At 49.8% G+C, this 57,671-nt stretch carries 40 protein-coding genes (2 of these 40 cut by a window edge); 17 read left to right on the forward strand and 23 right to left on the reverse strand.

Features of this window, described 5'->3' with window-relative positions; all coding sequences use genetic code 11:
- From AC2YIT_RS04985 to AC2YIT_RS05010, 6 genes are all read right to left on the reverse strand, one after another.
- Positions 1-581, reverse strand: partial view of a YceI family protein gene (locus tag AC2YIT_RS04985; RefSeq protein WP_430843789.1) — the 5' portion only. The gene continues 19 nt to the left of window position 1, outside the view; only the first 581 of its 600 coding nucleotides appear in the window; the start codon lies at positions 579-581; its stop codon lies off the left edge, out of view.
- 116 nt (positions 582-697) lie between these two features.
- Positions 698-1,267, reverse strand: coding sequence for an RBBP9/YdeN family alpha/beta hydrolase (locus AC2YIT_RS04990; protein ID WP_430841858.1), 570 nt, complete (start codon positions 1,265-1,267; stop codon positions 698-700).
- Between the two features lie 24 nt (positions 1,268-1,291).
- Positions 1,292-2,377 (reverse strand): formylglycine-generating enzyme family protein, encoded by a 1,086-nt coding sequence (locus AC2YIT_RS04995; protein WP_487278426.1) that lies wholly within the window; start codon positions 2,375-2,377, stop codon positions 1,292-1,294.
- A gap of 17 nt (positions 2,378-2,394) precedes the next feature.
- Positions 2,395-3,846 (reverse strand): phytoene desaturase family protein, encoded by a 1,452-nt coding sequence (locus AC2YIT_RS05000; protein ID WP_487278427.1) that lies wholly within the window; start codon positions 3,844-3,846, stop codon positions 2,395-2,397.
- A gap of 5 nt (positions 3,847-3,851) precedes the next feature.
- The gene (locus tag AC2YIT_RS05005; RefSeq protein WP_430841852.1) at positions 3,852-5,423 is read right to left on the reverse strand and encodes a sulfatase family protein; all 1,572 of its coding nucleotides are present in this window, start codon (positions 5,421-5,423) and stop codon (positions 3,852-3,854) included.
- A 203-nt stretch (positions 5,424-5,626) separates the two neighbouring features.
- Positions 5,627-6,190 carry a DUF4142 domain-containing protein gene (locus tag AC2YIT_RS05010; protein WP_430841850.1) on the reverse strand — a complete coding sequence of 188 codons (564 nt, stop codon included), beginning with the start codon at positions 6,188-6,190 and terminating at the stop codon, positions 5,627-5,629.
- 151 nt (positions 6,191-6,341) lie between these two features.
- On the opposite strand from AC2YIT_RS05010, the gene AC2YIT_RS05015 reads away from it, so the two are divergent.
- The 4 genes from AC2YIT_RS05015 to AC2YIT_RS05030 all read left to right on the forward strand — a co-directional run bounded on the left by AC2YIT_RS05015 (position 6,342) and on the right by AC2YIT_RS05030 (position 10,995).
- The gene (locus tag AC2YIT_RS05015) at positions 6,342-6,785 is read left to right on the forward strand and encodes a response regulator (RefSeq protein WP_487278428.1); all 444 of its coding nucleotides are present in this window, start codon (positions 6,342-6,344) and stop codon (positions 6,783-6,785) included.
- Positions 6,786-6,812: 27 nt separating this feature from the next.
- A complete protein-coding gene (locus AC2YIT_RS05020) occupies positions 6,813-7,427 on the forward strand; it encodes a biliverdin-producing heme oxygenase (protein WP_487278429.1) in 615 nt (204 codons plus the stop codon).
- Positions 7,428-7,440: 13 nt separating this feature from the next.
- Positions 7,441-9,723 carry an ATP-binding protein gene (locus AC2YIT_RS05025; RefSeq protein WP_487278430.1) on the forward strand — a complete coding sequence of 761 codons (2,283 nt, stop codon included), beginning with the start codon at positions 7,441-7,443 and terminating at the stop codon, positions 9,721-9,723.
- 171 nt (positions 9,724-9,894) lie between these two features.
- Complete coding sequence (locus AC2YIT_RS05030; protein WP_487278431.1) at positions 9,895-10,995, forward strand: DNA topoisomerase IB; 1,101 nt, start codon at positions 9,895-9,897, stop codon at positions 10,993-10,995.
- 147 nt (positions 10,996-11,142) lie between these two features.
- On the opposite strand, the gene lolA1 is transcribed toward AC2YIT_RS05030, so the two are convergent.
- The 6 genes from lolA1 to AC2YIT_RS05060 all read right to left on the reverse strand — a co-directional run bounded on the left by lolA1 (position 11,143) and on the right by AC2YIT_RS05060 (position 17,838).
- The gene (gene lolA1, locus AC2YIT_RS05035; protein WP_430841840.1) at positions 11,143-11,793 is read right to left on the reverse strand and encodes an outer membrane lipoprotein periplasmic chaperone LolA1; all 651 of its coding nucleotides are present in this window, start codon (positions 11,791-11,793) and stop codon (positions 11,143-11,145) included.
- Positions 11,794-11,895: 102 nt separating this feature from the next.
- Complete coding sequence (locus AC2YIT_RS05040; protein WP_487278432.1) at positions 11,896-14,466, reverse strand: FtsK/SpoIIIE family DNA translocase; 2,571 nt, start codon at positions 14,464-14,466, stop codon at positions 11,896-11,898.
- 44 nt (positions 14,467-14,510) lie between these two features.
- Positions 14,511-15,542 carry a quinone-dependent dihydroorotate dehydrogenase gene (locus AC2YIT_RS05045; RefSeq protein WP_487278433.1) on the reverse strand — a complete coding sequence of 344 codons (1,032 nt, stop codon included), beginning with the start codon at positions 15,540-15,542 and terminating at the stop codon, positions 14,511-14,513.
- Positions 15,543-15,592: 50 nt separating this feature from the next.
- Positions 15,593-15,919, reverse strand: coding sequence for a hypothetical protein (locus AC2YIT_RS05050; protein WP_430841834.1), 327 nt, complete (start codon positions 15,917-15,919; stop codon positions 15,593-15,595).
- A gap of 12 nt (positions 15,920-15,931) precedes the next feature.
- Entirely contained in the window at positions 15,932-16,117 is a 186-nt protein-coding gene (locus tag AC2YIT_RS05055; protein ID WP_430841832.1) for a hypothetical protein, read from the reverse strand.
- A 92-nt stretch (positions 16,118-16,209) separates the two neighbouring features.
- Positions 16,210-17,838 (reverse strand): beta-N-acetylhexosaminidase, encoded by a 1,629-nt coding sequence (locus tag AC2YIT_RS05060; protein WP_487278434.1) that lies wholly within the window; start codon positions 17,836-17,838, stop codon positions 16,210-16,212.
- 250 nt (positions 17,839-18,088) lie between these two features.
- Between AC2YIT_RS05060 and AC2YIT_RS05065 the strand changes: the two genes are divergently transcribed.
- The 4 genes from AC2YIT_RS05065 (at position 18,089) to tamL (ending at position 28,983) form a co-directional block, all read left to right on the forward strand.
- Positions 18,089-20,518, forward strand: coding sequence for a TonB-dependent receptor (locus tag AC2YIT_RS05065; RefSeq protein WP_487278435.1), 2,430 nt, complete (start codon positions 18,089-18,091; stop codon positions 20,516-20,518).
- A gap of 275 nt (positions 20,519-20,793) precedes the next feature.
- On the forward strand, positions 20,794-21,504 hold the full coding sequence (locus tag AC2YIT_RS05070; RefSeq protein ID WP_430841826.1) for a hypothetical protein: 711 nt from the start codon (positions 20,794-20,796) through the stop codon (positions 21,502-21,504).
- Positions 21,505-21,623: 119 nt separating this feature from the next.
- On the forward strand, positions 21,624-26,561 hold the full coding sequence (locus AC2YIT_RS05075) for a translocation/assembly module TamB domain-containing protein (RefSeq protein WP_487278436.1): 4,938 nt from the start codon (positions 21,624-21,626) through the stop codon (positions 26,559-26,561).
- Positions 26,551-28,983, forward strand: coding sequence for a translocation and assembly module lipoprotein TamL (tamL, locus tag AC2YIT_RS05080; protein WP_487278437.1), 2,433 nt, complete (start codon positions 26,551-26,553; stop codon positions 28,981-28,983). Before AC2YIT_RS05075 ends, tamL begins: the two co-directional genes overlap by 11 nt.
- A gap of 12 nt (positions 28,984-28,995) precedes the next feature.
- Here tamL and mce read toward each other — a convergent pair whose 3' ends face one another.
- Both mce and rsgA read right to left on the reverse strand, forming a co-directional pair.
- Entirely contained in the window at positions 28,996-29,397 is a 402-nt protein-coding gene (mce, locus tag AC2YIT_RS05085) for a methylmalonyl-CoA epimerase (protein ID WP_430841820.1), read from the reverse strand.
- 42 nt (positions 29,398-29,439) lie between these two features.
- Positions 29,440-30,375 (reverse strand): ribosome small subunit-dependent GTPase A, encoded by a 936-nt coding sequence (gene rsgA / locus AC2YIT_RS05090; protein WP_487278438.1) that lies wholly within the window; start codon positions 30,373-30,375, stop codon positions 29,440-29,442.
- A 344-nt stretch (positions 30,376-30,719) separates the two neighbouring features.
- On the opposite strand from rsgA, the gene AC2YIT_RS05095 reads away from it, so the two are divergent.
- Positions 30,720-31,943, forward strand: coding sequence for an ROK family transcriptional regulator (locus AC2YIT_RS05095; RefSeq protein WP_487278439.1), 1,224 nt, complete (start codon positions 30,720-30,722; stop codon positions 31,941-31,943).
- Between the two features lie 34 nt (positions 31,944-31,977).
- On the opposite strand, the gene AC2YIT_RS05100 is transcribed toward AC2YIT_RS05095, so the two are convergent.
- The gene (locus AC2YIT_RS05100; RefSeq protein WP_487278440.1) at positions 31,978-33,234 is read right to left on the reverse strand and encodes a 3-deoxy-D-manno-octulosonic acid transferase; all 1,257 of its coding nucleotides are present in this window, start codon (positions 33,232-33,234) and stop codon (positions 31,978-31,980) included.
- 221 nt (positions 33,235-33,455) lie between these two features.
- Here AC2YIT_RS05100 and AC2YIT_RS05105 point away from each other — a divergent pair, with 221 nt between their 5' ends.
- The 5 genes from AC2YIT_RS05105 (at position 33,456) to AC2YIT_RS05125 (ending at position 38,747) form a co-directional block, all read left to right on the forward strand.
- A complete protein-coding gene (locus tag AC2YIT_RS05105) occupies positions 33,456-34,214 on the forward strand; it encodes a hypothetical protein (RefSeq protein WP_487278441.1) in 759 nt (252 codons plus the stop codon).
- Between the two features lie 18 nt (positions 34,215-34,232).
- Positions 34,233-35,111, forward strand: a complete 879-nt coding sequence (lipA, locus tag AC2YIT_RS05110) for a lipoyl synthase (protein WP_430841810.1) — start codon at positions 34,233-34,235, stop codon at positions 35,109-35,111.
- A gap of 164 nt (positions 35,112-35,275) precedes the next feature.
- Positions 35,276-36,139, forward strand: coding sequence for an FkbM family methyltransferase (locus tag AC2YIT_RS05115; protein WP_487278442.1), 864 nt, complete (start codon positions 35,276-35,278; stop codon positions 36,137-36,139).
- Between the two features lie 46 nt (positions 36,140-36,185).
- Complete coding sequence (gene metK / locus AC2YIT_RS05120) at positions 36,186-37,466, forward strand: methionine adenosyltransferase (RefSeq protein WP_430841806.1); 1,281 nt, start codon at positions 36,186-36,188, stop codon at positions 37,464-37,466.
- 339 nt (positions 37,467-37,805) lie between these two features.
- Entirely contained in the window at positions 37,806-38,747 is a 942-nt protein-coding gene (locus AC2YIT_RS05125) for a fatty acid desaturase family protein (protein ID WP_487278443.1), read from the forward strand.
- Between the two features lie 126 nt (positions 38,748-38,873).
- On the opposite strand, the gene AC2YIT_RS05130 is transcribed toward AC2YIT_RS05125, so the two are convergent.
- The 3 genes from AC2YIT_RS05130 to AC2YIT_RS05140 form a co-directional block, all read right to left on the reverse strand.
- Entirely contained in the window at positions 38,874-38,981 is a 108-nt protein-coding gene (locus AC2YIT_RS05130) for a hypothetical protein (RefSeq protein ID WP_487278444.1), read from the reverse strand.
- Between the two features lie 65 nt (positions 38,982-39,046).
- A complete protein-coding gene (locus AC2YIT_RS05135) occupies positions 39,047-42,160 on the reverse strand; it encodes an efflux RND transporter permease subunit (protein ID WP_487278445.1) in 3,114 nt (1,037 codons plus the stop codon).
- Positions 42,157-43,230, reverse strand: coding sequence for an efflux RND transporter periplasmic adaptor subunit (locus tag AC2YIT_RS05140; RefSeq protein ID WP_487278446.1), 1,074 nt, complete (start codon positions 43,228-43,230; stop codon positions 42,157-42,159). The genes AC2YIT_RS05135 and AC2YIT_RS05140 overlap by 4 nt, the downstream gene beginning before the upstream one ends.
- Positions 43,231-43,472: 242 nt before the next feature.
- Between AC2YIT_RS05140 and AC2YIT_RS05145 the strand changes: the two genes are divergently transcribed.
- Both AC2YIT_RS05145 and AC2YIT_RS05150 read left to right on the forward strand, forming a co-directional pair.
- Positions 43,473-49,550 carry an alpha-2-macroglobulin family protein gene (locus tag AC2YIT_RS05145; RefSeq protein WP_487278447.1) on the forward strand — a complete coding sequence of 2,026 codons (6,078 nt, stop codon included), beginning with the start codon at positions 43,473-43,475 and terminating at the stop codon, positions 49,548-49,550.
- Between the two features lies 1 nt (position 49,551).
- Entirely contained in the window at positions 49,552-50,067 is a 516-nt protein-coding gene (locus AC2YIT_RS05150; protein ID WP_487278448.1) for a GNAT family N-acetyltransferase, read from the forward strand.
- Between the two features lie 25 nt (positions 50,068-50,092).
- Here AC2YIT_RS05150 and AC2YIT_RS05155 read toward each other — a convergent pair whose 3' ends face one another.
- Complete coding sequence (locus tag AC2YIT_RS05155) at positions 50,093-51,316, reverse strand: DegT/DnrJ/EryC1/StrS family aminotransferase (RefSeq protein ID WP_487278449.1); 1,224 nt, start codon at positions 51,314-51,316, stop codon at positions 50,093-50,095.
- Positions 51,317-51,470: 154 nt separating this feature from the next.
- On the opposite strand from AC2YIT_RS05155, the gene AC2YIT_RS05160 reads away from it, so the two are divergent.
- Entirely contained in the window at positions 51,471-52,757 is a 1,287-nt protein-coding gene (locus AC2YIT_RS05160; RefSeq protein WP_487278450.1) for a hypothetical protein, read from the forward strand.
- A 63-nt stretch (positions 52,758-52,820) separates the two neighbouring features.
- On the opposite strand, the gene AC2YIT_RS05165 is transcribed toward AC2YIT_RS05160, so the two are convergent.
- The 4 genes in view from AC2YIT_RS05165 to AC2YIT_RS05180 are tightly spaced (at most 47 nt apart) and all read right to left on the reverse strand, a layout consistent with a single transcriptional unit that may run on beyond the window.
- Positions 52,821-53,663: a glycerophosphodiester phosphodiesterase family protein gene (locus AC2YIT_RS05165; RefSeq protein ID WP_487278451.1), complete on the reverse strand. Its 843-nt coding sequence runs from the start codon at positions 53,661-53,663 to the stop codon at positions 52,821-52,823.
- A gap of 21 nt (positions 53,664-53,684) precedes the next feature.
- A complete protein-coding gene (locus AC2YIT_RS05170; protein ID WP_487278452.1) occupies positions 53,685-55,463 on the reverse strand; it encodes a purple acid phosphatase family protein in 1,779 nt (592 codons plus the stop codon).
- 47 nt (positions 55,464-55,510) lie between these two features.
- Positions 55,511-56,860 carry a PhoPQ-activated pathogenicity-related family protein gene (locus AC2YIT_RS05175; protein WP_487278453.1) on the reverse strand — a complete coding sequence of 450 codons (1,350 nt, stop codon included), beginning with the start codon at positions 56,858-56,860 and terminating at the stop codon, positions 55,511-55,513.
- A 29-nt stretch (positions 56,861-56,889) separates the two neighbouring features.
- A protein-coding gene (locus AC2YIT_RS05180; RefSeq protein WP_487278454.1) for a hypothetical protein crosses the window boundary here: on the reverse strand, positions 56,890-57,671 show its 3' portion. The gene runs 511 nt beyond the window's last position; the window shows 782 of its 1,293 coding nt (coding positions 512-1,293); its start codon lies beyond the right edge, outside the window — the gene reads right to left on this strand; it ends in the stop codon at positions 56,890-56,892.

Here is a 57,671-nt window from a genome sequence, read left to right on the forward strand (position 1 = left end):
TTTACATCGAGTGTAAAATCGTTGTCGATCGCCTTGTCGCCAAGGTTTTCGAAGAAGTTGGTCGAACGGAATTTGATGTCGTATTTAGTGCGGTCGATGCTTACTTTCGCATTGGCGGTCACCTTTTTAGCATCTGCCGTTACGGTAGCAGGGAATTTCACATCCTGGGTAATGCCTTTGATCGTCAGCTTGCCGGTTACGTCATAAGCATTACCTCCTTTTGGTGTTACAGAAGAGATCACGAGTTTCGCCTGCGGGTGTTTCTCAACCGAGAAAAAGTCGTCGCTTTTAAGGTGATTGGTCAGTTTACCATTCATTTCCTTATCGGTTACGTCGGTTACCACCAGCGATTTGATGTCGGCTACAAAACTTCCTCCTTTGAGCTTATCATTATCAATCACGAGTGTACCGCTTTCCAGGGGCACGGTTCCCGCGTGTGTTCCTGTTACTTTCTTAGCGCCCCAGTTGATGGTGCTTGCTTTTGTATCTACCTTCAGCGTTTTGTCGGCAGCACTCTTTCCAGGACCGTTGGCAATAGCCGCAACATTGAAAAGCAAACCAGCTGCTGCGAGTACAAACATTCTTTTCATAATAATTTCAATCGTTTAAAGTGTAGAAGAATTGTTTTGAAATATATAAAGAATAAAAAGCACTTAACAAATCATTAACAGGCTTTAACAAACGCATACGCCGTTTCTCAGGAGCGTGTTGCTTCGCCTTCCAGCAATTTCACGCCATCGAATCGTTCTAACAGCTTCTTGCCGTCAATCCAGTCTTCCAGCCCCGATACGGCATTGATATGGCCCTTTTTACCCACATTCACAAAATCACTCCCCCAATTGGCAGCAAACACTTTCGATCGCCCGATCGTGGCGTAAATATCATTCGTACTCGCTACCACGATCGTTTTGAAAGGGATCGTACGCACTGGTATAGGCGTGAAACCGACCACGAAATTCAATCGTTTGGAAAGCTCCGCATCCGCCGGGGCCACCAGCAATGCGCCTTTGATGAGCTCTGAACCATGCTCCTGCGCCCAATGCGCCACGGTAATGCAACCCAGGCTGTGTGCGATAAGAATCGTAGGTTCGGTCAGTTCACTGATCTGCTTTTGCAGCTGAGCCACCCAATCCTGTTTCACGGGCCAGTCCCAGTTGGCCTGCTGTACACGGTCGAAGCGGTCGGGATATTGCTCTTCCCAGATAGTCTGCCAATGCTGCGGGCCTGAGCTCGCGAGCCCCGGTACGGTCAGAAAGCGCACACTCATGATATCATTGGTTTGGTATTCAAATCACTTTTTGTCCATTACACAACGGAAACCGAGGTTGTTGCTTCCGCTGGTTACTTCTCCTTTGCCGCGGCTGCCTGCCTTGTAGCGAATGCAATAGTCGTCGCTGCAAAGGAACGAGCCACCGCGCTGGACTCGCTTTACTGCCCCCGGCTCGTCGGGATCATAGCTATCCGACGGTCCTTTCGGGTTTACAGCAGGGCTTTTCTGGTAGTAATCAGGGCGGTAAAGATCCTCGCACCATTCCCACACATTTCCGTCCATATCATACAAGCCATAAGGATTGGCAGGGAATGACTTGATGGGTGCTGCAGTGAGATAGCCATCTTCTTTGGTGTTCTTGTCGGGGAAACTGCCCTGGTAAATGTTAGCCACCCACTTGCCTCCCGGTTTCAGCTGATCACCCCAGTAATAGGTATGGTTCCCTTTCCCGCCTTGCGCTGCAAATTCCCATTCAGCCTCGGTAGGAAGTCTTTTACCTGCCCATTTCGCATAAGCGGCCGCATCTTCATACGATACATGCACGACCGGGTAATTTTCACGGCCTTTGATCGAGCTGGATGGCCCTTCCGGATGGGCCCAGTTGGCACCCGGCACGTAATTCCACCATTGCAGCGGGTTATCCAGGCTCACGCGTGTAGCCGTAGGCGTGAACACGGCCGAGCCGGGAACGAGCTTATCCGCAGGTACTCCGGGGTAATCCGCCGGGTTCAATGGCCGTTCGGCGACCGTCTTATAATTGGTCGCTTTAACAAAAGCGGCGAATTCGGCATTTGTTACCTCGTGGGCATCTATATAATAGCCATTCACGGTTACTTCGTGCATCGGCCGCGAATCGGGGAATTCGTCGGCACCCATGAGGAACTTGCCACCGGGTATCCACACCATTCCGGTACTGTCACCGGTTCCTTCGGTTACCAGGCTTGCATTACGGATCGCAGACGCGCGCGAAGGCATGCCATCGGCAATGCATGCCGCAAGACTGTCGGCTTTGCGCTTCTCCTCGGCGGTTTGTTTGCTCCCGCAGCTCCACGATGTTACGGCTAGTACGCCTGCCAACCCGCAAAATCCTATTATTGAAAACTTCATATTCCTTGAAAACTCGATTACGCTTTTTTTAACTCCACTTTAAAAACATCCTTCAACGCCTGCCGCGCCGCGTGGTAGCCGCACATCCCATGTACGCCCCCACCCGGAGGCGTGGACGAGGAACAAATGTAAATGCCCTTTGCGGACGTCCGGTAAGGCGAAATACTCAGCACCGGCCGCGAATAGAGCTGCCACACGTCCTGGATACCGCCGTTGATATCCCCTCCGATATAATTCGGGTTATATTGTTCAAATGCGCTGGCATTGGTAATGTGTTTCGCCTTGATCACATCCCTGAAACCCGGCGCATACCGCTCGATCTGGCTTTCCAGGGCATCGGTCATATCACGGTCGTCGCCATTCGGCACATGGCAATAGGCCCATGCTGTATGCTTGCCTTCGGGCGCCCGGGTTTTATCGAAAAGGCTTTGCTGCGCTACCAATGCAAATGGCTTCTCTCCCCGTTTTCCATTTCCCACATTGCGTTCGTACCGCACTATTTCTTCCAATGTATTCCCCAAATGCACTGTACCGGCGCCCCGGCATTCCTCACGATGGAACGGTATCGGCTCGTCCAAGGCCCAATCGACCTTGAAAATCCCCGGACCGTGGCGGTAGGCTTCGAGGCGCCTTTTATACGAAGAACTCAACCTTTCGCCGGCGATGCGCACCAGCTGCTTGGGGGTTACATCCATTAAAATCGCTTTGGCGGAGGGAAGTTCATTCACCGATCCGACCATCCATCCCGTCCGGATCTTGCCTCCCAGCGATTGGTAGTAAGCCGCCAATGCATCCGCAATGCTCTGACTGCCACCCACGGGAATCACCCATCCTTTTATATGCGCCGCCGCCATGAGCATAATGCCAAAGGCCGATGTTGCGATATTGCTCAGCGGCTGGATCGAATGCGCGGCCATTCCGGCCCACAATGCGCGGCCTTCCGCTGTTTTGAACTTCCCGGCCGCCCAGGTAGCGGGTAGCAATGCCTGTAACCCGAAACCTGCAAGGCGGAAAGGTTCTGTCGGCCATTGCAGCGGTCCGAGCAAATCCGGCAGCAACTTCGTAACGGATTCCAACAGGCCGCCCATCCACCGGCGGTAAGTATCCCCATCCGCACCCAACTGCCGGGCCGTCGACTCCACCGATCGGTCGAGCACCGCCACGCGACCGCCATCCAGCGGGTGCGCCGCGTCGTGCGTGGGCTGAACGAATTCCAATCCGAAATCAGCCAGCGGCAACCTTTCAAAAAACGGCGACATCAATGCCATCGGATGTACAGCCGAACAAATGTCGTGGCGGTAACCCGGCAGCGTCAGTTCCGCTGTGCGCATACCGCCGCCGATCGTCTCCTTCCCTTCGATGAGCAATACCGAAAGCCCCGATTCTTGCAAGGTAATAGCAGCCGCAAGCCCGTTAGGACCGGAACCGACCACTATCGCATCGTATTCAGGATTTCGGGTATCTGTCACACTGATCAGGGTTTGGCTGTCGCGAGGATTTTCAATGCCTCGTCGTCCTTGTATTCATTCATCAATGCTTTCAGCTTGATTTTAAGATCGGCCGTCAGCTTTTCGGTTCCTTTTGTTCCGTAAATATTGGAAACCTCTTTCGGGTCTTTCTGCAAATCATACAATTCCCATGAGTCGGCTCCCTGATAAAAATAGACCAGCTTGTAGCGGTTTGTTCTCAACCCGAAATGCGGATACACGTGGTGCGGCTGCGGAAACTCGTAATAGTGGTAGTACGCTTCTTTTCTCCAGGGTGCCTGCGCGGTATGCGTGCCTTTCAGCAATGGTAAGAACGATTTGCCCTGCATATCAGCCGGCGTTTTTACACCCGCGATATTCAATACGGTTGGAGCCCAGTCTATATTTACCACGAGGTCATTCACTTTGGTCCCCGGTTTGATCACGCCCGGATAGCGGATCACAAATGGTGTTTTCAATGACTCTTCATAAATAAAGCGCTTATCGAACCAGCCGTGCTCACCGAGGTAAAAGCCCTGATCGGAAGCATAAATCACGACGGTGTTTTTGGATAACCCACTTTTATCCAGATAGTCGAGCAGTTTGCCGATGTTGCGGTCGAGGGAATTAGCAGTCGAGAAGTAATCGCGCAGGTAACGCTGGAACTTCCACTCGACCAAGGCCTTTCCAGTCAGGTTTTTATCGGTTACCTCTTTGGATACCTTGTCATAGTATGCTTTGAAAACCTTTTTCTGCTCCGCATTGAGTCGGTTATAGAGGAAATCCTTCTCATAATCGACACCTACTTTCAAGTCGAATTTCATGCGCATCGTTTTGTCAATGGTCATATCCTGGTCCGCAGCGGCTTTTCGGCCTTTGTAATCGTCATAAAATGTCGACGGCAGCGGGAAAGTCACATTATCATAGGCGCCAAGGTCCTGCAAATCGGGCATCCACTCGCGGTGCGTAGCTTTATGGCCAACGATCAGAAAAAAAGGCTTGCTATCGTCGCGTTTTTCGAGCCAGCCGGTTGCGAATTGGGTAATAAGGTCGGAAACGTAGCCGGTGTATTGGGTCGTGTCATTGGGCTGTCCGATGAACTCCGGGTTATAGTAATGCCCCTGATCGGGCAATACATTCCAATAATCGAAGCCCGCCGGCAGGCTGTTCAAATGCATTTTACCAATCCAGGCCGTCTGGTAGCCATTGTTACGGAGCGTTTCTGACAGCAACGTCTGGCTGGTGTCGAACTTCGTCCGGTCATTGCGTTTATAGCCATTCAGGTGGCTGTATTTGCCGGTGAGCAATGTTGCACGGCTCGGGCCGCATATCGAGTTGGTTACCAGGTTATTGGTCAGTAATGCACCTTCACGGGCGATGCGGTCGATATTGGGGGTTTTAACAATTTTATTGCCATAAGCACCGATTCCCTGATAAGCATGGTCGTCGGAAAAAATGAAAATAATGTTCGGGCGCCCAGCTGTTTGGGCGTGGCTCGTCGTGACTGACAAGACCATTGCAATCAGGCCGAAAAAGGCCTTCAAAGTCAACTTCGCAGGGTGGTTAAGAATAGCAAACATGAAATACTCTATATAATAGGTAGACAAAATAAACTTATGCGAAATCAATTCGCAAGCGTTTCGCCGGAATTACTTTACGAAGCCGGTTTCCGCCGGGTTTAAAATTACAAATTGATGATTTGTTTTCACTATCCTGTGATTTTAAAAGCAAAAAAGCCCGAGACGAATATTTCGCCCCGGGCTCTTCGACTATTTCGTTCAGGTTACTTGGTTTTTTTATCAATGGCTTCGGCCATTTCCAGATGGTGTCTCAAAGTCGGAAGTTTACCTTCCGCCCAGGCCTTCACATCAGGATCTTTGGCTTCTTTCGCAGCCTCTTCAAACTCACTGATATCCTCCTTATGGTCGTCTACCATAAAGGAAATATAGGCTTTATCAAATTCCTTACCCTGCTTTTTGGCAAGGTCATCGTACTTTTTCTGTTTGTCGTCACTCAGCATTGCGGGAAGGGTGATGTTTTTCTGAGCGGCGAGTGTTTTCAGTTCTTCGCCTGCCTTCGAATGGTCTTTCATCATCATTTCCCCGAATTTCTTCACATCGGCGCTGGCGGCATTTTTCTGTGCGAGCTCCCCGAGTTGTACCTCCATTAATCCGCCATCGGCGGCTGCCACGGCAAACTCAGAGTCATCTTCCAATGCCGTAGTGTCCAGTTTCGCTTCATTCTGCTCTTCTGCAACTTCTTTGCTATCCTCTGTCTTGGTGTTATTACAATTCGTAAACGCCAGCACAGTCGCTGCCATAAGGATACTCCATGCGATCTTTTTCATGATAGGTTTTCATTTTTTGATGATATGAGCCCTAAAAATTAAAAAACTATGCCATCCCGACCGAAAAACGGATATTTTTGTCGCCATCCGTAGACAAAACAACGTCCTTCGGGTTGTTCTGCCGTTTCCAAACCTACCTCTACCCTAGTTAATGAGCCCTTTTACCCCTTTACGGATTATACTGGCCGACGACGACCATGACGACACCTTTCTTTTTCAGGAAGCGCTGGAACAGATTTCACTGGAAACAGACCTTTCCATTGCTGAAAATGGGGCGGAACTTCTCCAAATATTAAAAGAAGCAGACGGCAAGCCCGACATCATATTTCTGGATATGAATATGCCCGTCAAAAACGGACTCGAATGCCTGGAAGAAATCCGCAGTACAGAAGGGTATGAGCAAGTACCGATCGTGGTACTTTCGACTTCGGTCTCCCAACATCTGTGGGAATCGGCTTATCGCAATGGCGCCAGCCTGTATATCCAGAAACCCAATAGCTTCAACAGCCTGATAGACGTCCTCAAGAAATGCCTGCTCGACAGGACGGGTGCGACGATGCCGGAGCGGGTGGAACAATTTTTGATTACTAATTAATCTTACAAGTTTCAATTTGCATTCAGTATGAGTGAAGCAACTGCTTTCGACACAGAGCAAGAATTATTTTTCAAACGATTAAGACAAGAAACGGCGGAAAGCCACCAGAAACTGGAAGGCAACCCGATTTCCAAGGCGATACTCTCTCCCTTCGTTTCCGTAAAGGATTATCAGACTTACCTGGCTGCCCTTTTCGGGCTGACCATTGCCTGCGAGGATCAGATATTTCCTATTATTTCACACGTTATCACTGATTTGGCCGACCGTTACAAATCAAGGCTGATCATCGACGACCTCCTCGCGACGGGGCTTTCGGAAGCCGAGATCGATGCGTTGCCGGTATACCGTTTCGAATTTTCGACCGTTGCCGAGGCGCTGGGGATTATGTACGTGCTGGAAGGCTCCACATTGGGCGGAAAGGTCTTATACCGGCATATCCATGAAGTGCTCGGCCTCACGCCCGAAAATGGCGCCTCCTATTTCTGGGGATATGGCCCACACACAGGGAATCTGTGGAAAAGTTTCATCTCGGCACTTACCCAATTTGTCGACGAACTTGATGAACGGGACGGCGTGATCGGCAGCGCAAAAAAAACTTTTACCATCATTGACAACTGGCTCGGGCAAACCGACCGGTCGTAACTGGTCAGCAGAAATGAATATCAAGGACATTGTGAACCGCGACATTGTCAATCTGACAAATTGCGAAAGTGAACCCATACACATACCGGGCAGCATTCAGCCCCACGGTTTTTTACTGGGAATACAAAGAGGGGCTTTCAGAATCGAGTTCTGCAGTGCCAACAGCGCCGATTTTATCGGCATCGGTCCGGAGAAGGTATTGGGCAGGCATATTTCCGATGTTTTCCCGGAAGAGCAAGCTTCACATTTCGCATTATACGCCGGCGCGGAAGCCATCGACTCCGCGAAGCCATTTGTTTTTACATTAAACGGGGTCTCGTTCAATACCACCGTTCACGGCAGCGGCAATCATGTGATCCTCGAACTCGAACCTTTTCCGGACGGAACTTTGCAGTTGCCGAACTTGTACACGCAGACCCGCAATTTCGTTTCGATCATGGAGAAATCCAGCGGGTTACTCGACCTCTGCCAGGAAATTGCTGACGAAACCCGCAGCATTACCGGCTATGACCGGGTGATGATCTACCGGTTCGATGAACAGTACAATGGAGAGGTAATCGCCGAAAGCCGGCGCGAGGACCTCGTTTCTTTTGCGAACCAGAAATACCCGCATACGGACATACCCGCACAGGCGCGAGAGCTGTACATCCGCAACCCGCTCCGGATGATCGCGGATATCAATTACACGCCCGTTCCGCTGCTGACAATCGACGATTCGCCCGTTAAAAACAATCAATCGCTCGATCTAAGCCTTTCGATTCTGCGGAGCGTCTCACCTATGCACATTGAATATTTAAAAAACATGGGTGTGGGCGCCACACTGACCATTTCGCTGCTCCAAAACCAGAAACTTTGGGGCCTCATCGCCTGCCACCATTACACACCCAAGATATTGCCGCACTATACGCGCCTTTCCGCATTATTGCAAGGACATTTTCTTACGTCCCAAATCGCAGTTCGCGAGGTTGCCGAGGAATACAATATTGGTGAAGAAGTAGATAAAGCGCTCGCGGAAGCGCTCACACTCCTGCACGAGACCGAAAATTTCATGGAAGCCTGCCATCAGTCACCGTGGTTGCTGAAACTCGCGAATGCCACAGGCGTTGCCATTTATCACGAGGGCTTATTGTATACCAACGGCCTGGTCCCCTCGGATGCCGAACTGATTGAACTGTTTGCGTTTTTGTCCGATGCATATCCCAACCAGACATTCGAAACCGATAACCTTTCCGACGTTTATCCAGCCGCGAAAGAGATTTCCAAATATGCCGCCGGGGTGATCTACCATTCGATGGTATCGGGTGATGACGGAATACTGTGGTTGAGACAGGAGAAAGTTGAAACAATCAACTGGGCGGGCAATCCTGATAAGGCTGTTTTGAAGAATGAAGACGGCGTCAGGCTTTCCCCCCGCAAGTCGTTCGAACTCTGGATGGAGATCGTGAAAGATAAGAGCACGCCCTGGCGGAAGTCGGAGATCAATGCGGCTTCGAGCTTTTCCTATGCGTTGCAAAAGCACATTAACTACCGGGTGATCAGGGCGCAGGAGGATCAGAACAGGAGCCTCAATGAAGAGTTACGTCTGGCTAATAAAGAACTCTCCAACCTCAACTGGATTTCGACTCATGATTTAAAGGAACCGCTACGGAAAATTCAGATTTTCGCCTCCAAAGTCCTCGATCGCGAGGATCCGGACTTGTCCGTTCAGGTGAAAGACTCTGTTGAAAGAATGCGTTTTGCCGCCGAAAAAATGCAAATGCTCATCGAAGACATCCTGGCCTACTCGAAGGCAGGCAGCATGGAAAAGGTCTTCGTAATGACTGACCTGAACGAGATCCTGCGGAAGGTTATTTCGGAGTTACGGGATACTATCGAGGAGAAAGAAGCTAGGCTTCATGCCGGAAGCCTGCCCTCCCTGGATATCATCCCTTTCCAGGTGCATCAGCTTTTTATTAACCTGATTGGCAATGCCCTCAAATTCGTCAAACCCGATACACGCCCCGACATCAGCATTACTGCAAGCATTGTGGAGGCCACAGCCATTCCCTCTGAAAAAACCGCAGCAGGCCACTACCATGCCATTGCCTTTCGCGACAACGGGATTGGTTTTGAAGCCGAATACGAAAGCAGGATATTCGATATTTTCCAACGCCTTCATCCGGCGCATAAGTACCCGGGAACCGGCATTGGCCTGGCTATTTGCAAGAAGATTATGGAGAACCATCGAGGGTTTATCGGTGCAAAGTCGGTGTTCGGGGAAGGCTCGGTATTCACCCTGTATTTTCCCGCTATGTAACGCCCCTGGGCCGTGAGTATATTGTTCCTCAGCTTAGCCGCTTTCCGGGTAGGGCTGGGGATTTTTTATGGGAATTGAACGGCGTAATGCAGCCAGCTGCGCATTTTAACTGCACGCCAAGGGCTGGTATTAAATTGTTATGACCTGCGGGAAAAACCAATGGTAAACCACATGTCAGCAGCCGCAGCTCTTGAAATAACCACCGACGAACCTGTACTCACAGCCCGGCAATTCAAAAAATTAAGAAAGAACCCTGCATTGACTGCGGAAGCGGCGGGGCTTCATTACGTCCAGTCCGCGAATGCACCGGGTTATACCCGCAAGGGGAAAGCACCCAGGTTCTACTACACCGACAGCGACGGCCAGCGCTGCAAGGATCCTCAGGCGATCAAACGCATCAAGTCGCTGGTACTTCCGCCCGCCTGGACCAACGTCTGGATCAGTGCCGACCCCGACGCGCATTTGCAAGCCACAGGCATAGACGCGGCCGGTCGGAAACAATATCGTTATCACCCATTCTGGAATCTCATCCGGAACCAGACCAAATATTACAAATTGCTCATGTTCTCGGAAGCCTTACCCGCATTACGCGAGCAAGTGGAGCATGACCTCCGGAAACGTGATTTCGACCTTTCGAAAGCCATTGCGCTGGTGATCAAGCTGATGGACAAAACCTGCATGCGGGTAGGGAATCAGCGCTACAAAATTCTGCACGGATCGTCAGGTATTACCACGCTCGATGCGCGCTGCGCCACGGTTTCCGGCAGCCGCATCCGGTTTGCATTCAAGGGCAAAAAAGGTATCCGGCAAGACATAACCCTGCGCGATAAGCAACTGGCACGGCTGGTCCAACAATGCAAGGAAATGCCCGGAAAAAGGCTTTTTCAATACATCACCGAAACCGGCGGAAGATGTGCCCTGAATGCCCAGCAGGTAAACGACTACATTCGCCGACATACAGGTGCCAATTTTTCAGCGAAGGATTTCCGGACGTGGATGGGCACGGTAACGGCATTCGAATACCTCAGCCACCAGGAACAGCCCGTTTCCCAACGACAACTGACGCGTATCAAAAATACCTGCCTCGATGCGGTAGCCGCACATTTGGGCAATACCCGGGCCGTTTGTAAGAAATATTATGTACATCCAGCCGTTTTCAGAGCTTATGAAAACAACCGCATTCAGCGCTTTCTACAAAAAGAGGTGGAAGAAACCGCCCATTTCTCCGAAACTGAGCAGCGCGTACGTGCATTACTGTCGCGCCCTGGCTAAACAGATAAGTTCTGATCAGATGCAACCATTAGTATACAATCCTTGTCACAAACTATGACATTGATTTTCGAGGACATTATAACGCTTATATAAGAAAAATGGGTGAGACCGGAAGGCTCACCCATTGCTGTTTGGTATCATCGGAAATCATCGCAGGTCCACTACTTCCACGCCCGGATATTGTTTGGCATTGAAAGCGAAGAAGTTGTCGGCCACATTGACGTCGGGCACAAACTGATCTACTTTATAAGTTACTTCCTGCCCATTTTTCTGAAAAATCTTCCAGCTGCTGATCGATTTATCGGCCTTATTCACTTCGATCTGCACCTTATTGACCTGGCTGTTTTTATTCGTCGAGGTCAATTCAACAACTTCGAGTGCCTTGCCAGCTTCCTGCTTTTCTTTTACAAAAGCAGATTTAAAGCCTTTTTTATAGGCTGTATAAATTTTCGTCGGGTCGAGATCGCCGCCGGCAGCGGGGTCGAAATCCTGCAAATTCACTTCATTGGTTTCCTTGATGTAAGTAGCCATCAATTTACCATCATTAAAGATCTCCTGACCTGCCATTTTCAACCGAAACTTCGAACCCTTCACAGTCGCTTCTCCTTTCAGCGGCTTTTCACCCTTGGTAATGTAGGTAAAAAGTGCTTTAAAGGATTTGATCTTCTGGTACTTGCTGCTCATGGCGTTCAGAATCTCCGATGACTTTTTGTCGCCCTGCGCATGAGAAGTGAATGGAGCCAAAATGGAAATCGTCAATACTGCAAGCAAACAAGCACTCTTCTTCAAATTTCTCATATTCAATGATTTAATTCCTACTAAGTTTATACAAACGGGGTTTTAAGTGAAATATTTCAATTTTAGACTTTGCAAAATTACAATGGTTTAACAGCGCCCGGACTAATTTACACCCATTACGCGAAGGTGCTCTTCCAGCATATTAAGGTCATGAAACATCACATCGCGTGCTTTGCTGCCTGTGAACGGACCAACCACTCCGAGCACCTCTAATTGATCCATAATACGGCCCGCGCGGTTGTAGCCGAGCTTCATTTTACGCTGGATCAGCGACGTGCTGCCCTGCTGGTGCGTCACGATCAGTCGTGCGGCATCGGGCAGCAAACTATCGAAATCGTCCGGATTTAGTTCGGCTTTACCTTCTGCCGCATCCTCGCCTTCGTATTCAGGCAACGCATAGGCCTCATCGTAACCACGCTGCCCTCCGATGTACTCGCAAATATCCTCGATTTCACGGGTGTCGATGAACGGACATTGCAAGCGGATCACTTCCGAGTTAATCGCCAGCAGCATATCCCCCTGCCCTACGAGCTGTTCGGCACCGCCCATATCCAGAATCGTCCGGGAATCGATGCTCGATGTTACGCGGAACGACAGACGCGCCGGGAAGTTGGCCTTGATCAAACCCGTGATAACCTTCACCGAAGGCCGTTGCGTGGCTACCACCAGGTGAATACCTACCGCACGTGCCAGCTGCGCCAAACGCGCAATCGGCGTTTCGACCTCCTTACCGGCGGTCATCATCAAATCCGCCAACTCGTCGATCACGAGCACGATATAAGGCAGGAAGCGGTGCCCTTTTTCGGGGTTCAGCCTTCTTGCCGCAAACTTCGCATTGTATTCTTTCAAATTCCGTACCGCGGCCTCTTTCAGCAGGTCGTAGCGCGAATCCATTTCGATACACAGGGAATTCAATGTAAAAATCACCTTTTTGGTATCGGTAATGATCGCCTCTTCCGCATTCGGAAGCTTGGCCAGGAAGTGCCTTTCCAATTTGTTGAAAAGGGTCAATTCCACCTTTTTAGGGTCAACCAGTACGAATTTGAGCTCGGCCGGGTGCTTTTTGTAAATCAGCGAGGCCAGGATCACGTTCAGACCCACTGACTTTCCTTGCCCGGTTGCCCCTGCCATGAGCAAATGGGGCATTTTCGCCAGGTCGGCGATATGGATATCGTTTGAAATGGTTTTACCCAAAACAATCGGCAAATCGTAGGTTGATTTCTGAAAACGGTCGTTCGCAAGTACCGATCGCGCAAAAACCGTCTCCCGGTTCTTGTTCGGCACCTCAATACCGATCGTACCACGGCCTGGCATGGGCGCAATGATACGAATCCCCAGCGCAGCAAGGCTCAATGCGATATCGCCTTCCAGGTTCTTAATTTTGGATATCCGCACCCCTGCTTCCGGGATGATCTCGTAAAGCGTCACCGTTGGCCCGATCGTCGCCTTAATTTTGGATATATTGATACCATAGCTGCCGAGCGTGTCGACAATCTTGGTTTTATTACTTTCCAGCTCTTCCTGGCTTACTTTTTCATGCTGGTTTTCGAATACTTCGTTCAGCAGGTCGATCGTCGGGAAGTGGTATGACGGCAAATCGAGCATCGGATCGTATTGCCCGAATTCGCGCAAAATCGACGCATTCACATCTTCATCCTCGAATTCCTCCTCCGCAGCAACCTTTGCCTGGGTAGTATCCTCCACTTCCAGTTCGAGCAGCGGCTCGGATGGCACGGCCGATACTTCCATCGGCATGACGGGCAAGTCAATGCTGGTCGATGCAGCCGGTACGGCCGGCGCCTGAGGAGTCACCGGCAATATAACCGCAGGATGCGGCACCACGCGGGGCGCCTCTTCTTCGGTATCCAGATCAGAGTCCGGCTGCTCTTCCGGTGCCAGCACCTCGTCGTCATACGTATCATTCACTACCGACACAAATGTGCTTTCGGGAACAGTTTCTTCCTCGGTTTCGACGGGAGCTAGCGAACCGTCACCAGTTTCTTCGGCCGCAACTTCCGGCTTGGAATGCCTCGCCTGCCACGATTCGTACTTATCCCGCACATCATAAAAGAATACCGCGAACACGAACAATGCGAAAAGAATGGGTAATACACTCCCCCATTTCAGCCAATCGAAAAGCGAAACGTTTACCAGGTAGCCGAAACCTCCCGACAGGAAGCTTAGCGTGTTCTCGGTATTACTCATGAGAATGATATAGCCCATCAGCACGCTTACCCAAAGCGTAAAAAAGATCACTTCTTTGGTAGTTCTGCCCAATGGCAATATTTCTCTCCCAAACGCCATTTTCCATCCTGCCACAAAAGGCACGACCGGCAGCAACAATGCGCCCAACCCAAACCAGCGATACACGAAAATGTGTGAAACCACGGCCCCGAGCACCCCCAGAAAATTGCGGGTCTGCCGTCCGGCATCGCGGATAGACTGATGCCCCAGACCGTCCAACACGCTCTGATCCGAAAGACCGGTGACGATGTAGGAAAAAAAAGATGTTTCCAAGATCAATCCCAGTACGATAAAGAATGTGCCCCAGGCCAGCGTATTCTTCGGGCTGGTGAAAATGTGTTCCCAATCGAGGGATACACGAAAGCGGGGAGCTGTGGCCTCCTCCGGTTTCTGGCGCTGTGTGTTACCTCTTGGCTTGTTGACTGACATTTATTTCAATTCCGGGAATGCGTGAAGTGCTGTGTTTTCTGATTTTACTTCCTGACCAATGCTTTGCAGATCCTGCTGACCACACCGGGTCCTTCGTAAATAAAGCCGGTATAAAGCTGAATCAGGCCGGCGCCTGCGTTAATTTTCTCCAAAGCGTTTCCGGGAGTAGCGATACCGCCGACTCCGATAACGGGAAATGCATGATTGGATTGTTCACAAAGGTAACGAATTACTTCCGTCGAGCGATGTGTCAACGGCGCACCGCTCAATCCACCCGCACCTATTTGCGCCACTTCGGCCTGATCGGTTACAAGTCCTTCGCGGCTGATCGTCGTGTTGGTAGCGATGACGCCGGCAATGCCGGTTTCCTTTACAATATCGATAATATCGTCCAGCTGGCTTGTCGTCAAGTCCGGCGCTATTTTCAGGAAAATCGGTTTCGGGTTAGCTTTCTCCCTGTTTTTGGTTTGCAGTTCTTTCAAAATCTCGGTTAGCGGCCCTTTCTCTTGCAAATCACGCAAGCCGGGCGTATTCGGCGAGCTTACATTCACTACAAAATAATCCACCACATCGAACAGCTCGCGAAAGCAGATCAGGTAATCGCTCAGCGCCTGCTCGTTCGGGGTATCTTTGTTTTTACCAATATTCCCTCCTACCAGGATTTTAGATTTCCTTTTCGCCAATTTCGCCGCAGCTACCTGCACTCCCTTGTTATTGAAACCCATGCGATTGATCAGTGCCTTATCCCTTTTGAGACGGAACAGGCGCGGCTTGTCATTTCCCGGCTGAGGGCGCGGCGTCACCGTCCCGATCTCGATATACCCGAAACCCAACGCTTCCAGCTGGTCCACCATTTCGGCATTCTTATCGAACCCTGCGGCCAGTCCTACCGGGTTACGGAACCGCAAACCGGCCACTTCCTGCACCAGGTCAGGATGCTCGTAGGTGTACATCGCACGCATGATCTGCGGCACGAAAGGGATTTTAAAAGCGAAATGCAGCGCTTCGCACACAAAATGGTGAATGCGCTCAGCGTCAAACAGGAAAAGTATAGGGGAGATCAGAATCTTATACATCCTGCAAAAATAGAATGTTTCGCAGGAAGGGGGAGGGAGGTGGGGGAATTTTATTTTAAGTCTTGCAGTAGTTGTTTCAAATGGCCGTCAGTGATCGATACGGTTTCCGACTTGTCGTAAATGCTCATAAGGAAGACACATTTGTCTACAATTTTGACATGCGTTATCAGCCTGCCGCCTCCACTTTTGCCTGCGCCCTTGCTTTTAATCGCGAAACGGATTTTGTAGCAGTTTTTGAAAACCTCCGTCCCCATCCACGGATTTTCTTGCAGCATGTCGCCCAATTTATCTACGTCTTCCTGCAACGAAGGATATTTTTTCAAAAGTCGTTTAAATTCTTTTCTAAAATGTAGTGTGGTAATGATCTCAAAGCTCATTCAGAAACTCTTTTAAAGTTCATTCAGAAACTCCTTTAGTGTCTTAGGTTTGATCTTTCCTTCCTGAATCAATTTCACTTCTGCAAATCCTCTCTTGATACTCTCCGCAATATCCTCCGCGGTTAGCTTTTTCTCAACGCTCTTTTTCTCCTGCTGAGTTTGCTTCGCTTTCTCCTTTACTGTGATCCGAGGTTCCATTTGACTTCTGTTGTTTTGATGCAAAACAAATATAACCAAAAAAAGCACCCCGCCGTGGCGGAATGCTTTTACCAATGTGCAAACTAACAGCCTCACTTCTTCTCCGGCCACACATACTCGAACTTGCCGTTGATAGGCGCGCCGAAGTAGTTGACCCCCAGGAAATCGAGGCGTTTTTTGTGAACTTCCATGCGTTTGTTGAAATCTTCGAAGTTCTTACCCTCTTTCGAAGTCCAGCCTACTTCGGCCAATGCGGTAGCGCGGGGCCATACCATATATTGTACGTAGGCAGGGGTTTTCATGTATTCGGTCCATACGTTGCCTTGCACACCGAGGATATGCTTCGCTTCGTCAGCTGAAAGTTCCGCTGGGGTTGGCTCATAGGAATAGGACTCGGCGAGGTCGGTGAAGCCGCCGATCGCTATGGGCTGCGTTTTAGCTTCGGCCTGATAATGGTCGAGATAGCAGAAGTTGCCGGGCGTCATGATGACGTCGTGGCGTTCTTTCGCAGCGGCGATACCGCCTTCAATGCCGCGCCAGCTCATTACCGTTGCATTTGGTGAAAGCCCGCCTTCGAGGATTTCATCCCAGCCGATCATGCGGCGGCCTTTCGCAGTAATAAACTTGTCAATCCGCTTGATCACATAGCTTTGCAGACCGTGTTCATCTTTCAAACCTTCCTTTTGAATGATGCCTTGGGCAAAACGGCTTTCCTTCCACTGCACTTTCGGGCATTCGTCGCCGCCGATGTGGATGTATTTGCTCGGGAAAAGGTCAATTACCTCGGTCAACACGTCTTCCAGAAACTTGAAAGTCTCCTCACGCGGCATGAAAACGTCGTCGTAAACACCCCATCTGGTGCCAACTTCATAAATTTTATCAGGATTGTTACCCAGTTGCGGATAAGCTGCCAATGCTGCCAGCGCGTGCCCCGGCATTTCGATTTCCGGAATCACGTTCACAAAGCGGTCCTCGGCATATTTAATTACTTCTTTGATTTCACCCTGCGTGTAGAAACCCTCATAAGGCTTGCCATCGTACTTCTGATCGCCGTAATGGCCCTTCATGGTCTCCTTGCGTTTCGAGCTGATGGTTTTCAGTTCAGGATATTTCTTGATCTCGATGCGCCAGCCCTGGTCGTCGGTGAGGTGCCAGTGAAACTGGTTCTGCTTGTGCAATGCGATCAGGTCGATGTACTTTTTAACAAACTCGATCGGCATGAAATGACGGCAAACGTCGAGCATCAGCCCGCGGTAAGCGTAGCGCGGCACATCTTTGATTGTCACATAGGGAACTACCCATTTTACCCCAGCAACCGGCGTTTCGCTGAATACTTCGGCCGGCAACAGTTGCAGCAGGGTTTGTACTCCATAGAATGCCCCTTTGGCAGTTTGCGCCTGGATCGTTACCCCTTTGGGTGTCGAAAGCAAGCGATAGCCTTCTTCGCCAAGGCTGGCATCCGCTGATACCGCAAGGGTAATATCACCCTTGCCTTTCGCGGTAGAAACAGCTTGTCCGGTGGCTTTGCCTAGTTGTGCGGCCAGCATCTCTGCCACGTGCGACCATTTGGCATCGGCAGGCGCGCCGATCTTCGTTTTGGCTTTGAGCGTCCATGCACCTTTGGCGGTCAGGACCTGGGTTGGTTTGGGGATCACGTTAATCTGCGCCATTGCCGAGTGTACGAGCACGCAACAGATTAGTCCAAAAAGGAAACGTTTCATGAATTAGGAATTCCGGTATTTATTAAAAATATTTAAAAATACTGCAAGTTATCGTATTCCTATTTTAAAATACTGCGAATCTTAAATTTTTTATAATTTTATGTAATTATCTCAAAAAAGGGTACGTTACCATAAATAGATGTAACTTTGTACTCATTAAAGCTTTACAGCTTGGTTTAGTTACATTTCAAAATGTCCGACCAGCATATTTACCCTGCTTGGCTCCTAATAAAATCTAAATCCTATACCCGTGAAAAGAAGTCTGTTGCTGAACAGCATTGCCCTACTTTTACCTGCACATTTACTTCTCGCTAATCCTGGTACCCGCCCGCTCCCTCTGAATGGTACAAAATCACAGCGTGTCCTCGGTGGTAAGCTTGTGGGCAAAATCGTCGAAGGCCCTAACAATGCCGGGGTCGCATTTGCTACCGTAGCCCTGTTGATGCCCAAAGATTCGTCGCTCGTTAACGGCGCGGTGGCGGACGAGAACGGGGCGTTTGTCATCGCAGAGGTGGCGCCGGGGAATTACCTTCTACGGGTGACGAATATGGGTTACCAAACACTCTACCGCCCGAATGTCAAACTGGCGGCCGAAGCCAGTCTGCTCGATCTGGGGAGCATTACGGTGCTACCCGAAGCGCAAAAGCTCGCCGAAGTGGTGGTGAAAGGCGAAAAGACCATGATCGTCGACGATATCGACAAGAAAATCGTCAATATCGGCAAGGATATGCTTGCGACGAGTAATAACGTGAGCGACCTGCTGGAAAAGGTGCCTGCCGTTTCCCTCGATGAAAATGGCAATCCACAAGTGCGCGGAAAGGGAAATGTGGTGGTACTCATCGACGGGAAGCCGTCCAACCTATATGGGAGCGATCTCCCGACGATTTTGCAATCTTTCCCCGCGAACCTGATCGAGCGGATCGATGTAATGACGACACCTTCCGCAAAATATGAAGGCGAGGGTGCATCAGGGGTGATTGACATCATTACCAAAAAGACGAAGATCCGGGGCATGAACGGTGGTGCCCGGCTGAGCATCGGAAATAGAAACAACAATGCGGCGTCGGGTAACCTGAGTTATAAAGTAGGCAAATTCGGCTTGAATGCGTCGCTGAGCGGACAAACCCGCGCCATGACCTGGGAGAGGACTTTGAGCCGCGACAACTTCGTCACCGAATCGACTTCGCATCTGCAGCAGGACGGTACCGGCGGCAACAAAGGCAAGAATGCATTCGGGCGCGTCGGGGTCAATTATGATTTCAACGACAGAAACTCCATCGAAGCCGGCGTAAACTACTCGCGCGATAACAACCGCAACAACAGCAATGTCCTCAACGAGACGACGCTCGCGTCGGGAGTGGTATCGGAAACTTTCCGCCGCCTGAACAATAGCAAGGGCAATGGCAACAACCTCAACTTCAACTTCGATTATCGCCTGAAATTTGCTGAAAAAGACCATCAGCTCAATTTTAATTCGAGCTACTCGCTCGGCGGCTCCGACGGAGAATCGTATTTCTCGCAGGAAAGCACCGTCGACAGCCTGCTGCGCAATCAGCAAAACCTTCGCAATAACGACCGTCATTCTCTTTTCCTGAATGCCGACTATACCTGGCCCATTACCCCGAAAGCGACTCTGGAAGCCGGGGTACGCTCACGCAGCAGCTCAAATGACAATGTGAACGCATTCTATAACCTCGACCGCGAGACCAACAGCTACGTTTTTGATAACAACATCAGCAATGTATTCGGCTACAAGGATGCTACCTATACCGGGTTCATGACATTCTCGCAAAAAACCGATCTCTGGGGTGTGCGGGCCGGATTGCGGGTGACCGACTACAATCAGGATATCAACCAGATCAGCCGCAACCAGGATTTCAGCGTACATTTCCTGACGCTCGTACCGTCGTTCGCGGTAACGCGCAAATTGGGAGAGTCTTCGCAGATGAAGCTGAATTACAGCCGTCGTGTGCAGCGTCCCGAAGCCGACTGGCTGAACCCTTATACCGACGTTTCGGATCCGCGCAACGTCAAAACCGGTAACCCGAACCTTCGTCCGGAGTTTACACACAAGGCTGAAATGGGTTATTCCAACTATGAAGCCAATGGCGGCTGGGGCCCTTCACTTTTCATGGATTACTCCAACAATGCGATCACACAGATCCGCACGATCGACGAGACTGGCGTTTCGCTCACCAGATACGACAATGTTGGTCGCGAATTCTCATATGGCTTTGAAACCGATTTCTCTCAAAAGCTCTTCGGAGACGTGCTGAAAATCAATGGCAGCGGCCGCGTTTTCCGTAGCGAAGTGGTATCGGCTGTCGCTGGGATCGACAACCGGACCTGGAGCTACTCGGGTAACCTCAATGCATTCATTTCGCTCCCGGCCGACTTCCGCGCATCCGCCTACGTGAACTACGAAGGCCCGCGGGCAATCGCACAAGGAACACGTGACGGCGTTTTCATTGCCAATATGGGTATCCGCAAGGATTTACTGGAAAAGAAAGCGACCATTTCGTTCAATGTGCAGGACATCTTCCTCTCCCGGAATTACAGAAGCCAGCTAAATACCGTTACTTATTCGCAGTCGTCGAACTGGCACCAGACCAACCGCCTGGTGAACGTGACATTTCAATACAGATTCGGCAAAATTTCCGCAAGCGGCGACGATGCCTGATCCAAACGGCAATAATTGTTAATATATGTGAAAAGGAAGGGTCGGTTCGGTCCTTCCTTTTCATTTACAAGCAGTTCGCGATAGGCTCAGAAAGCGCCGCTACAATGATTTCTCCCTGGATTCGGCGCCATGGAACGGTTTTTGCAAATAGCTCGCGCAGGAGTCGATTAATTTTGCTTATTTAAACCCCGAACACGTGAAGTGATCTAAAAATCGGAATTCCTGACATTCGGAATTCCGGAAGATCAAAAACTTTAAACAAAATTTTTACACCGATGAAAAAAATCAAAATGCTGGCCGCGCTGCTATTGATAGCGGCTGGTTCTTACGCACAAAAATTGCCCGCTGACTCCATATTTTCACAATTTTACAAGGCAACGGGCGGCAAAGCCTTATGGGATGGCGTAAAATCCTATAACTTGACAAGAAGCTATTCCGCGGCAGCAGCCACTCCATACAATGCTGTGATTACCGCCTCCATTCCCGAGCAGTCGATTTATAAAAACAAAACCATCATGAAACGCAGTTTTGTATACACCGTGAAGGGAGACCAGGGATGGATCAAGGTGCCGATCGGGCAGAGAGTGGATGTGAAAGACCTCAGCCAGGCCGAACAACAGAACATGCGGATGGAATTGTACGATAACCTCGTACCGTTCATCAATTACAAAAATCGCGGACTAATCGCTACCACCGTCGGTACCGAAACGCTCAACGGTGTGCAGGTAAACAATGTCGAATTGCAGGGTAAAGGTGTAAAATACAACCTCTATTTCGATGCTAAATCAGGCCTGCTCGTTCGTCAGAAAATGAACCAGGCGGGCGTGGAAACGACCAGCGATTTATCCGATTATGCCAAATCTGCCTACGGTATTTTGTACCCTACCAAAATCGTGGAACTTAACAGTTCCGATAAGAAGCCTGTGACGATCAAATCGGCGCTGACAGTGAACGAAAATGTAAACGTCGAACTGTTTAAAAGATAACAAAAGACGCATTATGCTGTCCTAACGACCTGCCAGCCGGATGTCACCGGCATCTGGGCTGGCGGGTTTATTGAAAACCAAGATTCTCAACGCCTCGATATGGCGGAAAACAGCCAGGGATGAAGAAAGCACTGAAAGTATTGGCCATAATAATCCTGACAGTTTTGATTCTGGTTGGCGTGTTGATCTGGGGAATCCAGACACCGTTCGGCCAGAATTTTTTAACGTCCCAGGCAAATTCCTTTTTGCGTAAAAAACTCAAAACCAAGGTCAATATCGAAAAAATCCGCTTTGACATTCCCGACTGGGTATTGCTCGAAGGTGTCTATTTCGAAGATTTACACGGCGACACCCTCGTTGCAGGCAAGCGCCTGTACGTAGACCTTGATATGTACAGCCTCATCAACGGCGACATTGGCATTAACAAAGTGGAACTGGAAGACGTGAATGCCCATATCAATCGCGTTTTGCCCGATACAACATTCAATTTCCAGTTTATTGTCGATGCATTTGCAGGTACTGACACGGAAGTCGACACGACGCCGTCGAAACCGCTCAAAATGCGCCTGGATCAGATTTCATTGAAAAAGGTCCGATTCTCTTACCGCGACGCAGTGATCGGCACAGATGCCTCGGGGAACATCGATTCAGCCGTTGTCAAGTTCGATAAATTCAACCCGACGATTTCACAGTATCACCTCACCAACACGGCATTGCATAACAGCCAGGTGAAGCTGAGAATGTACCCTGCTGTGAAAGTGGCTGCCGCCGGCCCCGAGCCGAAGCCGGACCCGGCCGATTCGCTGGATATTAAAGCGGGCGATATCGATATCCGGCAGTTCAAATGGGAGTTTGACGATGAAACATCTGGATTGAAAAACGGTATGACCATCGGGAAACTGGCGGGGCATGTGAACAGCGTTTATATGGGCAGCCAGCGTGTGGACGTAAAGAATGTTTCGCTGCAAAACATGTCGCTTTTTGCAGAATTTGCCAAAAAGCCGAAAACAAAAGAGGAAAAGAAGGACACTGCCTCAATTAACACAGAAACTCCCGGTTGGTATGTAAAAGTGGGAGAAATCAAACTGGCGGACAATGATATCCGGTACGACGATTTCAATTCCCCTGCTGTGCCCAAAGGTCTCGACTACGCACACCTCAACATCAGAGACCTGAATGTAGATTTGCGGGATTTCCTTTTCTCGCCGAAAAACATCGCAGGTGCATTAAAATCCGCCTCATTCAAAGAAAAAAGCGGCTTTCGCCTTGATGCATTCCGTACCGACTTTGCTTATGGCGACCAGGAAACCTACCTCCGCAACCTGTATCTCAAAACTCCTAATACCCTTTTGCGCGACGAGCTGAGCCTGCGTTACAAAAGCCTCGACCAGCTCACTAACGACATTGGCAAGGTAAAACTCAAACTACGTCTCACCGACAGCCGCATTGCATTCGCGGACATTCTGCTTTTGGTGCCGGATCTGGCCAAAACCCCGCCATTCGACAAGGAACCGAACGGCATTGTAAAAGGTACTGGCCAGATCACCGGATCGGTAGACGACATGCTTATCTCCAAGGCGAGATTTACTATGCTCGACGGCACCGTGCTGAGTACGGATGGCCGGCTGAGGGGCCTCCCCGACGCAGAAAAGCTCGCGATGGATTTGAATATTAACGAAATATCCTCTACCAGGGCCGATTTGCTCAAAATGCTGCCCGACAGCACAGTCCCCGCTTCGATCGAACTGCCCGACGCGATTAAGATCTCCGGGAAAGTGCATGGATCAATGGAAAACCTCACCCTGGCAACGACCATAAACTCTTCATTTGGCACGGGAACTTTCTCGGGTAATCTCAAAAACATCACCGATAGCCTTCGGGCGCAATATAACGGCACACTCACGCTCGCGGAATTTGACCTGGGCAAGCTCACTAAGCAACCACCGGCTGAAATGGGCAAACTTACGCTACGTGCCGATGTGGATGGGACAGGGTATGCGCCGAAAACGATGAAGGCAAAGCTGGACGGCAATATTGAAAGCGCAGATATTAAAGGTTATGTCTACCAAAACCTGAAATTGAAAGGTGATATCGACCATGGCCTGGCCAATATTTCGGCGAATATGGACGATCGTAATATTGATCTCGACCTGAATGCACAGGCTGACTTATCCAAAGAATATCCCTCGGTGAAAGCCGACCTCGAAGTGGCAAACCTGGACCTTACAGCCCTGAATCTGTACGCAGATTCATTAGAGGTAAAAGGAAGCATTAAGGTAGATATGCCTTCAACTAATCCCGAAAACCCGCTGGGGAGCGTGGATCTCGACAGCCTGACACTGGTGCATCACCGCAAGCCGATCGGCATTTCCAATATCCATGCGCAGTTGACCGATTCCAGCGGCGGCAAACAGGCTTATATTGAATCGCCGATTCTGAAAGCCAAAATGACCGGCCAGTATTCTTACACAGAAATTGGCGACGCGATCCTGACCGAGATAGGAAAGCATTTCAAATCACCCGACCTGACTTATAAGGAAATTACCAAGCCGGTGAATTTCGCACTGGATGCTACGCTGACCAACCACCCGGCCATTCAGATTTTCGTGCCCGAAATACGGGAAATGAAGGCGATCCAGCTGCATGCGCAAATGGATAACCAGAAGGACTCCTCCCTCGTAGCCCGTCTGAATATACCGATGATCAATTATGACAGCACCATCGTAGAGCGAGTGGCGGTGAATTTCAGCACCACGGAAGCCAATGCGGCTTTGAATGCGAATGTAGGCCAGGTCAATACCGGCGGTTTCAGAATGCAGAATGCTTCGCTGGCTAGCCAGATCGTCAACAATGATGTCAAATTCGATTTCGTCGTCCGCGACTCTGTGAATACCGAACGGCACGCTGTAAAAGGCGATCTGGCCGTCAACAACAACCAATATCGCCTCAACCTGCGCGACGACCTGCTCCTGAATTACGACAAATGGGAGGCAGACACAGCGGGCTACGTGCAATACGCGTCCGACAGCGTGTACGTGAAGAACCTGGCCATCACCAACAAAGGGCAGTCGTTGAAGATCAACTCTACTTCCGAAGCACCTAACAGCCCGCTCGACATCGAAATGTCTAACATCTCCATCGGCCCGCTGATCGAGATCGCTACGCTCGATTCGACGCTCGCGACCGGTACATTGAATGGAAAGGTGCTACTCAGCAACTACATGAGCGCGCCGGTGTACACGGGCGAATTGACGATCAATAACCTGGCGGTAACTAAAATACCGGTTGGCGACCTGGCGCTGAAATCGACGAATGAGACCGAAAACCTGATCCGCGTGGCGATGTCGCTCGTGAGCGACCAGAACGACGTAAGCCTCCGGGGAAGCTATAACCTGAAATCCGAAAGTCCGATGGATTTCAAAATGGATTTGAAAAAACTCAGTGCCAAAACGATCGAGGCATTCAGTTTGGGTGAATTAAAACGTGCAGAAGGCAATCTGACCGGCGATATTGCTATTACCGGCGCAACCGACAGCCCCAGGCTCGACGGCGCCGTGAACTTTGACAATGTGGCGTTCAACGCAACACAGTTGGGATCGCGGTATTCGCTCGGGGGGCAGAAGATTCAGTTCAAGGGGCAGAATATCAATTTTAACAACTTCACTGTAACCGACTCGCTGAACCAGGCGATGAAGATTAATGGAAACGTGAGCATTGCGAAGCTGCCGGATGTGGGGTATAATCTCAATATTTCTGCTAAAAATTTCAACGTCCTGAATTCGACCCAGAAAGAGAATGAACTGTTTTTCGGGAAAGCCAATATTGACGCTAACCTGACCGTAAAAGGCCAGGGTTCGAATTCCGTGATCGACGGTAACGTGAAAGTAGATCCGGGAAGCAATATCACCGTAGTAATGCCCAGCGACGCTACCGAAGCCGGTGACGCTACCAAAGGTGTGATCGAGTTTGTAGACATGAGCAATGGTGTCGAGGCCGTTAAAAAGGATTCTGTGGAAGCGGCGCAAAACGTGACGGTGGATTTCGCTTCGCAGATTTCGCTGGATATCGATGTAGACGATAAATCGGAATTTAAAGTCGTGATCGATGAGCTGAATGGCGACAACATCCGGCTGAAAGGGAATGCACAGCTGAATACGGGTGTGGCGCCGAACGGGCAGCTCTTCCTTCTCGGCTCTTATGACCTGACGGAAGGCTCCTACGACCTGACGCTGCAAATCCTGAAACGGCAGTTTAAGATCAAAAAGGGAAGTACACTCCTCTGGACCGGTGACCCGATGAGAGCCGATTTAAACATTACCGCTTCATATCCAGTCATGGTCGATCCGGGTTCCATTGACGCCAAATTCCAGGGCGCGAGCAAGATACCAATAGAAGTGCAAATCGTAATCACGGGAAACCTCACAACGCCCAATATCGCATTCCATATCGCCATACCTGAAAATTCTGTCGACAAGTCGGTTGAAGACGGCATCGCCGCACAGACATTCTGGAAAGATATGCAGAACAATCCGTCCGAGGCGAACAAGCAGGCTTTCGCATTGCTTATCACCAACAAATTCATCACCGACCAATCGACGGCCGGCTTCAATATCGGTTCCAGCGCGGAGGCGGTGGCCCGCCAAAGCGTAAGCCAGCTGCTCACCGACCAGCTCAATAACCTGGCCTCCGACCTCGTCAAGGGTGTTGATCTCAACATCGGCCTGAATTCCACGGCCGACCAGACCACCGGTGCCCGCACCGACCTGAACGTGGGCCTGAGCAAGGCATTCCTGAACAACCGGTTGAAAATTTCGGTAGGCAAGAACTTCGAGCTCGAAAGCAAAGGCAATTCGGGTAATTCAACCGAAGTATTCGACAACATCGCCCTTGACTACTCTATCAGTAAAGACGGCAGGTATATGTTCCGGGGCTATCGGAAAAACCAGTACCAGTCGATTCTGGAAGGTTTCATTATCGAAACCGGGGTGAGTTTTATCATTACTGCGGATTATGACCTGTTCCGCGAAATTTTCCAAAAGCAGCACAATGAAAAATAACATAGGATATATACTGGCGATCTGTATTTTCCTGGGTGGCTGCTCGGTCAACAGATATGTACCCGAGGGCCAGAGCATTTATGTTGGCAACAAGGTCAATGTGCAGCCTGACAGTATTTCCAAACCCAATGTATCGGGTATAGCCGATCAGTTGGAAGAGCTGATCAAGCCGCCGGTAAACAAAACCATTTTCGGCTTTCCATGGAAGGTATGGTTTTACTACTGGATCGGCGAACCGAAAGATGAAGGCGGGCTGCGGAGCTGGTTCCGGAAAAAGCTCGGAGAACCACCGCGTTATGCGACACAGCGCATTGTAGATATCAATGCAGCCAATATGGTTGCGTTTCTGGACAATGAAGGCTACTACCGTTCCAATGTCAAAGGCAAGGTTATACCTAACAAAAACAAAAGAAAACGCACGGCGATCACGGAATTCGATGCCTATGTGATGCCGCGTTATGTGATCAACGAGGTTAATTACGTCGTGCCCGACAGTTCGCTCTTCAACCGCGACCTGGTTTTGGCCAAACAAAAAACCTTACTGAAAAAAGGTGACCCGATCCGCCTCGAAGTGATCACAACCGAACGTACGCGCATCGACCAGGAGTTGAAAGGGAAGGGATATTACTATTTCAACCCCGATTATCTGATCGTAAAAGTCGACTCCACTATTGGCCGCGCCGATTCCACGTTGGGGCCGCAACAGGTTAACCTTTTTCTCGAAGTTAAGAAGGAAACGGCCCAGACTTCTCTGAAACAATATTATATCAACCGCATTTACGTCAATACCGGTACCGAGGAAAACAAGCAAGCCGACTCCACGGGCCTCGCTGCGCGCGGACCATTACGCCGGGGCATTACCGTCACGGATCCCGGGCACCGTTACAAACGCAGGATATTCTACGATGCCATTGGTTTCAGGAGGGGAAATTTGTATACCAACACCATGCACGACGTATCGCTGCAAAGGCTGATCAACCTTCAAAACTTCCGGTTCGTTAAAAACCGTTTCGACCTCGTTCCCCGCTCCGATTCCGCATTGCTGGATGTATACTACGACCTTTCGCCGATGAAGAAAAAGTCGCTGCAGACTATTCTTTCCGCGAGTACCAAATCCAACAACCTGGGCGGATCACAGCTGGACGTGACATGGCGTAACCGTAATTTCTTCCGTGGCGCGGAAATGCTGGCAGTCAACGCATATTTTGGATTTGACGTACAGCTCGGTGGAAGCCGCACCACTTCCAACAATATCGGAAACGAATACATCCGGTATGGTGCCAAAGCCGATTTGTCGTTCCCCAGGTTTATCATCCCGTTCGTAAGAATAAGACCTGAAAAGAGCCAGGCTTTGCCCAAAACCATTCTCTCACTGGCCTATGAAAACCGGATACAGCGCAACTTTTATACCACCCGCTCCATCCGGGGGGACTGGTCGTATATATGGCGCCGCAATTCAGAGGTGGAGCATACACTCACGCCGATATCCATCAACTTTGTAGAACCGAGGAATATCAATACGGAGCTGCTCGGGGAAATCGCAACGGATCCGAATACCAACCCAACGGACATCGACCGCCTTTTCAGGCTTGTGGATACCAAGTTCTTTATCATGGGGTCGAACTACTCGGTATCCTACCGCCCCACCCCAAGGCCATTCAGCAAAAACCAGGTCGCGATGCTTGGTGGCGTCGAATGGGGAGGGAATGTTTTAACTATGCTGACGAAGAAAAACCCGGAAGGCTACCCGAGAGAATTTCTCAGAGTACCCATCCTGCAATATGTGAAGGTAGATGGCGATGTAAGGTACTACCGCACGATCACCCCTTCGATTAAATGGGCGAACCGCATTCTCGTGGGAGCAGCCAAACCCTATGGCAACTCGAAAACGATGCCTATGCCGCAATTCAAACAGTATTTTGCAGGCGGTAGTACGGGGATCAGGGCATTTCGTCCTCGGTCACTGGGACCCGGCGCCGTTGCCCCAGATACATTATCCATTCGCTTGATCGGCTACCAGTCTTTTGCTGATATCCGCATGGAATTTAATTCGGAAGTACGGATGAAATTCACCGATATTATTAACGGCGCCATTTTTGTAGATGCCGGAAATATCTGGTCGTTCGGCGATAGTACCCGCGCCGCCTACCCGGGTACGGCATTAATCAGCAATAAATTTTTGAAACAAGTGGCTGTCGGCGGCGGCATTGGCCTACGTCTGGATTTCTCTTACCTGATTTTCCGCCTCGACCTCGCAACACCTTTCCGCAAGCCATGGTATGTGAACGAGGTTAAAAATGTGAGCGATGAAGGCGTTGTGGAATACAAAAATCCATGGGTATTCAACGAAATCAATTTCGGAAGCCGGGCTTGGAGGAAGGAGAATCTGATATTAAATATTGCTGTCGGGTTACCATTCTAGACGGATCAGGTATCACCTGATCTCCTGGCAAAGTTCTATCAGAACGCCGTTCGCGCTTTTAGGATGCACGAAGCAAACCAGCTTATTGTCGGCCCCGCGTTTCGGGATTTCGTTCAACAATACAAATCCGGCGTTGCGAAGGCGTTCCATTTCCGCGGCGATGTTTTCCACTTCGAACGCAATGTGATGAATTCCCTCGCCTTTCTTCTCAATGAAGCGGGCGATGGCACTGTCGGGACCGGAAGCTTCCAGTAATTCTATTTTGGTTTGGTTTACCTTAAAAAACGAAGTGGTAACCTGCTCCGATTCGACTGCCTCGCGTTTGTAAGGAACTGTATTGAGCAATGCAGAATACAATGACTCTGCCGCTGAGAGGTCGCCGACAGCAATACCAATATGCTCTACATTCTTCATAGCAGGAAACATTATTCAACTCTTAAACTCTAAACTCAAAACCTATTTCCGGTTGTCGTCCCCTGCCATGATACTCAGGTAACTCTCAAAACGGCTCAGTGCAATCTTCCCTTCCGAGACAGCCTCTTTTACCGCGCACCCAGGTTCATTAATATGCCGGCAATTGTTGAAGCGGCATTGATTAAGCAGATCACGCATTTCAGGGAAGTAGTGGCTGATCTCCTCCTTTTCCATATCGGCCAGCCCAAGTTCTTTGATACCCGGCGAATCGATGATGAATGTATCCTTTTCGAGTTCAAACATTTCAGCAAAAGTGGTGGTATGCACCCCTTTGTTCGCGAATGTGGAAACTTCCTGTGTTTTGATATCCAGATCTGGCGCGATCGCATTCACGAGCGTCGACTTACCTACGCCTGAGTGCCCTGAAAGCAACGAGACTTTTCCCTTGAGCAGGGCCTTGAACTCACTGAGACCAACTTCATGCAATGCCGTTGTGGTCAGGCACCGATAACCTAGGCTTGAGTATAACTGCATAAGCTCGGCCTGAAAAGCCTTCATTTCGTTGTTCAGCAAGTCCTGTTTGTTGAAAACCAGCACACCCGGAATACGGAACGACTCGATCGCTACCAGGAAACGATCGATAAATCCAAGCGAGGTCCGCGGGAATACCAATGTACAGATCAGGATGGCCTGATCCACATTCGCCGCGATAAGGTGTGCGTGGGCCGTTTTGTGAACCGAGCGACGGATCACATAGTTTTCGCGCGGAACAATCTCATGGATGATCCCGAAGTTTTCACCCTCATTCTCCACCTCAAACTTCACATAGTCTCCTACTGCAATCGGGTTGGTCACTTTCAAGCCCAACGCTTTGAATTTACCCTTCAACCGACACTGCCAGATGTGCCCGTTCCTGCTATCCCTGACGTCGTACCACGAGCCCGTCGAACGAAGCACCAAACCCCTTATTAAACTCATTTGTCTTTCTTTTGGAATCAGCGAATTTAAAAGGACTTTACCAGAAGTCACTAAAAATTAGCCGGGAAGTCAAAACAAGCCCTAAAACAAGTAGTTTTTCGACCTCTCTGATTTTTTACTTGCATTGCATATAACGATCTCCTTCAAGCTGAAAAAATCCTCGTGTTGTGACTGCTGTATTATTAGGAAACGTTTGGCCTATCGCCCGATTTGCTGAATATTTCACAACAAATAATAATATTTTTTAAAATCACACCCGTTTTTTCTGATTATTTCCTACATTAGTACACCAATAGTTAAAGAAAATTAAAAACATCATCCTATAATTTTTTTCGCTCCGCATAATGGACTTAGTGGCAGAAGAACCGAGTTCGGTTATTGATATTCGTAAAAATCGCATTAGAAGCAGCCTTTTGCTGCATCTATATCAGTCCGGCGACACTTCCATTAACAAAATGGCTAAGTTGTTCCATGCGAGTATACCGTCTGCAACCGGAATTGTGAACGATCTGATGCGGGAAGGTTGGATCACCGAGACAGGCACAGGCCCTGCCAGGGCTGGCCGCCCGCCGGTACTTTACGGCTTGAATGCCAAGAAGTACCTTACGCTGATCATGGATATTAACCGCCATGACACCCAACTTTGCATATTCGATTTACACAACCAACTGATCCTTAAAAGAAAAGTTGATATACGCCTCGACGACTCGTCGAATTTCCTGGAAGAGCTTTTTACATCGACCGACGACTTCCTGAAATCCAACAATATCACACGCAGCAAGCTGTGGGGTATCGGTGTTTCAATGCCTGGGTTGATCAACTCTTCACAGGGGATTAACTTAACTTACCTCAACCTGACCCCTCCGGGTGTGCCGCTGGTAACGTACCTCAAAGAGCATTTCGACCTTCCAGTATGCCTTTTCAACGATACGAAGGCTACAACGATCGGCGAGCACCGCTTCGGGTATGCCGTCGATAAGTCCCAGGTGCTGACAATCAATATCGACTGGGGCGTTGGTCTCGGCATTATCATCAATGGAGAGGTTTTCAACGGGGCGTCAGGCTTTGCGGGCGAGTTAGGGCATATTCAGGTGAAACCGGACGGAATGCTTTGCCATTGCGGTAAAGTAGGCTGCCTGGATACGATCACGTCGGCCATTGCATTGATCCGCCAGGCAAAGGACGGCATCAACAGCGGCCGGGCAACGATCCTGAAACAGATCGTGCATGGCAATCTCGATTTACTCGAAACTTCCCATATCATTGAAGCGGTACATGCGGGCGATGAATTTTCGATCGACCTCCTGAGCACCGTGGGTACCGAGTTGGGTAAGGGATTGGCTACGGCCGTTCATTTGTTCAATCCGGAAGTAATTATCGTGGGTGGTTTGCTGGCAGAGGCCGGGCCGTTCATTTCCAACCCAATTGAGCAGGCGATCAACAAATACTGTCTGTCGGATTTCAAAAACCCGCTTTCGATCCACATTTCCAAGCTGGGTTCAAAGGCGCGTTTGCTGGGTACTCAGGCCTACCTGTTCGACAATCTGATTGCAAAAGAATTCTCCTGATATTGAGCAGCTGATGGTGCATTCATTTGTACCATCAGCCCATTGCTTCCCTCACCTTCAGCATGATCAGGTCGGTAGCGCCTGTACCTGACTTCACGTATTCAGCACTTACATTACCTGCATTTCTCGCTTCTGCAGGATTACTCGCCCATATTGTGATAATCTCCAAAAGCTGACTCTCATCTGCGACGGCGAATGCACCACCTTTCTCAATCAAATCCGCTGCTTCCTGGAACCGGTGATAACTTTTATTGCCAAACACAACAGGCAAGCCAAATGTCGCGGCTTCGAGGATGTTATGCAGCCCAGCGCCGAAGGAGCCGCCGATATAGGCCATATCACCATACCGGTAAAGCGAGGAGAGCATTCCGATATTGTTGATAATGAGATAGTCAAACCCTTCCGGATCCTGCCCGGCAGCCACGTCAGAATGCAAAATGGAACGACCGTTCAATTTGGAACGCCAGCCGGCAATTTCCTCAGCTTTGATCTCGTGCGGGGCGATAATCGCTTTTAATTTGCCGTTTAGCGCATTCAGCGAGGGAATGAGTACCTGCATATCCGCATCCCACACGGAGCCAGCGATCAGGCACTGCTCCGCCCCCTTGAAACGCCCGATCTCAGGGAGCTCTCGTGCGTTCGAGGCGATCGCGCGCACACGGTCAAAGCGTGTATCACCTGCGATGCTCGCGGCAGTAATACCAATGCCGGACAAAAGCGAAACCGATGCTTGATTCTGGACAAAGAAATGGTCGAAGTAGCCTAGTTTTTTACGAAAAAAGCTTCCGTAGAATTTGAAAAAGATCTGCCCCGGACGAAAGATCGACGAAAACGAAAGGATATAACTTCCGTTTTTCCGCAATTCCCGCAAGTAGTTGAACCAGAATTCATATTTGATAAAAAACGCAATGCGCGGATTGATAACTTCTACAAACTCCCGTGCATTACCGGGTGTGTCGATCGGCAGATAACAAATAAAATCGGCCCCGGCATAATCCTTCCGGATTTCATAACCCGAGGGCGAGAAAAAAGTAAGCAATATAAAATGGCCGGGATACGCATTCCGATACGCTTCCATGACCGGCCTCCCCTGCTCGAATTCGCCCAGCGACGCAGCATGGAACCACGCTACGGGACGGCCTGCCGCCTGTGCCTTAAACGACGCTCGCAGACGGTCGAGAAGGCCTTTTCGTCCCTCCACGCCGAGCTTTAATTTATGATTGAAAGGTGCAACGAACCGGAATAGAAATGCGAAAACCTGAATGGCGACCTGATAAATAATTTCCACCAAAGGAGTCTGATTAAAAGGACATTAGAAAAGCAATAAGACGCCGTCACTTTGATGCGGCAGAGACCGCCGGCGGGCTTTTTTGTTTCTTTTTTTGTTTAAAGAACATAAATGTACAAAAAACCGTTAAAGTGGTGTCGATATACAGCAGCATACGCTATTATTTTGTACTTTCACTGTTCATACGACACATACTCAGTCACAGAGAATTTATACTAAATAATATGATGCGTGTAAAACTTTTACTTTCAGTAGCTATTCTGTTGGCACTATCGACAGAAATATACGCTCAGCGCAGGTCTGTGAAGAATAACGAGGACGCCGAGGAGACCTATAAATCATTTACCTCTGTGGGCATCACTACCAATACCAACTCCGGGATTCTCGGCGGTGCGGTATTTCGCCAATCGTCGGCGACGGGCACAAAAATGTTCGGAAAGAATGCATACCGCTACCTGGCGCTCGAACTGGTGAACGTAAAACATCCTAAAGAACTTTCCACGCAGGACTTTGTGACAGGCGCACGGCTGGTGTATGGCAAACAAAACTACCTGTTTGTACTGCGCCCGGAGTATGGTCGTGAAATAGCGCTGTTCAGCCGGCAGGACGATGAAGGCATTTCGATTAGCGGTATCCTGGCAGCAGGCCCTTCCCTGGGTTTTGAAAAGCCCTACATGGTTCAGTACAAGGGTTCCGACGGCCGCGTAACCACTGCGCCCTTCGATCCGAACCGGGCGGGCGATATAATCGGCGCAGGCAGTTTTTTCCAGGGATTCGGAAAATCCAAAGTGGTGCCGGGGCTTCACATCAAGACTGCTATGAGCTTCGAACTGAGCGCCTTCCGGGATAATGTAACAGGCGTCGAGGTCGGTTTCATAGCCGAAGCCTTTTCAAGAAAAATTACGATCATGGCGGATGCGCAGAATAAGGCCTTTTTTACATCCGGATACCTGACCCTTTATTTTGGAAGTAAGAAAAGATAATTACCATTACAGATTAATATGATTGAATTGCCAGTAATACCATCGGAACGCAGAAAACGTCCCGATTGGCTCCGGGTTAAACTCCCCGCAGGCCCTGAATTCAGGAAAGTAAGACAGCTGGTCGATAATTATAAACTCCATACCATTTGCGAAAGCGGAAGTTGCCCGAATATGGGAGAATGCTGGGGCGCCGGAACGGCGACCTTCATGATCCTCGGAAATGTGTGTACCAGAAGTTGCAGCTTTTGTGCGGTAGCAACCGGCCGGCCTAATGAATACGATACCGATGAACCACGGCGGGTAGCGGAGGCAATCAAGCTGATGCAGGTAAAGCACGCGGTGATTACGTCCGTGAACCGCGATGAATTGAAAGACAAAGGTGCGGAAATCTGGTATCAGACGGTTCGTCAGGTAAAGGAAAACACCCCTGAAACAACCATCGAAACATTGATCCCTGATGTTAAAAGCAACTGGGATGCGCTCATACACATGATTGAAGCGGGCCAGGAGGTGGTATCCCATAATATGGAGACTGTGGAACGTTTATACCGCGCGGTACGCCCGCAGGCAAAATATGCCCGCAGCCTGGAACAGATCAAGCGTACGAAGGAATTCGGCCAGCGTACCAAATCGGGCATTATGCTCGGCCTTGGTGAAACGCAGGATGAAGTGTACAAAGCAATGGACGACCTGGCCGAAAATGGCCTCGACATCCTTACCTTGGGCCAATACCTTCAACCGACCAAAATGCACCATGAAGTAATCGAATGGATTACGCCTGAAATGTTTGACAATTACCGGGAAGAAGGGTTGAAGCGCGGCTTGAAATACGTCGAATCAGGGCCACTTGTACGTTCCAGCTATCACGCGGAACGCCATGTGAATGTGCCGATCTGAAGCCGGAAACGCTATTGGCAATAAACAGAAAAAGCCGGTGTACCAAGCTACGTCGGCTTTTTCTCGTTTACCTCTTAATTATTCTTTGCCGCCGTTTGCGAAGAGGTATTTGATTCAGTGGTAGAAATACGTAGGTTTATATTATACTATACCACTCACAATCAATGAATTCTCTAACAAAATTCGTCAGACAGACGATCAAGGATGTGAGCCGTCATGTAAATTTCACACGGTCTGTCACATTCAACAACAAACGCTTTAAAATCCCGGTAATTCAAAACATCGGTCTAGCCAATTTCGCCATCGACGGTGACGACTGGTTTTTCCAGCTTGTCAAATCCATCCAAATGCCCACAGGAAGCAGTTTTATCGACGTCGGCGTGAATGTCGGACAATCGCTGATAGCCTTCCGAAGTTATCGCGACAATCCTTATTACGGTTTCGAACCCAGTCCGCATTGTGCTTTCTATCTCAACAAGCTTATTAAAATGAACAACCTCCGGGATGTCCATTTGCTCCCGGTAGGTCTTTCTTCCACCGCTGAAATCCTCAAATTCTATTGCAAAACCGGTGCAGATTCTTCCGCTACGATGATGAGTGACCTCCGGCCCGACCATTATCGCCCCGAGGATGTCAGCTACGTACCTGTATTTCCGTTCGACGATCTCGACCTGAACAAGATCGACGATATCTTCTTTATTAAAATCGACGTAGAAGGCGCCGAGCTGGAAGTGTTGACCGGTTTGCAAAAAACACTCAGAACACACAATCCCGTAATCACCTGCGAAGTACTCGACTGCCACAATGCCGACGCTAATCTCCATGTATTGCAAGAGCGGGCCGGCAAGGTCGTAGAACTGGTTAAAAGCCTGAACTACACCATTTACAGGATCAGGACGGAAAGGGGATTGAATTTTGACAAAATCGAGGAAATTATTCTTAAACAATACGATTCACAAAGTCAATATCTAAATGATTACTTATTTTTGCCGTCTAATAGGAAAATAGAAGAGCTTCTTATGAGGTAATTTTATCACACATTTAAACTTTTCTTTAACTTTTATTTCGTTTCCAATGCCATACTTATTCACCTCGGAGTCCGTATCTGAAGGACATCCTGACAAGGTAGCCGATCAAATATCAGATGCACTGATTGACAATTTCTTAGCATGGGATACCGATAGTAAGGTGGCCTGCGAAACACTGGTAACGACCGGACAAGTAGTTTTGGCCGGCGAGGTAAAAACCAATACTTATCTGGACGTTCAGAAGATCACCCGCGAAGTGATCAGACGTATTGGTTACACGAAGAGTGAATACATGTTTGAAGCCAATTCCTGCGGTATCCTCTCTGCGATCCACGACCAGAGTGCGGATATCAATCAGGGTGTAGACCGTGCAGCAGCAGCCGAAGATTTCGAATCTAAAGCAAATGCACAGGGGGCTGGTGACCAGGGTATGATGTTCGGGTATGCTACACGTGAGACAGCGAACTATATGCCGCTTGCACTCGACCTGGCGCATAAGATCCTGCAAGAGATGTCATACATCCGCAACAACGAGCCTTCACTGATCCCTTACCTGCGTCCTGATGCGAAATCACAGGTAACGATCGAATATAGCGACGACAATGTGCCACTGCGTATCGATACCATCGTGGTTTCGACCCAGCACGACGACTTCGACACCGAAGAAGCGATGCTTGCGAAAATCAAAAGCGATATTATCAATATTGTAATCCCTCGCGTGAAGGCAAAATTGACGCCTGAGCTGCAAAAGCTGTTCACAGGCGACATTACGCACCACATCAACCCAACCGGTAAATTTGTAATCGGTGGGCCTCACGGAGACACAGGTCTTACAGGCCGCAAAATCATCGTAGATACTTACGGTGGAAAAGGCGCACACGGTGGTGGTGCATTCTCCGGTAAAGATCCTTCTAAAGTGGACCGTTCCGCGGCATATGCGACACGGCACATAGCGAAAAACATGGTAGCTTCCGGCTTGTGCGACGAAGTACTCGTTCAGGTTTCTTACGCGATTGGTGTTGCTGAGCCTTGCGGTTTGTACGTAAATACCTACGGTACTGCGAAAGTTGCTGACAACGACGGTGCTATTGCCGCGAAAATTGGCGAAATCTTCGACATGCGTCCTTACGCAGTGGAGCAACGCCTGAAACTGCGCAACCCGATCTATTCCGAAACAGCGGCATATGGCCACATGGGACGCAAGAACGAAATCGTTAAGAAATCTTTCAAAGGCGCCAACGGCGAAGAAAAAGAAGTCGAAGTGGAACTTTTCACCTGGGAAAAACTTGATTTCGTAGATGCCATCAAAGCGAAATTCGCACTTTAAGCACTTCACTCATAGAAAACGAAAAGAGGTCGGCAGCGATGCCGGCCTCTTTTCGTCTTTACAGGGATATTTTTGCCCTAATGCATCCCCGTTTTTCCAAACATGAAATTTAAAGGCACATTTCCTAATAATTACCTCTGATAAGCCGTTCTCAACAGGCCGCCCCACTCATTTAACCCGCGCATTCCGCGCGTCTCAATGCAATCTCACAAAATCAAATTCACGAATCCGGAAAAAAGTACCTTTTTTCCCACCCTCAGACATCGTATCGATCAACATTTCTCTGCCAATGATCTTTGTAAATCGGGCGGAGCGGGTATTATCTACAAAGCCATATTCATGCTAAGCCTCTATCTGGTACCGTATGCATTCATTCTTTCCAATCAATTCAACCTGCTGGTCATGGCAGGTTTGGCGATGGTCATGGGTTTGGGCGTCGCCGGGGTCGGCATGTCGGTCATGCACGATGCTATCCACGGCTCCCTTTCAACCGCCAACCGGCTGAACAAGATTTTTGGTGCTTCTATTTACCTGCTAGGCGGGAACGCCTACAACTGGGAAGTACAGCACAACCGGCTGCATCACACTTATACCAATATCCATGAAGTAGACGAAGACATTACCGGCAAGTTTTTGCTGCGGCTTTCATTTCAGGAGAAGCAGAAGTTCATCCACCGTTTTCAGCATATTTACGCATTTGTTCTGTACAGCCTCATGACGCTCTCATTTCTATGGAAAGACTTCAAGGAGATCGGCATCTTCAACCGAATGGCTAAATCGGGGATGACCAAGCCATTTCCAAGAAAAGAATTGATACGACTGGTGGCAACCAAATTGGCATACATTGCCTTCATTTTCATCATTCCGCTCTGCTTTACCTCACTTTCATTCGGAGAATGGCTCGCAGGCTTTTTGATCATGCATGGCACGGCCGGTATGATATTAAGTACGATATTTCAAATGGCGCACGTCGTAGAAGGTGCGGAACAACCTGAGCCGGATTCTTCGGGCTGTATCGAGAATGCCTGGGCTGTTCATCAACTACAAACCACGTCTAATTTTGCCGGAAAAAACCGTATTCTTTCGTGGTTCATCGGCGGTCTCGATTACCAGATCGAACACCACCTTTTCCCTTCCATTTCGCACATTCATTACCACGCATTATCTCCGATTGTAAAAGCTACCGCATTGGAATTCGGATTGATTTACAATGCAAAACCCAATTTCCGCAACGCATTAAGCTCGCACGTGAGGATGTTAAAAAATATGGGAACGCGGTAGTTTCGCGAAATTAGGTTAGCAATTCCGGGAAGGTCTCGGCCCTTATAACCTCGACTTTCGGAAAATCTATGGATGCCAACACGTCGAAATGGCGATCGTTACTGACCAGATAGTCAGCCCCTGCACTCATAGCACAATGATATTTTTCAAATCCTCCTCACTCACCTGCCGTGCATATAGTTGCAGCAGTTCCTGTTGAAGGTTTGTAAAATTCGATTTCGATGTAGCTTGCATGGTAAATAGCTATCTATACCAAAGTTAACAAACCCCGGCCGCATAGTCAACCACTGCCTGGCTACTCAGAAATGCGCCGGCTCTTCCAGCTCGCTATCCCTTGCCACACGTTCGATCATTTTCATTTTCTCGAAGTTTTTAGGCCGTGAGAAGAATGTGTAAATGGCGGGGATGACGTACAATGTCAGTACGAGCGAGAATAGCAGCCCTCCCATAATCACAATCCCCATGGACATCCGGCTTCGACCGGCCGAACCGAGCGCCATCGCGATGGGTAATGCGCCGAGGACTGTCGCCAAACTGGTCATCAGAATGGGCCTGAAACGCATTGTAGCGGCTTCCAGCGCAGCTTCCTGGATGCTCCGCCCCTGCTCGCGGAGCTGGTTGGCGAATTCGACGATCAGGATACCGTTCTTCGTTACGAGACCAATGAGCATGATCATGCCGATCTGGCTGAAAATGTTAAGCGTTTGGTCGAAAAACCACAGCGAAAATACCGCCCCGCCGATTGCCAGAGGTACGGTGAACATAATGATAAAAGGATCCACGAAACTCTCGAACTGCGCTGCCAGAATGAAATAGATCAATATCAAAGCGAGGAAGAACGAAAACATCGTATTTGATGAACTTTCGGCATAGTCACGGGAAGAACCACTCAATGCGGTCTGGATCGTCTCGTCATTCAATTTATCACGGATACGGTCCATCGCTGCGATACCGTCGCCGATGGTTTTGCCCGGCGCAAGTGCCGCCTGTACCGTGGCACTCATGTATCGATTAAAATGGAAAAGCTGCGGCGGGCTGCTTTCCTCTTCCGCTTTCACAATGTTATCGAGCTGCACGAGCTGGCCTGTATTTGTCTTGACAAACATGCTCTTCAAATCCAGCGGCTCGTCACGATTGGCGCGGTCGTACTGGCCAATTACCTGGTACTGGCGGCCATTCATGGTGAAATAGCCAAAGCGCTGCCCGGCAAATGCCAGCTGCATCGTCTGCGCTACGTCCTGCACGGAAACACCGAGCGATTTTGCTTTCTCACGATCGATCCTGATCTGGATTTCAGGCTTGCTGAATTTCAGGTTGACATCCGTAATCGCGAAAGTGGGGTCCTCCGACACCTCTTCCATGAACTTGGGAAGGTACTCCCGCAATTTTTCAAAATCCGGCGCCTGGATTACGTACTGAATCGGCAAACCGCCCCTCGAATCCACCGAAATCGTCTGTTGCTGCACGACAAACGACTTGGCATCGGGCATTTGTTTGAGTTTCTTATTAATATAGTCCGCGATCTCCTGCTGCGATTCCTTCCTCAATTTCTTATCAACCAGTGCAATACGGCCGCTACCGGTATTGGCAGCACCCAGACCCGAGTTTCCGGGCGACGTGATCAGCATCAGCCCTTTTTTGCCCGGCATCGAATCCATCAGCATATTGCCTACTTCCTGCACATAACGGTCCGTAAACTCGAACGAAGAACCTTCCGGCGCCGTCATGTTGATACGGAACCAGTTCCGATCATCCAGCGGGGCCAATTCGGATTGAAGGTCCTTTCCAAAAAACCAGATCATCCCCAGCGTGATCGCTACCAGTGGTACGGCCACCCAGCGCATTTTCAGGAACCTCGCCAATGCATTACCGTAGTCGTTGGTGATCTTTTCGAAAAACGGCTCGGTCTTTTCGTAAAACCAGCTTTTCTTGTGCGTTTTGCGGACAAGGTACGCATTCAGCATTGGCGTGAGCGTCAGTGAAACGAATGCTGAGATCAATACAGCAGCGGAAATAACGATACCGAACTCCCGGAACAGTTTTCCTACAAAACCCTCCATAAAAATCACCGGCAAAAACACGGACGCCAGTGTAATAGAGGTGGATAATACCGCAAATATGATTTCATTCGAGCCTTTAATGGCCGCCTCAATCGGGCTCATTCCTTGCTCTATCTTCTTGAAAATATTCTCCGTGACCACAATCCCGTCATCGACCACGAGCCCGGTCGCGAGCACGATCGCGAGCAGCGTGAGCACATTCACGGAAAAGCCCATGATGTACATAATGAAGAAGGTGCCAATGAGCGAAACGGGGATGTCGATGAGCGGACGGAAGGCAATAAGCCAGTCGCGGAAGAAGAGGTAAATGATAATTACCACAAGCACGATGGCTATCAGTAATGTTTCGCCAACTTCTTCAATCGAACGCTCCACGAAAATGGTGTTGTCGATCAGCGTATCGAGCTTGTAATCTTTCGGAAGCTCCTTTTTGATGGACTCCATCCGCTTGTTAACTTCCTTGGCGATATTGAGGTAGTTAGCACCCGGCATCGGCGAAATCGCCAGACCGATCATTGGCACATTATCCAGGCGCAGGATCGTTTCCTCATTCTCAGGCCCCAGCGTCGCCGAACCGATATCTTTCAAGTGGATCGTCTGCGTAGCCGAGTTTTTGATGATCATTTCATTAAAATCCTCTTCGGTACGAAAGCGGCCGATCGTCTTCACGGTCAGCTCGGTATTATCACCGGCCAGCTTTCCACTCGGCAACTCCACATTCTCCTTATCGAGCGCGGTTTTCACATCCTGGGTGGTAATGCCCAGCGAAGCCATTTTGACCGGATCCATCCATATGCGCATCGCATATCTCTTCTGTCCGAAAATACGGATTTCACTCACGCCTTCAATCGTCTGGAGGCGTTGAGCGATTACGTTTTCGGCATAGTCACTCACCTCCAGGTGCGAGCGCGTATTGCTGGTGAAAGTCAGCACAATAATAGGCTCCGAGTTGGCATCGGCCTTGCTGACCACCGGCGGACCATCGATATCGAGCGGTAATGTCCGGGACGCGGAACCGACCTTGTCGCGCACGTCGTTCGCGGCGCGTTCCATGTCCACACCAATGTCGAATTCAACCGTGATCTGGCTCGTACCCTGGCTGCTGGTAGAGCTGATCGACTTGATGCCCTCGATGCTGTTCAACTGCTTTTCGAGCGGCTCGGTGATCTGCGATTCGATAATATCGGCATTCGCACCGGTGTAACTCGTGCGAATGGAAACCACCGGCGGGTCGATCGACGGAAATTCCCGCATCCCGAGGAACTTGTATCCCAGGAATCCGAACAAAATAATGAGCAGGTTCATCACAATCGCGAGAACCGGCCTTTTGATGGAAAGGGTTGATATGCTCATAGGTTGACCTTCACGGCGGTGTTAGGTTTGATCGCGATGATTCCCGAAGTAATCAGCGAATCACCGGGCTGCAAGCCGTCTATGATCTGGATTTTTTTGTCGGTGCGCAGGCCTGTCGTCACCATCGCCTCCTGGGCTTTGCCGTCTTTTACAACAAACACTTTTTTACCCTTCAAAACCGGCACAATGGCTTCCGTTGGGATCATCATGGCAGAGCGGTTGGCATCGAGGTCGGCCAACACCTTCACGAACATACCCGGTACGAACCGGCCTTCGGGATTGTTCGCGAGCGCACGAACACGCAACGTACGAAGGTTTTCGTCCACTTTCGGGTCGATGGCCAAAATTCTGGCAGTGTAAGTCGACGGGTCGCCGTCGAGGTTGAATTTGACCGGACTCCCCACCCGGATGCTCGGACTGTACTTTTCAGGAACCGTGAAATCGATTTTAACGGGATTGCTCTGGACAATCGTTACGATGGGCGTACCCGGCGCGAGGTATGCGCCTTCGCTAATGAATTTCAATCCGATACGACCGCTGAACGGTGCGCGAACCTCCGTTTTTTCCAGCTGTGCTTCTATTACTTCCTTTTCTGCTTCCAGGACCCGGATATTATTGGAGGTAACATCGTATTCTTCCAGATTAATCGCCTCTACGTTCAGCAACTTCTTCTGCCGTGCTTCTATCTTTTTACTCAGATCCTGGTTATAAGCAACCTTCTGTAATTGCGCATGTAACTCACGGTCATTAATTTTCGCGATCAGCTGTCCTTTGGTGACGTATGAACCTTCCTTGATGTCGAGTTTCACCAACCTGCCCGATATCTCCGCCATCAGGTTGACCTCCTCGTTGGGCAGCACGGTACCGGAGGCAAAAATCTGGTTTTCAATGGATTCTCTACCCACAATAAAAACATTCACCGGCACGGCCCCGCCGGCGGACTTTGCATTCTTCCCCTCACCCCCTTTTTTCGCATCGGAGCCTTTGCCTTCACCGGGTTTCGAAAAAATAAACAATTTCCCCAAAACCAGTGCGACGATGATTCCCGCCACCAACATGATCGTACGCATAGAGTTTACCTAAAAATAAAATTCGTTCAAGAAGAGCAGTATTAAGTTATATTTCGCAGAAGCACTATTTAAAGATACTTCATATTGCAAAAAGAGGCAATGTAGATATTTTATACTTCTGCAAGGCAAGCCTTTCCCCGGTTGTTTGCTGAATGACGTTTTCCGGCTGCTCAATGCCGCTTTTGGCGCCGCGACGTTTTACTATCTTTATCCTATTCATCACAAACCCAATGATTCGCAAGATGAAAATAGCGTACACCTCCGGTTACTATCTGATCATCACCATTATTATATCATTAACTATGCACACTTACGGACAAGACCCGGTTAAGAATTACAATGCAGAATGGAAAAAGGCCGATGAGCTCATGGGTAAGGGGCTTGATAAGGATGCGCTCCAACAAGTGAAGAAAATATACGGCCTCGCGAAGCAGGAAAAGCAGGACGCACAAGTCATTAAAGCGGCTGTGTATATGACCCAATTGCAGACTGAAAACCGAGAAAACAATTCCATCGCGTCTGTTAAAGAACTGGAACAGGAAATGGCAGCAAGTACCGGTCCCACCCGCTCGATTCTAACAAGTCTCGTCGCATCGGAATATTACACATATTACCAGACTTTCCGCTGGCAATTGTACAACCGGACCACCACCGTGGCCTTCGATAAAAAAGACATTGCCACCTGGGGAACCGAGGATTTTCACCAAAAAATAGGCGCATTGTTTCTCGAATCCATACGGGAAGAAGCGATTTTAAAGAAAACAAGGCTGGACATTTACGACGCGATCATTACCAAAGGCAATATGCGCCAGCTACGCCCGACGTTGTTTGATTTACTCGCATTCCGGGCATTGGCGTACTTCTCTTCAGATGAACGAAACGTCAAAAAGCCGGCATATGCATTTGAAATCAATACGGCGTCCGCATTCGATCCGGCGGCGGATTTTATACACAGGAAATTTGAAACTAAGGACTCCGCTTCGCTGGAACATTACGCATTGCTGCTCTATCAGAAGCTGATTGCATTTCACATCGAAGACAAAGATCCGGGTGCGTTGATCGATGTGGATCTGGCGAGGTTGCAGTATGTCAGACAAAAATCGGTGCATCCCGATAAAGACGACCTCTATTTTATGGCCGTAGGACATATAGCAGATCAGTACCAAACGACACCGGCCGCTGCACAAGCCTGGTATCTCAAAGCGGCCTGGCTCAATGAAAAAGCGGATCAATACAAGCCGGGCAGGGATTCGGCCGGGCAATTCGAGCGGGTAAAGGCATTGGAAATCTGCCGGCAGGTAATGCGCGACAATCCCGATACGGAAGGCGGTGTGAATGCATTCAATCTTTCCAAAACGATTACCCGCCAAAACCTTGCATTGTCGGTAGAAATGGTCAACAGCATTGCCAAGCCATTCCGGGTGCTGGTCAAATACCGGAACTTCAACAAACTGTATTTCCGGGTGATCAAACTCAATGAGTTCTTGCGGAAAAAACTCGAAGATGATCAGCAGAACACAAAATGGGCGACATTAGCCACCGCAAAGTCTGAGAAGTCGTGGGAGCAGCCTCTTTTGGATAAACAAGATTACCAAGAGCATTCTGTGGAAGCGAAGGTCGACGGCCTGCCATCCGGCGAATACATTTTGCTAACCAGTACCGCGCCGGATTTCCGGCAGACCAACGCATTAACCGGAGCAGCTATATTTTATGTTTCCGACATCAGTTTCATTCAAAAAGGGGATGATTTCTTTCTTTTGAACCGCGAAACCGGAGAGCCATTGCCCGGCGCCAAAGTGCAGCTCTGGCAGAAGCGTTATGACTACAATACAAGGAGTTATACCAAAAACAAAGGCACCCTTCTTACCGCCGACAAGGACGCTCACTTCAAACGGCACATCCGGCAAGTGAACTACGGAGAGCAGCACATGCTGGATATCACCTATGGAAACGATCGTTTGTTCGTGCAGGAAAATACGAACCGGTATTATTACAATGAAGATGTCGAACCGGCAAGCGACGAAGATAAAGAGCGTATTTACCTGTTCACCGACCGGAGCCTGTACCGCCCGGGCCAAACGGTGTATTACAAAGGCATTGTCGCAGAGGGCGACGATGTACTCCGCAGCCAGCAGGAGGAATTTACGGCAGTACTCTACAATGCAAATGCTGAACACGTTGCCGAAGCGAAACATCACGTGAACGCCTTTGGAAGTTTCTCGGGTTCGTTTGTCATCCCCGGCAATGGGTTGACAGGAAACTTCTACATTCAGGTAAGGGACAATTTTCGCGTTGATTTTCATGTGGAAGAATACAAACGTCCCCGTTTTGCAGTCGAATTCGATACGCTGAAAGCCACCTATAAGGTAAATGACACCATTAAAGTGAGCGGCAAGGCGATCGCTTATGCCGGAAACCCCATCGACGCAGCGGTAGTGAAATATCGGATCGTGCGCGCGCCGCGCTTCCCTTATGCGTGGGCGCGGAAACGCTGGTGGGTATCCGAAGAGCCGATGGAGATCGCGCATGGTGAAGCAGTTACCGACGCGTCGGGGCAGTTCCAAATAGATTTCGAGGCCATTCCGGACCGTAAAGTCGATCCAAAAACAGATCCGCTATTTGAATACACCATTCACGCGGACGTGACGGACAGCAATGGTGAAACACGGAGTGCAGAAACAGTGGTGCCAGTCGGCTATAAATCATACGTACTGAAAGCCGAAATCCCCTCCGTAATGGAAACCGGCCAATTCAAAACGTTGGCCATTCGCACTGAAAACCTTGCAGGCGCATTTGCCCCCGCCGAAGTTACTATCCGGATCTCGCGAATCACGCCTGAAAACCGGCTCATCCGGAACCGCTATTGGGAGCGGCCTGACCTTTTTGTAATGTCCAAGAGTGAATTCATTGCCAGCTTCCCGCACGACGAATACGATCGCGAAACGGAAATGGAGAATTGGGAAAAAGCAGGCTCGCCAGTGGCAAAAACTGTACAATTACAGTCCGGCAGCCCAGTGCCGGTTTCCGAGTTTAATCTTCTGGCAGGTTTCTATCAAATAGAAATCAGTAGCACGAATGCTGCTGGTGAAAAACTAACCGAGGTGAAATACACCGAACTCAAGGATTTCGGAGCGAAGAAACCTGCATACCCTCAGTACGTGGCTGCAACGGCGGCCACCGCCGCCGAGCCGGGCGAAAAAGCGTCTTATGCATTCGGCACTTCTGCTGACAAAGCATTCGTAATCAGCACCAACAGCCGCAAATCGGGCCCCGCTGGTTTTTCATTCCTTACATTCAATCAAGAGCTTAAGACATTCGACTACACGCCAAGGGAAGAAGATCGCGGCGGCTATCAAATAGATTACGCATTTGTAAAACACAACCGCATTCATACCCATACAGAAAGCATCGCGGTTCCCTGGACAAACAAGGATCTGAAAATGGAATATGTGACATTCCGCGACAAGACGCTGCCTGGCAGCAAGGAAACGTGGAAAGTTAAAATCAGTGGTTATAAAAAAGAACAAGTTGCCGCCGAAATGCTCGCAAGCATGTACGACGCCTCGCTCGACCAGTTTTACCCCCATCAATGGCGGAAGCCGTACATCTGGCCCGTACACATGGGCCTCGGCAGCTGGACCGGCAGCGGAAATTTCGACGATACGAATGCCGAGGTTATTTATGGCCATACTGAGAACTATAAGTACTTCGAAAAACGGTATGACGAACTGATTTTTAATCCTTACAAAAGAAGACTTTCAAGGAACCGAATGGCTGTAAGAGGTGCAGTTGAATTCAAAAAATCCGAAGCGACGGGCGGTGCCGCAATGCCGCAGGCCGCTCCAATAATCGCAGAAGAAATGGCCGATTCGAGTGTAATGCTCGGCGAACCTGATGCAAATGAAGTGGGGAAAGTCGGGTATGGCTTCAACAAGGGCGGGCAGCAAGCGGCCTCGGAGAAACAGTATTCCCCCGCCATCCGCACCAACTTCAACGAGACCGCATTCTTCCTGCCTGACCTAAAAACCGACAGCGAGGGCAACATTTCCTTCTCGTTCACCATGCCAGAAGCGCTCACGCGGTGGAAGTTCCAGGCGCTCGCGCATACGCAGGAACTGGTATTGGGTTACAGCAGCAAGGAGATCATCACGCAGAAAGACCTGATGGTACAGCCGAATGCACCGCGGTTCTTCCGCGAAGGTGACCGGTTCAGCTTCCCGGTGAAAGTGGTGAACCTGAGCAGCGCAATCGCAAATGGAGAAGTTTCGCTTTTGTTGTTTGACTCTGAAACGAATGAGTCGCTGGATCAGCTGTTCCACAACAACAGGTCATCGAGCCCGTTTTCAGTTGCCGCAGGGCAAAGCAGCACCACATTTTTTACACTCGAAATACCGAAAGGTTTTACCAAAATGGTCACCTGGCGGGCAGTGGCGAAAGCCGGGAACCTGTCGGATGGGGAAGAAAACACGTTGCCCGTCCTGCCAAACCGAATGCTGGTGACGGAGAGCATACCGCTATCGATGAAAGGCAGCGGCGCAAAACACTTTACGTTTGAAAAACTGCTTGCATCATCCAAATCCAAAACGCTTGCGCACCAATCTGTCACTGTCGAATACAGCAGCAACCCGGCCTGGTACGCGGTGCAGTCCCTGCCTTATTTGATGGAATATCCCTACGAATGCGCCGAGCAAACGTGGAACCGCTATTATGCCAACTCGTTGGCTTCACATATTGTAAATGCTTCACCTCGGATTGCAGAGGTATTCAAATCCTGGAAGGGTACTGATGCGCTGCAAAGTAATCTGACTAAAAACCAGGAACTGAAATCGTTATTGATCCAGGAAACTCCTTGGGTATTGGTTTCTAAAAACGAGGAAGAACAAAGACGAAATATCGCATTGTTGTTCGACCTGGCTAAAATGGAGAACGAGCTGAATGCGGCCGTCCGTAAATTACAGGAAATGCAAAGCCCTAACGGCGGTTTTGTGTGGTTCAAAGGTGGGCCCGACGATCGCTATATGACGCAGTATATTGTTACCGGCATCGGCCATTTGCAGAGAATCAATGCATTGCCTGCTTCGCAATCGGAAAACATTCAAGCAATCCTCGAAAAGGCCCTACCTTACCTAGACAAGCGCATTGAGGAGGATTATAACAGACTCGTCAAGTCCAAATCGAACCTGAAACAATATACGCCCGGCCCGGTTGAAATACAATACCTCTACGCGCGGAGTTTTTTCGCAAAAGCCATTCCGGCCACGGCACAAAAGGCATACCAATACTATCGCGAACGGGCAAGGCTTACCTGGGTTTCGCAACCCAAGCTGCTGCAAGGCATGATCGCATTGCTATGCCATCGGACGAACGACAATAAAACGGCCGGCCAGATCCTGGAATCGTTGCGGCAAACGGCTGTTAGAAATGACGAACTAGGCATGTATTGGAAGACCAATCAGCGCGGCTGGTGGTGGCATGAGGCGCCTATCGAGCGCCAGGCATTGCTTGTTGAAGCATTTCAGGAAATCAGTAATGACCAACAGACCGTTGGGGAACTGAAAACCTGGCTCCTCAAAAACAAGCAGACAAGCAGCTGGGAAAGTACCAAAGCCACAGCAGAGGCTTGTTATGCATTGCTTTTGAATGGAAGCGATTGGCTCGCTGAATCCCCGCAGGCTACGGTCCGTGTTGGGAATATCGAGGTTAGCTCTAAAGACCAAAAGACAGAGCTTGGTACCGGTTATATGAAACAAACGATCGACACCGGCATCACCCCACAGATGGGCAATATCGACGTGGTGGTCAATGGCAGTTCCGGATCCTCTCTACCCAGTGGGGGCGCCGTTTACTGGCAATATTTCGAAGATCTCGACAAGATCACATTTGCAGAGACGCCGCTAAAACTCTCCAAACAGCTATTTGTAGAAGCCAATACCGACTCTGGCCCCGTCCTCACGCCTGTACGCGAAGGCGACGCGGTGAAGGTGGGTGATAAGATTAAAGTCCGTATTGAATTGCGTGTCGACCGGGATATGGAATACGTGCATATGAAAGACATGCGGGCGTCGGGGCTGGAGCCGGTGAATGTGCTGAGCGGCTACCGCTGGCAGGGTAGCCTCGGGTACTACGAAAGCACGCGCGACGCCAGCACGAATTTCTTCTTCAATGCTTTGCGAAAAGGAACTTATGTGTTCGAATATCCGCTTTTTATTACACACGAGGGCGATTTCAGCAACGGTATCACGACGATCCAATGCATGTACGCGCCGGAGTTCACAGCCCACAGCGAGGGCGTCAGATTAAAAGTATTACCCAACAAGTAACATGCCGATACAACTTATTCAAGCGACCATCAACGATCTGGAAACCGTCAGACAAATTGGAATAGACACTTTTTATGAATCGTTCGCATCGGTCAACACCGAGGAAAACATGGCACATTACCTGAAAACAGGATTCAGTGTCGAAAAGGTCGCCTCCGAGCTGGGCAATGCGGATTCGGAATTCCATCTGGCCTACGATGGCGACGATCTGATCGGTTATCTCAAAGTAAACCACGGCCCCGCCCAAAGTGAACTGAAAGATGATACCGCGTTGGAAATCGAACGGATATATGTGCTTCGGGCATGGCAGGGGTTGAAAGTCGGGCAGTTATTGTATAACAAAGCCATCGACATCGCCCGCGAGCGTGGTTACGCGTATGTGTGGCTGGGCGTGTGGGAAGAGAATGAAAATGCGATCGGCTTTTACAAACGGAATGGCTTCACGGCGTTCGATAAACACCTTTTCACGCTCGGGGACGATATTCAGACCGACATTATGATGCGGAAGGAGCTATAAGCACATGGCACAGAAGGCATTCGAGTTACTTGACTGCCTCCTGAATTTTCAGAATTGCGCTCGCAAACGCTTCCATATCCTCCTTCTCTCCCAACATCGCATGTTGGAGAATCCATACCGCGTCGGTATCACAAGCCTGCTCTGCGACGGGGCAAAAGGTATGGCTGTAATCCGCGCTGTCCGGAATGGCGTAGCATAGGAAGGTTTTGTTCTGAAAAAGAGGCTGCTTGTACAGCGGATGCGGATAACCCTTGAAACTAGGCACACCTTCGGCCGCCAGCATCGCCGCAAATTCGCTTTTAGGCAGCCCTCCGAATTTCGTCGCATCGTATTTGAATATGTAAATATGATAGCCGTGCAGGGTGATGGTATCGTTGCGTTTCAGAGACGAAATCCCTTCAATTTTTTCCAACAAGTCATTCAAATATAAACCATTGGCATTCCTTCGCCGGGTTTGTTCTTCCAGACGTTTGAGTTGTTCTGTCAGCAGCACAGCCTGCATTTGGGTAATGCGGTAATTGCAGCCCGGATTGTAATGCTCGTACCACTGCCCGCCCTCGATCCGGCCTACGTTGCGCAGCGAATGCATCATTGCATACAATTCATCGTCGTCGGTGATGACAATGCCCCCCTCGCCCGAAGTCAGATTCTTGGACGACTGGAAACTGAAACTCCCCACGTGTCCGATCGAGCCCAGTTTTTTTCCCTTGTACTCAGCCCCGTGCCCATGCGCGGCGTCTTCGATCACTTTGACATTATGCCGTTGCGCTATGTCCATGATTGCATCCATATCGCAAGCCAACCCGCCGAAATGGACGGGAATGATCGCTTTCGTGCGCGGCGTTATCGCTGCCTCGATGGCTGCCGGGCTGATGTTGTAGGTTTCGGGATCGATATCCACAAAAACAGGCACACAGTTGCATTCGATTACCGAGGAGGCGGTGGTGATGAACGTGTAAGGCGGCACGATCACTTCGTCGCCAGGCCTCACGCCGCACGCCATCAGCGCCAGCCGGAGCGATACCGAACCATTGACGCACGTAATCGCATATTTGCTTCCACAATAATCCGCGAATGCCCGTTCAAAGCGCTCCACCTCGTCCCCGCAGTCGGGGTTACCCCATTTGCCTCCCGCGACAATTGCCGCGACTGCATTCACCTCATTTTCATTATAAATGGGCCAGGGAAATGTCTTGTCGATCGTTTTGGGGCCGCCGTTGATCGCGAGCTGATCTCTTTTGCTGCTCATGGGTCTTATGTTCCGGAAATGTCCTGTCCGTTTTTAGGGAGAATACTATTCCAAAAGCGAATCGGGCTATTTCCTCCTCAAATGGGGTATCATTATAGTCTTTTTAGGCGGCAATCCAGTATTTATCCCACAAACCCTTAGTCGCATTCCGTTCATGAATAACAGACAATTACTTTATGCCCTGCTCGTTGCAGGCATCTCATTAGGCACCGCCTGGGCCATACGCGGCCAGTTTGGACACGAGCAAGGCGCCGCATGGGCCGGTGGCATTGGCGGATTAAGCATCGTTCTCATCGCCAAGCGCAAAGACTGGTACGCTAAGGCATTTCAGCTCGCATTGGCTTCGGCCGCCGGCTGGGGCATCGGGGGCATTATCAGCTACGGAATCGTCGTCGGCTATGCACGTGGGCTCGAATTCGGGAATGTTTATTATGGATTTCTGATGCTAGGTATTATCGGCGGGCTATTCGGGCTGATAGGCGGCGGGTTATTCGGGCTTACACTCGCTTTCTCGCGTGAAAAGCCGGTACAATGGCCGCAATTGATCACCGAAATGACCGTAGGCGCCATCCTGTTTTACTACCTGCTGATCGAACAGCTCGGCTGGCTCATGACCCCTCCGCGGTCGGAAGCCTGGGCTGCCTGTTTCGGTATGACCATCGCGCTGTTCTGGTATATGATCCGTCACAAGCAGCATTCTGCCATGAGGCTGGCCGTTTTCGCCGGGCTCGGTGGCGGTTTTGGGTTCGCGTTCGGTAACTTCCTGCAAGTGATGGGTAACGTTTCCGGTATTCATTTCAATTTCTGGAATGTGATGGAATATTCGATCGGCTTTTTTGGCGGCGCAGGAATGGCCTACGGCACATTTACTTCGGAGTGGGAAACCACCGAAACGCAGGCATCCCGCTCGCGGCTGCTCGCACCTATTGTCATCCTGACGCTCATCATTCCGTTCATTGTATGGGATCAATCATTTAAAACACAAAGGCTGGTTGAAACAATCCAGAGTTTTAATCCGCTTGCCAATGCTACCCGTATTACCACTTACGTGCAGTGGGTGGCGTTGCTGCTGGTGCTTGCTTTTGCAGGTTATACCCTATTTAAATATTACGTTCGGGTAAAAACACCGTTTTGGGAGCTCCAATACGAGGATATCCAACGGTTCTTCTTCCTTAACCTCGGTCTATATACGATTTACAGCATCCTCATTACCTGCGCGTTCATGAGCCTGTACCGCATCGAACAATACCTTTACATTCTGAACATGGCCGTTCTGAGCCTTCTCGTCAAAAAAACACAAGCATCGTTCACAGATCGCGGGCTGAATATCAGCCGCTGGGCCGTCAACTTGATATTCATCGTCGCCATTTTCGCCATCCTTACCGTCGTCGCTATCACCACACACGGCGAGTTGAATGGGGCTAACAGGCGGTTTGAATAGCTCCAAACGCAAAAAAGAAAAAGAGTCATTCCGAAGATTTTCAGAATGACTCTTTTTTGGCAGTTAGCGACGTAATCCTAATTCTTTCAATTCGCGAATCACCTTCTCGGGTTCGTCGGTTTGGATGATATTAGCTCCCAACCTGGTGAGCTCTTTGAGCCTTTCACGGGCATTACCTTTTCTGATTTCCGCATCCGGCTTGCCTAATGCATTGATCCAAACCCTCGCGCCTTTCTTCCTGATCAGACTGGTAACCTCAGCAGTATAGAAATCCTCATCGATGTGGATCACTTCCGGCTTGAAGCGCGTTAATGCCGAATCTGCCATCGCCAGCGAATGAGCCCGCGGCATAAGCATGAACTTTTTCGAAGCAGCGTCTACTTTGGCGAGGATTTCATAATCGCTGTCGAAGAAGAATACAAAATCCTCTCCGCCTACTTTTTTCACCACCTCAATCACCTTTTCGATTTGGTCGGTTTTAAGGTCCAGATCGACCAAAATGCGGCCTTTTGCAATTTGCAGGGCTTCTTCCAATGTCGGGATCGTCTCTTCCGTGACTTTGCCATTGGAAACAAGGCGTAGCTTCCGGAGCGCTTCGAATGTTTGCGTTTCCAGATCGCCCTTACCGGTGGTGGTACGATCCACTTTGCCGTCGTGCATGAGCATTGGAATACCGTCCTTACTCACTTTCACATCAATTTCTATAATATCAACACCCAGTCTGATCGCCTCTCTGATCGCGGGCAGCGAATTTTCCGGCAGTTCATGATGCACGGCCCGGTGCGATGCTACCAGCACATTTTTAGAGGTTGGGCTCAAAAACTCTTTCCTGATGGGACCGACTTGCGCTTGGGTTTTAAAAACAACAGACAATAATAGAATAGCGGGTAGTAAAATGCGGGTCATTATAATTGAAATTGTTGGATACTATTTTGTAATCGTCAGCTCGTCTTTTAACTCGCCCTCGGGATTGTAACATTTATAATGCAGCGTGTTGCCCTTGATCGACACATGCTGGTAAAGCGGGCCGTCTTTGTATCTCACCACAGCATAATCCTCTTTCGGCCAGCGCTTCTGCTTTCCGGGAATGCTGATAGACATCAGGTAAATGGTACCCTTCGCCGGGCTGTCCACTTCCTGGTCATTGAACATCGGTTTCGTACGCAGGTAGTAATGCATGTGCCCACTCATGACCATATCCACATGGTATTTATCGAAAAGCGTGCACCACTCTCGCTTGATCTCGTCATAAGGCTCTTCAAAGTTGTAAGGTGGAAAATGGAACATCGCAAATTTCCATTTGGCTTTCGAATTCCTGAGCTGATTTTCAACCCAGGCGGTCTGCTGCGGCACCGAAAGCGTGGCGTCGATCATCAGAAACAATGCGTCCTGATAATGGAATGCGTAGGTCATTTCGGAGGGCTGGCCAGCAGGGCCATTTTCCGGCAGACTGAACATTTCCTTATACATCCATGCACCAAGACCATCCTGACTATCGTGATTACCAGGCACCGGCATCAATGGCCGCGTGCTGAACGTGGAACCGGCGTGTGCCCATAGCTGATCCCAATCATCTCGGTGCAGACCGGTGGTTACCAGGTCACCGGCTATGGAAAAGAATGCGGTTTCAGGATGCCGCTTGATCGACTTTTGTGCCATATCACCCCAAATAGGCGAATAATGCGTGTCGCCGAACCAGATGAACGAGAAGTCCTTCACACGGTCGGAGGCGGTCTGGAAAGACGACGTCGCCGACCATCGCGCTTGCCCGGTGCCAATCGAATAATGGTAGAGCGAGCCGGGACTCAGCCCTTTCAGCTCTGCGGTAAACCGGTTTACGAACCGGTCGTTCTGCAAAAGCCTGTCTTCCATGTTAAATGCAGAAGCATCCGTAAAAAGTGTGTCGGATGTTCCCGGCTTCCAGTACTTCACTTTACTTCTCAGCACCTTCGGACTGGTACGCCACTGGATGTTTGCGGTGGTGGCCGGATCGCCGCTCCATGTCATTACTACCTGATCGGGTTTTTCCGACGAAGGTGTTGAGGTTCTTCGGAATGCATTCACTAAGTGCGCTTCACGTGCGCGCCCCCGTACGGTTGTGAAGAGTGTCTGGCCTTTCAGTTCTTCCGGGACTTCGGTTAATACGAGGCTGTCCCAATCATGATAAGTAAATGCTCCTTTCTCTATCGTACTTAATGCATATTGAGCAGGCACCACATTCGAAACCGAGAGCTTTTCGGCCTTATTCAGTGGCGCCACGCTGATGAAATACACCGGCCTGTCTTTATCAAAACCATTGATACCAAGCCCTACGTGTCCTTTTTCGAAATCCTTTTGCCAGACTTCATAGGTATATTCTTCGTTCTTAACGAACATCTGTGTTTTCTTAAAACCGCTCTTTTGAAGCCAGAAAGGCGGCACGGCCTGGCCGGTATGCCGCATCAGCGACACCCTCACAGGAACATTCACTTCGAAAGTCCAGAAACGCGTTGCCAGTGTTTCCTTGTCGCGGTCGCTGAGTACGCTCAGGATATAGTTATCCGAAATCGTGTCCAGCTGCGTCGGTGTGAGGGTTTCATAAAACCGCGTCACGGCGCGGTCAATTACCTCTTTCACCGTTCTCTCGGGCTGTTCTCCGTCTGGCGCGAAAGACATCCAGACCAGGCATAGCAATGCCCACCGGCGCAATCTTTTGTTTTTGATCATGGCTATTCCAAGTTTCCCGTCAGTATAGATACATCTATTTCAGGGATTTACAGAACCGACTTATTATTCGTTAAAAACACCCTGGTACTCTCCGTGTACACACTACCCTGGGGCGTTTTGTATTTCAAATCCACATAAAATGCCCGGAAGCCGCTGGCCGGTAACTCAGCGGTTACCTTCACATTGGATTTCTGGCTAATTTTCAAACTCCGGGCTGTCCAGGTATCATTCCGCAAATCCTGGTCCGGCGAATTGGCCGACCACAGGATCACGTCCACCAAGGCATCCGGCGTGGTCTTAATATCCAGATTTACCTTCCGGTTGGCCACCGACTGGCTCCATTTGCATTCGGTATAAGGCCGTTTGTTAATCGTTGCGCCGAAGAATGCGCTCAGTGCTTCCATCGCTTGCTTGCCGTCGCCGAGGTCGTGGCCTGCATTGGGCACGTAATGCAGCATGTTTTTCCCCGGAATCTTATCGAGGTAATTTTTGATATTGTCTACCACCCAATATTCATCGTTCGTTCCCATAAAGATCATTTTCGGCATCGTCAGTTTGGCACGGTATGAGTAGGGGTCGATCATGGCCGTAATGGCCTGGCCGTCGGGCGAGCCAGTCGATTGCGGAATACCCAGTTTTACGTAATCCTCGATCTGGACACTGTAATCGCCCCATGATTTGATCTGATAGTCCAGACTTACCGGCATATTCAGCACATCGATCACCATCGGTGCGATCGCCTCCACGCGCTGGTCGCTTGCGCCTGTGAGCCAGGTTGTCCATCCCCGCTTTGAAGCGCCTGTTACTACGAAGCCATTCACGGTGTGCTTCAATTCCTTTTGAGAAAACTGCTGCACCGCATCCATCGCCTTCACCGCACTTTTGACCATCGGAAAGAGCAGCGGCCAGGTATAGTCCTTATCTTTTTTAAAGTTGTGCAGCGTGTAGGAAATCAATGCATCCTCGGTCAGATCGCCGAAGAACGGCTGGTTGGGCGTCTGTTTCAGCAATGCCACGATGGCCTGGTTGGTTGTAGCCACCGCTCCGAGCGATCCGTACATTTTTTCATCCTTTTTGCTGTTCCAATTGGGCTGTTCGTTGGTATTGGAACCGCCCGTGATAAAGAGCAGCGCGTCGTCGTGCCGGTTTTCTCTCGGTACGATCAACGTCAGCTGGTGCGTCCAGGTGAACTCCCGCCATTTCTGAGAGGTCAGCAGGATCTGGTAAAATGTTAGGTCGTCGCGTTTGAATGTCTCTTTCAACTCCCATTTAAAGGTCTTGTCGCCATTGTTGAGGTAACTCTCCAGGGCGTTTTCCGGCGTCACTTTCTGCGCGTTCGCAAAAACGATCGCTACGAGGGTCAGCAACACGGACTTAACGGCTATTTTCAAAAACATGATCACTCGTATTAGGGTTAAAGATCGATTTACTTGCCCGCCGCGGCGGCGGTCTGCACAGACGCAGCGGGGCTGTCTTTTATTAATTTCAATGCCTGTTCCATATAAATTTCACCGGTCATTTCGCCCAGGCTTGTCCGGCTCACGTACTCATACCGTTTAAAACTGTTGAAATCGACTTTGGTGAGCATATAGCCAAAGGCATCGTTTGTCAGTCCAAAGAGAAACGGCTGTTTGGTATTCATATGCCTTTTAACATAGTAGCCGATATTGGGCAATGCCTCTCCCGGGACCGTCAGCACCTGGGCGGTGCCGATATTGAGCAGGTTAAGCTGCGTCGCAATGCGGTTATCGCCGGCCATTTCATTTTTAATGGGTGATTTTTGAAGGATAAAACGCATAATCTCCGAATCCACCGAAAACTCAATCCTTCGGGAAACGCAATAAATGTCAGGGTTTTCCTGCACCGCCGCGTCCTTCACGATCCGCATCGCCTCGTCGGCCAGCAGTTCGCCAATCCTTTTGCATTCATTCCAATCATTGGCTTCCTTCCCGTTTTCGAGGCGGTTGTCGGCGGTTACCATGCCGCCCTGCGCACCGTTCATAAAAATGGCGGTCCCTCCACCTTGCGATTCAATGCGATCGTATAACGGCCCGCAAAGGTCCGGGCTCAGAATTCCCCTTCCCGACCCGATCACTTCGGGATGAATGGCGTAATTCACGAGCGTGGCAATGGGTTTCCCTTTGTTCGCCCCCGCACTGGCAACCGCCTGGATCACGCCGCAACGGGGATCGTAAAGCTGGTCTGCAT

The organism is Dyadobacter sp. SRI_021 (assembly GCF_057586235.1).

Bases quoted from the DNA above. Each gene is read 5' to 3' on its own strand.
- AC2YIT_RS05145 (WP_487278447.1), top strand. From the start codon at position 43,473: ATGAAAATAGCGTACACCTCCGGTTACTATCTGATCATCACCATTATT.
- AC2YIT_RS05010 (WP_430841850.1), bottom strand. From the start codon at position 6,190: ATGAAAAAGATCGCATGGAGTATCCTTATGGCAGCGACTGTGCTGGCG.
- AC2YIT_RS05070 (WP_430841826.1), top strand. From the start codon at position 20,794: ATGAAAAAAATCAAAATGCTGGCCGCGCTGCTATTGATAGCGGCTGGT.
- AC2YIT_RS05125 (WP_487278443.1), top strand. From the start codon at position 37,806: ATGCTAAGCCTCTATCTGGTACCGTATGCATTCATTCTTTCCAATCAA.
- mce (WP_430841820.1), bottom strand. From the start codon at position 29,397: ATGAAGAATGTAGAGCATATTGGTATTGCTGTCGGCGACCTCTCAGCG.
- tamL (WP_487278437.1), top strand. From the start codon at position 26,551: ATGAAAAATAACATAGGATATATACTGGCGATCTGTATTTTCCTGGGT.
- AC2YIT_RS04995 (WP_487278426.1), bottom strand. From the start codon at position 2,377: ATGAAGTTTTCAATAATAGGATTTTGCGGGTTGGCAGGCGTACTAGCC.
- AC2YIT_RS05160 (WP_487278450.1), top strand. From the start codon at position 51,471: ATGAATAACAGACAATTACTTTATGCCCTGCTCGTTGCAGGCATCTCA.
- AC2YIT_RS05175 (WP_487278453.1), bottom strand. From the start codon at position 56,860: ATGTTTTTGAAAATAGCCGTTAAGTCCGTGTTGCTGACCCTCGTAGCG.
- AC2YIT_RS05170 (WP_487278452.1), bottom strand. From the start codon at position 55,463: ATGATCAAAAACAAAAGATTGCGCCGGTGGGCATTGCTATGCCTGGTC.
- lolA1 (WP_430841840.1), bottom strand. From the start codon at position 11,793: ATGAGAAATTTGAAGAAGAGTGCTTGTTTGCTTGCAGTATTGACGATT.
- AC2YIT_RS05060 (WP_487278434.1), bottom strand. From the start codon at position 17,838: ATGAAACGTTTCCTTTTTGGACTAATCTGTTGCGTGCTCGTACACTCG.
- AC2YIT_RS05015 (WP_487278428.1), top strand. From the start codon at position 6,342: ATGAGCCCTTTTACCCCTTTACGGATTATACTGGCCGACGACGACCAT.
- AC2YIT_RS05150 (WP_487278448.1), top strand. From the start codon at position 49,552: ATGCCGATACAACTTATTCAAGCGACCATCAACGATCTGGAAACCGTC.
- AC2YIT_RS05115 (WP_487278442.1), top strand. From the start codon at position 35,276: ATGAATTCTCTAACAAAATTCGTCAGACAGACGATCAAGGATGTGAGC.
- AC2YIT_RS05130 (WP_487278444.1), bottom strand. From the start codon at position 38,981: ATGCAAGCTACATCGAAATCGAATTTTACAAACCTTCAACAGGAACTG.
- AC2YIT_RS05135 (WP_487278445.1), bottom strand. From the start codon at position 42,160: ATGAGCATATCAACCCTTTCCATCAAAAGGCCGGTTCTCGCGATTGTG.
- AC2YIT_RS05095 (WP_487278439.1), top strand. From the start codon at position 30,720: ATGGACTTAGTGGCAGAAGAACCGAGTTCGGTTATTGATATTCGTAAA.
- AC2YIT_RS05105 (WP_487278441.1), top strand. From the start codon at position 33,456: ATGATGCGTGTAAAACTTTTACTTTCAGTAGCTATTCTGTTGGCACTA.
- AC2YIT_RS05140 (WP_487278446.1), bottom strand. From the start codon at position 43,230: ATGCGTACGATCATGTTGGTGGCGGGAATCATCGTCGCACTGGTTTTG.
- AC2YIT_RS05050 (WP_430841834.1), bottom strand. From the start codon at position 15,919: ATGAGCTTTGAGATCATTACCACACTACATTTTAGAAAAGAATTTAAA.
- AC2YIT_RS05155 (WP_487278449.1), bottom strand. From the start codon at position 51,316: ATGAGCAGCAAAAGAGATCAGCTCGCGATCAACGGCGGCCCCAAAACG.
- AC2YIT_RS05165 (WP_487278451.1), bottom strand. From the start codon at position 53,663: ATGACCCGCATTTTACTACCCGCTATTCTATTATTGTCTGTTGTTTTT.
- AC2YIT_RS05005 (WP_430841852.1), bottom strand. From the start codon at position 5,423: ATGTTTGCTATTCTTAACCACCCTGCGAAGTTGACTTTGAAGGCCTTT.
- AC2YIT_RS04990 (WP_430841858.1), bottom strand. From the start codon at position 1,267: ATGAGTGTGCGCTTTCTGACCGTACCGGGGCTCGCGAGCTCAGGCCCG.
- AC2YIT_RS05055 (WP_430841832.1), bottom strand. From the start codon at position 16,117: ATGGAACCTCGGATCACAGTAAAGGAGAAAGCGAAGCAAACTCAGCAG.
- AC2YIT_RS05020 (WP_487278429.1), top strand. From the start codon at position 6,813: ATGAGTGAAGCAACTGCTTTCGACACAGAGCAAGAATTATTTTTCAAA.
- AC2YIT_RS05045 (WP_487278433.1), bottom strand. From the start codon at position 15,542: ATGTATAAGATTCTGATCTCCCCTATACTTTTCCTGTTTGACGCTGAG.
- lipA (WP_430841810.1), top strand. From the start codon at position 34,233: ATGATTGAATTGCCAGTAATACCATCGGAACGCAGAAAACGTCCCGAT.
- AC2YIT_RS05025 (WP_487278430.1), top strand. From the start codon at position 7,441: ATGAATATCAAGGACATTGTGAACCGCGACATTGTCAATCTGACAAAT.
- metK (WP_430841806.1), top strand. From the start codon at position 36,186: ATGCCATACTTATTCACCTCGGAGTCCGTATCTGAAGGACATCCTGAC.
- AC2YIT_RS05030 (WP_487278431.1), top strand. From the start codon at position 9,895: ATGTCAGCAGCCGCAGCTCTTGAAATAACCACCGACGAACCTGTACTC.
- AC2YIT_RS05040 (WP_487278432.1), bottom strand. From the start codon at position 14,466: ATGTCAGTCAACAAGCCAAGAGGTAACACACAGCGCCAGAAACCGGAG.
- AC2YIT_RS05075 (WP_487278436.1), top strand. From the start codon at position 21,624: ATGAAGAAAGCACTGAAAGTATTGGCCATAATAATCCTGACAGTTTTG.
- rsgA (WP_487278438.1), bottom strand. From the start codon at position 30,375: ATGAGTTTAATAAGGGGTTTGGTGCTTCGTTCGACGGGCTCGTGGTAC.